This is a genomic window from Paraburkholderia jirisanensis (genome assembly GCF_054782355.1).
In genome coordinates, this window is the sequence record NZ_BAAGSQ010000003.1 from 1 (window position 1) to 57,671 (window position 57,671).

Consider the following 57,671-nt stretch of genomic DNA (forward strand, 5'->3'; position numbering starts at 1 on the left):
ATCGTGCACTCCGATCGCGGTGCGCACTATCGCTGGCCAGGCTGGATCTCCCGCATCGCCCGTGCAAAGCTGATTCGCTCGATGTCACGCAAGGGATACTCACCAGAATGCGGCGTGCGAGGGTTTCTTCGGTCGGTTGAAGAGCGAGCTGTTCTATCCGAGGAATTGGCAATCGACGACGATTGAGCAGTTCATCGGTGCGCTGGACGCCTATATCCGGTGGTACAACGAAAAGCGGATCAAAATCTCGCTGGGCGCACTCAGCCCAGTCGAGTACCGGAAAAGTCTGGGAATCATTGCTTAACCAGTCCAGGATTTTATCCGCATCCCCCCCGGGTCACGGTTCCGTGCAAATCAACAATAGGGAGGCGCCTTGCTCCATGCGCGTTTCCGGTGGTTGTTCGATAGTCCTCCGCGCATATTCCAGACAAGCCGGCAACGACTATCTGCGGTGGTAGCCATCGCGTCTATCATCAGAAATGGTAAGAGATAGCGGCGCGTCGGACTTGCAGCGCAATGGCATGAAGCTCGAATTCGAAAGCATTTGACTGCTCTTGCGTCTGGAGCATGATCACTTCGTCCGTGCCACGTCGGCATCAGGCGGTCACCCCGCTGACGACCGAACAGGTGTCCTGTTGCCGAAGAACAGCGACATTGAGGCAATGCTCAACTATCCGTAACGTTCATACTACGTCGCTGAACGCCGTCCGTCGACCTTCCCCGTGCACAATCGTCTTCGCCGGCGTGCCCATTGCTCGAAGGCCACCCTCGATGCAAAGATGACTCGGACTGCTGCCGCCGAACCGCGACGCGTGGGGGGCACCGTGACTACTCCTCCGAAGTGCAACGCAAGCGCGAGCTTTGGACGGTGGCTAACGCATCTATAAATCAATAGAAAAATTTCATCTCAGTATGATGACCCGTTGATGCGCGCCAGTCACAAATAGACCTTCGAGCCTTGACGCACCTAGCACCTCGATCGCCCACCACAATTAATTGAAAATCAACCAAAAGGGCCGATGTTAAATCTCGCACACCAATAAAGAGAAGAAAAACATATATCTAATTGAGCCTCGATAAGGACCATTTTCGTAATCTGCGTGTCTAGTGTTGAGAATCGATGATGCTGACGGCTAATTGCCCATCGATTAGGCAGTCGCTATCCTGTGAGGTGACTCCCATCTCCTTTACGTTGTCGACCAAATGGCCGCTTTAGGTAGCTTTGTCCGAGATCGCCGAAACGAGCTCGGCCTCACGCAGGCTGCGCTCGCGACGCGAATCGGCGTCGATGACACATATGTCAGCGCTGTGGAAACCGGGCGCAGGACGCCCGATGGCTCGCCCTTCCTGGGAATTTTGGGGCGGGCCTTGGAACTAGAAGGGGATCAGCTTCGCGAACTATTCATGGTGGCGCGTCGGTCACAGCGATTTTTCCGCTTGCCCGAGAAGCTTTCGGCGCGCAAGCACGCCGTATTCATGGCAATTGCGGATGATCTTCCGCAACTCAGTGAAGAGGATATTGAGATTATCGCAAGCGTTCATTCGGCGTTAGTCCAGAACCGAAAGTCTTATGCCGGGAACGTCTCAAAGAGAACCGAAGGAGGAACCATGTAAACCAAAAAACGCCGCAACCCCAAAGGGAGTGCAGCGCTCTCTGGTCGGGACCTGTGCAGATCCGCGAATGGCCAATTCGAGTCTGCTCTGTCCCGACCTCAGAGTCAAGCCCTTCCGTTTCCCATCGATTCGCTGCCGCTCGTGACTTGACCATCCCGTGTCAAGTCACGAGACCACGCTCGTCCATTGGGGCGAAAACTCGTCAACAAATTATTGATGAGTGGGCAGCGCTATGCCGAAAGGAGGCATCTTGATGAAGTCGCAGACGCCGTTCAGCAGCCTCGTTTTAGTAACTCCCGCGAAGCATCCCTCGCCACGCAAGCCGCGCAACATCGTTACCGTCTCAGGACGAGGCGCGCGGGGATATCTCCCTATCCGGAAAGCAACCATGGCCGCGTTCGAAAGCCTTGTGGAACAAATGGCCTTCTACGTTCTGGAAGTCGCTCCGTCTGTCAAATCAATCGCAACTCAGCCACGAGTGTTCGAATACACGGACGGTACGCGCCGTCGACGCTATACGCCCGACGTAGAAATCGAGGTGGAGAACGGTGCTACAAAAGAGACTGCGCTTCTCGAGGTCAAGGATGACGATAACTTCACTCCGAACTCGGAAGCTGCTGCGCGACTACGGGCGGCGCTACCGTATCTGCGCCAGCGCGGTGAGCGATTACACATCGTTCTCCGGTCCGATCTGATTACAAACGCACTCGACCAACAGCTTGCACGGCTACTCCGGCAGCGCCCACGTCGCATCAAATTCCGCACAGATATAGATCCAACTCTCTGGGATCCGGAGATGGGCACGCTTCCTTCACCCGAGATACAGCAGCAATGGGAAGACGCGAAGCGTCAATGTGATGACCTGCTTCGCCGGATCATGAACCGCGATCCGGACGATCTTTTATCGGTTTGCACCCGCTAATAGGAATATCTGACATGGCCAACTTCATTAAGGATCAAATCATTTTCCGCGGCGACGGAAGATATCGACTCGTTCGCGTACAGGATGACATTGCTTATCTGGAGAACACCGTTACAGGTGAACTTTCAAACCACAATGAAGAGGACTTGCTGGAAGAGTACTTGCGCGGATATCTCCGCACAATCGACAGTAAGCAGTACCAGCGACCGCCGGGCTCTCACGTAGTCAAGGACGCGCTCGAGGCCGCAACGTCATCGGTCAAGCAAGGAAACTTCGAGACACGCCGGCGAGTGAACTATCTAATGATGCTCGAAGACCTAGGTGCATTCGACGGTTCTCGATATGCTCTGCGCCGGGCGATTCAAAGCGTAGCGACAAAACTGAATGAAATTAAACCCCCTCATGAAACTACTGTATATCGCTGGCGCAGGCGGTACCGGATCGCAAAATTTGATATCCGCGCATTGCTGGATGAGACCTATCGGAAGGGAGGAAAAGGAGGGTCACGACTGGACCCCGTGGTTGAAGGCATTGTCCAGGAGAAAATCGATACAGCATTTTTCAACAGTAAGCGCGGAACGGCCGAGGAGGTCTATAACGCTGTATTCCTCGAAATCCAGCGATTAAACACGCTTCGCATAGAGTCCGAATGGCTCAAAGTACCCGGGCTTCGAACCATCCAGAGGCGAATCCGGGGCATAGACGCATTCGAACACGCAGTTGCCCGCTATGGTGAACGTGAAGCGCGGCGCCGGTTCGGCGACCAGTTTTGCGCGCGCAAAGTGACCAGAATCCTCGAGATCGTTGAAATCGACCATACGCCGATGGACGTGATGTACACGGACGCCGATGGCAGAGTGATTGATCGACCAACGATCACGGTCGTGCTTGACCGATTCTCGCGATGTGTACTTGGATTCTGTATCAGTTCGGCGGGTCACGGCGTTCACGCCGTGTTCGAGGCGTTGCGGCACTCAATGATGCCAAAGAGCTATCTGAGAGAACGGTTCCCTGAACTGCATCTCGAATGGCCTTGCCACGGCTGGCCTGAACGCCTGCTCATGGACAATGGGCGTGAATTTCATGCACATGCCGTCGTTGATGCTCTGACGAACCTTGGTGTGATCTGCGAATATGCGGCGTCACGTGATCCGAACGATAAGCCATTTGTTGAGCGCTTTCTCAGGACTTTCAACTACTCGTTCATACACAAACTTCCAGGAACGACCTTAGCCAAGGTTCACCAACGAATTGGTTTTAAAGCGGAAGATGAAGCCTGCATCACATTCGAGCAACTCAATGAGATGGTCCACATCTGGATCATATCCGTGTACCACTTACGGCCGCATAAAGGTCTTCAGGGGCGCGCACCAATCGATGTGTGGAAAGAAAGTGCGGCCGCTTTTCCGCCTCTCCTGAAATGCAACGCTGATGATCTCAGCATTGAATTCGGTGGATTTGCCGAATGCGCGGTACAGCGTTACGGCATCGACTTCAATACCTTTCGGTATGCATCGCCCGAGCTACTCGCCTTGGGTCGGATGCTGCCGGTCAAAACGAAGGTGCAAATCAAAGCTCCGTACGACAACGCCGGTTTAATCTGGGTGTGGGACCTGTTCGACAACAAATACATCCGCGCATATAACACCGATGAACAGTACAACAACTTGACGGTAGAGCAAGCGAAGGCTCTGAAGCGCGGCTACGCGACTTCCGATTCCCATCAGCGGACCCGGGCAAATGGCGAGGAATGGATTCGCGAAAGCGCCAAGGAGTCGATGCAGTCGAAGGATCTAGCAACGCGTAAAAGAGGGGCTCGTCAGGCACATACAACATCGAAATCGATCAATCGCCCCAAAGCTGCCAGACCGGAACCTCGGATCGCTAACCAGCCTCACTCATTCACTTATGATTCTGATGGACTTTCGGATTTCGAAGTTGAATCTATCAATGCCGAGGTGGATCATGACGATCAATAATGGCAGCGTTGAGATTGTTAAGGATATCCGATCAACCTTCATAAAATTCCCGCACATTGTGCGGATCCAAGCTGCACTAGATCGCCTATATCACTATCGATGTGAAAATGAAGAGGCAGAACACATGATCTTGCTAGGTGAGTCCGGGGTCGGGAAATCAACGTTGGTTAGGAGATATGTCCATAAGTATCCCAGGGTCGAACACGATGAGTTTACCGAAGTTCCGGTGCCTTATGTGCGCCTCAGTCCGTCGCCAACCCGAAGAGCCCTTGCCCAGACATTTTTGCGTGCCCTCGGAGATCAATTCTGGCGCAGGGGCAGCGAGCCCGAGTTGACCGAGCGACTCATCGGTTTGTTGAGGACATGTTGCGCTCGACTCGTGATCGTAGACGAGGCTAACCACTTGATCGATGGTGCAGGCGAGAAAACCTTGCATGCCGCGGCCGACTGGCTCAAGTGCGTAATCGACGACTCGCGGGTTTCTTTCGTCTTCGTAGGTATACCCCGAGTCAGACGCTTGCTCGCAACCAACGATCAGTTGCGAGGGAGATTGCGGGAGGTCGTCCAAATCGACCGGTTTTCGGTCGCAAACCAATCCGCGGAACGTGAGTTCCGTAGCGCCCTCAAGCACTTCAAAAGTTGTATGAGAGATCTTCCGACTATAGATATCTCTGGTGCCGCGATCGCGCGGTTGTTCGCCTTCGCCACCGATGGACGATTGCGCGAGATCCGTAAGCTTCTTGTGCGAGCGGTCGAGTTGGCTTATGAGACACCTGATCCCAGACTGACAGATATGGTTTTGGCCGAGGCGTTCCGGACCGTGATTTACGCAGGCGCGCCAAATAGCCGGAATCCGTTTCACAGGACATTCGATATGATGCCTCTCGTGAAGAGCGACGAGCCGTTCGCACCGGTGGAGCGTTGACATGGACTTCCAATGCAAAGCCGTTCAACCACTCTGTCGTCCGGTGATGCTCCCCGACGAGTGGGCCGAGACTTATCTTTTCCGTGTTGCACGCGCGAATGGTATTCGACGCCCTCGGCTGAAAGATGCTGACTACCTTCGCCAGACGCTCGTGACTACCGCTCGCAGCAAGCCTGACGGCTATCCACTATGGGGTGACATTACGTTACCCCGATGGGGCGTAGTCACCCGTGTTAACAGCATCCGGTACTGCCCCGCGTGCATGGTCGAATCGAGGCATATCCGATCGAGGTGGCGCCTCAAAATATTCGAGGTTTGTACCATTCACTATATCCGCCTGAAAGACGACCTGGCTGAACCTGTGATGACGAGGGGTTACGGCAAGTCTGGGAAACACTTCGTCACCGAGGTGACGGACGAACAGATGTGGGAAGGTGCAGTCTGTCCGATGCCCAGTGAGCGACGGTATGTTGAGCGCCTGTGGTCGGGGTTTGAACGTTCGATCATTGAAGACGACGTGCGAGGCGCTATCGAAACGCTGCCGTTTATCCTGGTTCTTGATGCACTTTTTGACGCCATCGCAGCTTGGGGAGGCGGCCGGAGATGTCTGCAATTCGGAATATTACGGTCAGCGGACTTTGCCGAACTTGTTGAGCAATTCGAGTATCCGGTGACGCCGGATTTTGGCGGAATATGCTCGCTCATGAAGCTGATCGCGGCACCGAGGCATCGTTGGGCAGCGCTCGCGCGATTACGTCGAATGCTGATAGACGAAGCGAACAGGCCTACATGTTTGTCCAGTCTGCCCATTGCCGAATTTCGAATGATGCTACTGAATAATGGTCGGAAAGAGGTTGGCAGGTGGCCGCCAGGCATGGCACATCGACATCAAGCATGGTCCGAAGATTATACGAGTTTCAAGAATGCGAGGTTGCTCGTCGGATGCACCTCGGACTGTTTAAGTCATCTCGTCCGTAATGAGTTTCTTCCGGGTATGAAAGCGTTGTCGCCTGGGCAGAGGCGGCGCGCCGACCTTCCCCTCCGTTCAGTAGAGGCGTGCCGTAGATGGTATGCGTCACACGCAACCCACGAGAACGCGATGAAAGAGCTTCATATCAGTCGACGTGCCTATTTCGTCCTTGTTCGCGCAGGGATGCTTCGTCCCGTGGAGGTCGGCGTCCGTCAGTTCGTTCCGAGGGACCTTTTGGCTGATCTGTGTCGACGGATGGAGGATGTGTCGCGGCCATACCCTACTGCGGCTACTCACCTATATCCGTTGTTCGGGACATTGATCGCTGCGGCCAGTAACGGGGGGGCGGTTTCAATAAAATTGCTGAATGAAGCGTTCGCCGGCAAGTTCCCGATTTACCGACAAATCGAAGCCCCCGGCTTGGCGGCGTTTTTTGTCGACGAGACCGCGCTGGAGCGTGTGCGCATTCTCAAGAGGTTTTACGCGGCAAGGCGCAGACATAAGGCGAACTTAACTCGTCAGATTGCGTTAGCGTTGTGACTTACAAGCCCGTCCAATGTGTCGATTGGCGCTCCGAGGGAACGGCCCTGTTCGCGGGGCAGTTCCTCGCTCGCCCTTCGGCTCGCTCGGATGAAAGCTTTCTAGGCTTTCGCCTGCGGATAGCCAACGCTAACGGGCTGTCCAACCCCAACTGGCTTGAGTGCATCGACAGAAACTTGCCGAAGACACATGGCATTGCCCGATGGTGCCCACATTGCCTTGCGGCGCCGGATCGCTACTGGCGGGAGGAATGGTACAGCGGTTGGGCTGCCTGCTTCACTCATTGTTGCTGGCTTGCCTCTGCATGCGGCAATTGCAGGCGAACGTTACGCTGGAAGCAGGTACGCTTTGTAACGTGTACGTGTGGCGCATCGTTGCATGATATGAGTGTTGACAACTTTTCGCCTGACCTTTTGTGGCTGATTGGCGAAAAAATGGATTTGAATGTTGACTTGCTATCGGTTGGGGACCGCTGGAACCTCGCGCGCTTCATTGGGGCACTGGATCGTTTCGGCCTTCAGGGCAAGCCATTGAAGAAGGCGACACGTCAGACGGAACATGTCGAACAGTTGCTGGTGACCGCCGGTGCATCGCTGATCGCTGATCAGTCAGCCTGTTTCAAATTGCTTGATCGCCTTCGTACTCCCCAGATTGGCGTAAACAACGTCCCCTTGCTGTCGGAAGTCTTCCCGCGACTGCCCACTATGTTGCGCAAGCAGTTGAATCAGGCCGAACGCGGCTGGATGCTTGACTTGCTGAGTACGTACACCAGGTGTTCTTCCCTTCGCGGATCCGCTCTGATATGGGAAAGAAAGGGTATTGCCGGATCGTTGGACGAAGGGATGTACAACGGCCGTAAGGCACGCAACGCTACCATTGCCACCATGCTAGAGCAGACGGACGTAGTTATACCCATCAGGCGAACACGATCCGGACGGCAAAAGTTCGTGATCAGTCGCGCGGAGTTGCATGCCCTTCGCGAAACACAGAGTTTGCTGGTTTCAGTGAAGACAGCGGCCCGATATGCCGGAATGTCAACTCGGCGTATGCAGGCACTGGCGAACGCAGGCCTGATTACCTCATCCAGGGCGCGAATTGAGATGAGGTCAGTCGATTCCCTGCTTGGCAAACTCGTGACGGCTTGTGACTGTGACGCGTCAGCGTTAGAAGATCGGGTTAGTTTAGCCGAGGCGTTGCGCCTTTACGTACCTGTTGAGGTATCAGCAGCATTCTTCGACCGGCTCATGAGCCGTTCCGTCCGCCTTGCCCGCGAGCCGGACGGTGCTCCGACGTTGCGCTATATGTTCGTCGACCGCAGCTCGGTGACGTCCGCTGTAGCCGTGCCGATCGCGGAGAGTTCACAGATATCTATTGTTGAGGCGGCTCGTCGGCTCGGAGTCAAGCAGGAGGTGATGTATCACCTGATCAACATAGGCCTGGTCAGGACTCGAACGGGAAAACTGCGGCGCCGAGCAGCTCGGGTCATTGATGTTGACGACCTTCAAGAATTCACGGATCAATTTGTGCCGTTGTTCGCGATGGCAAAGGTAATGGGGATTTCTGCGCGCAAAGCGCCTCGCTGGGCCCGGCAGCAAGGCATAGAGATCGTCACAGGACCATCGATCGATGGCGGACGGCAGTACTGGATTCGGAAGCCGGCCGGCGTGGAGATTTCCCGGAGCGTCGGAGACGATGTCTAAAGATCAACTTGCCCGGTGCAAGTAACGTTGCCCTGTCGTCAAGATGGCGTAAATCGGGCGATGTCGCTTACTGAGCCAAAAGGCATCGCTTTTGTTCGCTCGCGGGCCATCGAGGCGGATAATGCTCCTGAGCCTCCCCGTTGGCCGGCGTGTGTCGACGGTGAAGTCTGGCACTATGTGCGGCATGACAGTCGACCGACGCAGATCTGGCTCACATGCTGTTGCCACAATGATGCTGATAGAAGAGTCGCTAGCGTTAAATCGCATGTCGCGCCCTAACCATCTGTACGTAGCATGAGAAAACCCTATCAGGCGGTGCGCCGCTATCCGCGCAACATCACGGGCCGCGATTTCGTCGTCGGGGATGTGCACGGCTGCTTTTCCCGACTCGATACACGACTGGCCGAGCTCGGCTACGACCCGATCAATGATCGGCTGTTCAGTGTTGGCGACCTGATCGATAGGGGACCGGAGTCAGCCGCCGTACTCGAAGCGGTGCGCCGGCACCGAATCAAGGCGATCCTGGGTAACCATGAGGACATGCTGGTCCGCTGGTGTTTCGAAGATGCGCACGGTGCTGAAACCGTCATGATGAACGGCGGTGGTTGGTTCATGGATCTCGCTGATGGTAGCGGCCGGGCGCGGCCAATCGCCCGCTTCATGGCATCGCTGCCGTATGCGATCGAGATTGACACGGTCCACGGCCCTGTTGGTTTGCTGCATGCCGATGCGCCGCGCGAAAACGGGGTGAACTGGTCTCCGTGCTCGAGCGCGAAGATCGCCGTGGCCTCACTCGCAGGAAGGTGCTGTGGCAGCGCACTCGATGGATCGAGTCTGGCGAGCGCGAGAGTAAGCCGGTGCCGACGAGGCTTGCGGCGCTCTTTTGGAAGAACGGCCACGCATTCCACTGCACCGCTGACCGATCCGCATCGCTGCATTCAGGGAATAGCCGCCGTGATTGTCTGGCACACGCCTGTGCCGGAGCCGACCGTGCGAGGCAACGTTATCAACATCGACACCGGCGCAGTTTATAGGGGAGCATTGACGATTCTGAGTCTCTCGGCATTGCCGGAGTGGTTGACGCGCGGGGCGAATCAGGGGAAGACCGGTTGCCCTGGGGCTTTCCGCGCTGACGCCTAGTTACGGAGCCACATCGTGCGCGTCTTTGTCGACACGGAATTCACCGATTTCCTCGACTGCGATTTGATCAGCGTTGCGCTTGTGTCAGAGGATGGCCGCGAGTTCTATGGTGAACGCTCCGACTACGACGCGGCGAGTTGCAGCGCATTCGTGAGGGAGGCGGTCCTGCCCCAACTCGGCCGGGACCCTAGGTGCGTTTTTAGGCGCGACGCCCTGTGCGAAGCGCTACGCACGTGGCTCGATACATTCGAGCACGAAACCGAACGATGGCTGTGCTTCGACTACGGCGGGGACTGGGAGCTGCTGTGCGATCTGCTCGATGGGCCGCCGGCCGGCTGGCAAGCGGTCAATGTGGCCGGGTTGCTTGATCGTCACCGATCAGAAGACTATTACCGTATTCACGGCGGCAGGCACCACGCACTTGCTGATGCACACGCGAACCGCTACGCGATGGAGGATACCGATGCTACGGGTAACGGTTGAATTATTTCCGGACGGAGACGAAGCACTCGCGCGACCGATCGCGCAGCTCAGTATAGTGAACGATGACACCGGTACCGCATGGACCGGTCACTACGACGTGATGCTCACGTACTTCGAGCGTGACGGCGCGACCTTTACACGCACAGTCCGGCTTCAGAACTTCGATCGGGAGCGGCCCGCAATGGATCTTGTCGCCGCGGCGCTTTCGGTCGTCCACCCCGTACGTCGGGGTATGGCGATGTTTCCCCAATCCAAGCCTTTGGAGCCCAGATGATCACTGCCGGCTATACGGCGCGCCAGATAGTTTCCCCGCGCGCCTTTCCTCCCGTTCCGATCAGCAGCCATGCACCAGAGCCAGTAGCTAAACTATTTTTTCGACCACGTCTGTGTCACCAAACCTAACTGCCTCGCTGTGCTTGTTGGCAGGCGCAGGAGGACTGTTCCCACGGGCTGTCAATCATCGTCACCTCGGCCTGCGCACCTTCCAGTTCCAGTTAAACCACGTCCGCTTCTTCGAACGCCTCGGTGTGAAGGTGCCACGCTGGCAGTTTACCGTCCCTCTCCCGATACTTGACCAAAATCTTGGTGCTCGTGAACGTATCTCCGCGAACGTAGCGTCGTGAGTGTAGCTACCCAGATATCATCAACGCAAACCACAAACATATGTCCCATATTGACGCGTTCGCTCAAGCAAGCTGGGTGCGATACGGCGGCAGAAAGGGCGGTTCGTCGATCTCATGGTCGTCGATAGGAGGCAATGTGTGTAATTTTTCGCCGAGACGTGAAACGCTGCGCTGTTACGGCAGATCGTCGTTAATCTGAAAATCGCGCTGGCAATGACAGGTAAGCGCTTTTTACTTCGTGACGAGTTTGCAGTCCTTGTCCAGGTCGACAAGCAGCGGCATGGCCTTCGAGTAGTCCTCGGCTTTCCAGTATCTCAACAGCTTGGTAAATGGCTTTCCTGTGAGCATGTCCTGCGGCATACTGAAAACAAGCGCCTGCTGTAATTCGTCACTGCGAAAAATGATCCGGCGTTGCGTGTCGGTGGCATTGCCCGTGCACGCTGCCTCAGGCAGAAGGTCGATGTCAGTCGCGACGCGAGCAACCGATGCTAACACTGGTTGAGCATTGAACCCCAGCGCAGATGCGGAAGCACATGAAATACCTGCCGCGATTAGCATCATCAACATATTGAACACGGCGACCCATCCTCGGGCTCGCTTCAGCTCATTGTCCCTTCCTGGTTTACCAAAAAACCTGTCAAAGCCAAAATAAGCAACGAGTGTCAGTACTTCAACGATACATGTCATGGCGGCCATGGCGAGCGATATATGCCCGAATGCTCGAAGAAAAACACCTACGTTCGTAGCCGTTGGTAATTTTTGTGAAACCGCACCAAATATATGTGCGAGATCAGTTTGGGTGCGGGCGCGTCCGAACCATATTCCGATAAGCACCAGTAGTCCCCATAGCCACTGACATCCGGGGCAATTCACTATAGATGGGGCGGGCATGAAGCGACCAACAAAGTAGAGCGAAATCATCACGCCGGCGAACGTTATGCCAAAAAGCCAAGCGACCGAGGTTTCAATGTCAGCTGCGTGAAGCAGCACATAAGTTCCAAAAAATTGGAAAACGACGACGCTAGTTGCTGCGATCGTCAGCGAACCAGAGCTAGATCGATCGAATGCTTGTCTGAGAGTGTCCTCTGCTTTCTGTTTGGCGTTAACTGTCTCATACCATTGTGGAATGCACCAAAGCACGATCCATGAAGCGATGATAGGTAAGCTGACGACTAGTAGTGCTGCCGCAAATATCGATATTCCAGTCATAGTATTTCTAGGTGAGTCTTCGTTGTTTCCGTGGCGGATTCGGGTGCCATATACAGTCCGCGCTTACGTGCCCCCGCAGATCGAAGATCTGCTGACCGCGGACGCTAGACGTTTCCGCAATCGCCTGACCGGTCATGGCCGGTGTGGCAGCGCTGCAGGAGTGACGACGCCGGCGATGGCTAACTGCAAACCGTAACCACGCCTGATGTTATTAACCAGAGCACGCCGATGGAACTCGCCGCGCCAATTCCAATTGTGAAAAGTCGCATCATCGGCAGGTACGATTTCTAGCACCTAACAGCACAATCACAACGACATCCGTCTCGTTTTCCGATTTCAGCGCCGTCGCCCTATCCTTCGCCCGGCGGGGGCGAAGAGACGGACGGTAGTTGCCCGCTAACACGTCATCTGAACTCATGTCGCGCCGCTTTTCCTTTCCGCAACCACCACCAACGGTCTTCTGCGTTCTGAATACCCTTGGTTGCTTTTCGTATCCTGACTGAGACGTGGCCGAGGTATGTCCGTGCAGCTATTCGGAAAAAGCTCGGACCGAAATCTCAATGGCAGTGCCACTATGAACGACATCTAAGGCATGAGTAGTCGAAGTGTTAAACACGTTACCTTTGGACACCGGCTTTAACGTAGGAGTTTGAGCCAATGAAAAATCCCGCAAGCCTACTCGTGGACGGCGCTACGCTCATTGACGCGGCCAGCAATTTGGTGGCACAACTCGACAAGCATAGGGTCGGCGGTGTTATGTGCCTATGTATCGTCGCCCTGGTGGTCGTCGGAATAGTAGTCATTGCTTTGGCTCTACCCCTCTATGCCGCGCTGACCTCGCGCAACGAACACAGGGGAAAACGATCGCGCACACCCGCGGACGATTGTGGACAACTGTACAGATAATGAGTGGCTTTCACCCATCGGACGGGTCGAGATAACGCGCGACACATGCGTTATGGTGCGCTTAACAGTCGCGATTTACGGCAATATATCAAGAGCGAGCGTTAGCAGATCACGTTGATAGCTATAGCGTCGGGCGACAATATTCAGGAGAACTCCACCAAACGCTATGCCACCGGAAAATGCCAGCCCGTAGATGAATATGTCGTGGTGCAAGCCCTCCACAACGCTCTGAAATTCCTTAAATGCGGCCCATCCCATGCCTGCGAGAGCTATCATTGCGACCTTATCGGCTCCCCCGAGAAAAAAGCCTAGCTGCCCTTTAAGTCTCTCAATCTTCAACGCCAGGAATGTGTCAGTTCGTTCGATAAGCCGTTTATCGAATACACAAAGTTGCTGAGCATGCCTCAAGTCATGCTCGACTTCGAGTAACATTCGTCTGTATGCAGACTTTCGAAACCGGAGGGCAATGACGGCGCTTGGTAGTGTCTCTACAATTATCGACAGTAGCGCCAGCACCATGCACGCGATTCCTGTGCATATTGCTGCTGTCAGCCACCAGCCACGAAGCGGACCGACAAAACGCACCCATCCGGCGAACGAGGCAAGGACAATGAATAATGCGCCACCTGACCATAGTAGCCGTGATGCAATTCGGGCAACCAGACGATCGAATGCTGTAAGCATCGCTTCGGGCGCTAGAGGTTTCATTCTGTCGAGAACTTCCAGGATTTTGGCGAAATCGCCGTTGTTGATCTTCATTGGGGATTTTTGTCGTAAATGCTAATGCGATATCGGCAGTGAAAGGTCAAATCTGAAGTCTTGGCCGCAACAACGACCATTTACGACTGGCAGTCGGCAATGCGTGACAAACGCGTACCGGGGGACATCGAACCAGCGAACGACCGATTGTTGAAGGTTGCGCCGTGGAATCGTCGAAAGCTTTGTCGGCCGCCACCCACTAGCAGCGCATGGGAATTGCAGGTTCTGTATGCCTATCGCATGAGTGGCGATCGGTCCATGAGTGACTCCGTCGGCGGTTGCTTAGCAGCGTCCTGTCGGATGCGGTTGCGCGTGACAGCCGCGCGCTGGTCGTCGTCTCCAACTGCGTCACTGCTTTATCAGCTGATGGACGCCTTTCAGGTAGGAAGCAGATTACGTCGTTCAGTACGGTGACAGCTGCTTCAGACGCACGGGTTTCTGGACGAATGTCCGCGGCGTAGTCGTCCAGCGCCGATCGCTTGCATATGCTACATTTCCAATGTACGATTTTCGTACATTGAATGTCGATTTATTGGAGGCGGCGATGAGTGAGCTGGCAGATAGGATCAAGGCCGCATTAGAAGATTTTTGGGAGGAGCACGCGATTCCAGCAGAAGCCGGGGCCGCGACCACGGTCGATGAGCTCGTTGGCCCTGTCGAATCCATGATCGCCGTCGAGGTATTAGTGACTCTGGACAAGATTACGGGACTGAAGCTACCAAATTCCATCATCCAGGTTGGCGGTTACAAGACGAAAGATGAATTTGTGAACAAGCTTGGGGCGGCTGTACTGGCCTATGTGGCCAAGAAGTCGAAATCATGAGCCGGGCAGCTGGAGGCGCCGAGGAGCCAGACCGATTGCGATTGGGGCGGCGACTAAGGGAAGCGCGTGAGTACGTTGGCCTTTCGCAGGAAGAGGTGGCGTTCGCGCTTTCGATATCTCGTCCGGCGGTGGGGCACATTGAATCCGGAACGCGAAAGGTCGAGGCATTCGAATTGAATAAGCTAAGCGAGCTGTATGGCAGAACCGTGGACTATTTGCTGACGGGAAACGCTCCGTCCGGAGATACGCGCGTTGCCTTCCTTGCGCGCGCGACCAAGGGCATGTCTGACAGTGACATGGAGGAGCTTGCCCGTTTTGCGGCATTTCTGAAGAACTCGCCGAACGCCAAGAAGCGCACTCGATGAAGACCGACGACGACGCCCTGATGGCCGCAGCGCGCCGAGCGGCCGAAGTTCTCGAAGAATTCGAAGCCAAGAAACGCATCGATGCCGGCTACACGCGGATCGACGCTGAGCACATCGCATCAGCCTCGGACGTCGTTGTCATGTATCGGAAATTCGAGCTCTTGCTCGGCGGCTTTTTGCTGGAGGACGGAACACCAGGAATTATCGTCAATTGGGACCGTCCACGTGGCTTGGTGCACATGACTTGCGCTCACGAACTCGGCCACTTCGCGCTTGGGCACGAAAGTACCTCCGATACAACCGTTGACGTCTCCAAGAATGCAGCACTGGTTGAGCGCACTGCGAATCAGTTCGCGTACGCCTTGCTGGCCCCTTCCTGGCTGGTTGCGCAGACTATGCGTCGCCAGCGTTGGGGCCGCAACAGTCTTCGCAATCCGTCCGTCGTCTATCAGATGTCGTTGCGACTGGGCATGAGCTACAAGGCCATGGTGTGGTCACTCAATCGACTGGGCCACCTGACCGTATCGGAGGCACTCAAGATCGTTGACGTCCAGCCAATCGCGATTAAGCGCGACATAGTCGGAGGCATTGCTCTCAACAACTCTCGAAGCGACGTCTGGATGCTGACCGAGGCAGATCGAGATCGTATCCTGGAGCCTGGTCTGGGCGACCAAATGGTCTTCGACCTTCCTAACCACGCTGGCTCGGGATGTATCTGGTCCGCTGACGAAGCTCAGAGCGAAGGTTTCTTGCTTAAGCCATTCGTGCGCGATGCGCGCCGTGTGCCGCCGCGTCGCGATGCAGAGATAACCGTGGGCGGTGATGGTTCGACGCTTCGCTATGAATTGACGACCCCTTTCGCTTTGCCATCGCCTGGCGACACCGATGACATTGAGATCGTGTCAACGTTGAAGTCAAGAAAGAGAACGATTTCGCTCAACGAACGCACCGCGTGGAATCAGGAGCGAGCTGCTATCGACCAACTCAGTTTGTACGCTGAGTTCGAAAGGCTCGAAGACGGGTTGCCTCAGCCCGAACGTGATCGGCGATTGGCGAGGACGCGGCGCAACTGATGATCACGACTCAAATCGATTTCTCAGCCAGCTTGGGCATCGCTCGGGACCAAGGGCAGCGACCCACTTGCCTGGCCTTCGCTGGATCTGACCTCAATGCCGCGACCAAGGGAGTCGCACATCTGAGCGCTGAGTTCCTCTGCTATTACGCCGCGAAGCTGTCTGGAGACTGGCAGCCGGGCCACGGCTTCCAGATGGACCACATCCTTGGCGCGGTTTGCGCTCCGGGCCAGCCACTCGAGACGCTCTATCCGTATCAAAAGGACAGTCACCACACACCTCTCACCGAGCCGACGGGTGAGTTCGAGCTGTATGCCTCCCCATCAGCGCGTCGGCAAGACATGACGGCGGGAGAAGTGGTAAAGCACTTGACCAGCGGAAAACCCGTCGGCCTGGTCGTCCAAGTTTGCCAAGCACTCATGGCCCCTAAGGACGGCGTCATTGTTTTCGATCCTTTTGTCCTTCCAGATCAGTACCATGCCGTCATTGGCGTTGGAGTGGGCATCTGCTCCGACACCCGCGAAGGCCACGTGCTTTTGCGCAACTCTTGGGGTACATCGTGGGGCCGAGCCGGTCACGCATGGATGCCCATGGCGCTCCTTGAAATCCTCCTCATTGAAGGCTTCCTGATCTAACCATGGCTACGCTGTTCCACACTCACGAACGTATTGTCCCCACCTGGCTCGCCGCTGCACGCCATCTGAACGCGCAGCGAGGAAGGCATGCGAAGAACCTGCTGCTGGAGATCACGCATCCTCTGGATCTGACCGATGACGACCACGCAGTGATGGCTAGGGTCGATCAGGCGCTGGCCCACAAGAATCTGACCCTTCGGACCGTCGCTGGAACTATTTTTCCGATCGCGATGTACCAGCAGTACGGACGCCCGGGCTACTACGAGAAGTACAAGGAGATGCTTAAGCGTGGACAGCAGGCAAACACATGGGGTACTTACGCGCATCGGATGATTGAACGGCCGGGCAGAGAGCCCGGCACGACGATTAATCCTCTCGACTACCTGGTGAACAAGCTGGCCGCCGAAGGCCAGCCCCAGCGGAAGGATGGGAAGAAGGTCTCGTTCGTTGCAACGTATGAGTTGAGCGTGGCTGATCCCGAGGAAGACCTGCAGTCTCAGATTGACGCTGGCGGGGATGTGCCGACGTATGACCCGGCCTTCGATATGCGGGAGTGGCTGGGCCTTCCCTGCCTCTCCCATCTGAGCTTTAAACGTGTGCCTCGCGGCCACGGCCACGCTGTCGACCTGACTGCCATTTACCGTGCGCATCACTACTGCGCACGAGCACTAGGCAATCTGATCGGCTTGGGGCAGCTCCTGTCCTTCGTCGCGAAGGAGAGCGGTCTCGAGGTGGGTACGCTCAGTTGCTTGTCGACGCACGCAGAACTCGACGTCTCCAAATGGGGCGGCGTGGAAGCGACGAATTCCGTTTTGAACGCGTGACGCTTAGGCAGGCAAGCCCTCAAAACAGCGCAGCTTGAGATAAAGACTCAACCGGCTTCATTTCTTCGCCATAGATTCGCTGCATGCCTTGCCGAAACTCGGTGACGCCTCCGTAGCTGGGATGGCGGACACATTCCACTTCGACACCGAAAGTCGCCGCATATGCCGTGGCGTCTTGCCCGATACACACGATGCGTCGAATGCCTAGCCAAGTGATGAGCGTTTGGTTGAGATCGGTGACCTCGGACAGTTCGCGTGCAGCAAACCGCCTGTTAGTCATCGGATCGTCCGGATCGTGCGGATGGAACGGGAATACGTTCCAGAGCAGCGGCGGTCGCTCCAGGCGTGCAAGCACCGCCCATATCTCGGCTGCGGTACGTTCGGCAACCGATGGGCCTTTCGTGGCCTTGCTCGGCGCGAACCCTGGATAGTACGCTGCAAACATTGGCAGTCGCGCTTCATCCGTAAGCGCTAAGCCCGTGCGTCGGCCGCCTCGATACCCGAGGTCTCGGCCCATCCAGATCGTGTCAGTCCCAAGATTCTCGACGGCAGCGAGATAGTCGCGCAGATTCTTGCGTCTCATCGCAGGCGCATTGGCTCGATCGTGTACTTCGCAATGGTCGCGATAGGGGTTAAAGACATCGTGTAATTGGACGTCCGCTAGGGCGGCGACGAATGCGCGTGGAGTCATGATCTCGTCTCAGATTTGGGAGGCAAAGTGGCGCCGATCTCTCTTGGTCGGCGCGGCTTCGGCGGCAAGACAGGTTCAGGCGACACTTCAAGAGAAGTAAAGGTGATGGAATGTGCGTCCATGTCGACGGTGACAATGCCACTTCCGGTGTCGCGCAATTGTCGGAAAACCTTGAAGCCCTCAAGGATGGCCTGCTCCCACTGCCAAAGCGGGCAGGCCGCTACTTCGTAGCCTTCGACCATGTCATGCACCTGCTTGAGCAACCCGTACTCGAGCTTGCCGACCTCGGTGTTCTCATAGAAGTCGTGGTGATCGGCGTGATTGAAGATCCATGTCGCGATACCTTCTTCGATGATTGCGGCCCGGGCGCCGTCCTCATTCTCATCAAGCTTCGCGTCGCTTTTGCGCTTGAGTTTCAACAAGGCCCGGATGACCGGCGACCAACCGAGATGCGCGATGTAGGCAAGGTGAAATACATCGTGAAACCGGTAGCCGTCGGGCTCGGTGCGATTGTCCGTCAGGCGGTCACCGATGTTGACCCCTTGTATCTGCTGAATGACGTATGGTCGCTCATTGTCCTGGCCCTCGTTGTAAAAGCGCTCAATGAAGTGCACATGAAACTTGCGCTCGAATCGCTCGTGCGGAGGCGACGTACTGTCGAACGGTGCAGTGTACTGTGCGCCCTCCTGTCGCCAACGTGATTCAAATTTCTCAAGGTTGGCGCTGATCACGTCGGCAAACCGAAGGTCGAACATCCACGCTACGGTCACCAGATCGGCTAACAGTTTGGCGAGCAACTGCGACGGCGTCGAACTCACGAGATCAGGTGTGCTGGTGATGCTCATGAGCTGTCCGACGTGGCTACCGAGATCGGAAAGCTGTTTGGTGCGGTCAAGTGACGGAAGCTGCTCGTGACACATCGCGTAGACGCCATCGAACGGCATGAAAGTGAGTTGCCCCACTGATGGCGGGCTAGAGACGCTGAACCGTCGTTGCAATTCGACCAGTCCCGCGGCTCCGACCACGGGGAGTGTGTGCCCATACTCGACTGAGACCTCCGTCAAGTACCAGAAGCAGTCTCCGAGCTCTTCCTTGATGACCGCTTGCTGAGCCATTCCGAAGTCGCGGTACGACTTCTTCACTGCAGCGAGCAACCCACCCACCTCCCCGAAAAGGCCGAATCGCAGCTTACTCAGCGCGTCTGGCTTGCCCTTGAACTGATTGGCAGCATCCGCGCGAGCCTGATATGCCTGCAATGACATCGGCGGCTGACTGTTGCCTGCCTTTCCCGAATTCTTCATATTGTTGTCCCCCGCCCAACTTTGGTGTCACGACTGTGACGCAGCCTGTTCCTCTGATCTTAGCTCGTGTTTAAGGAGTTTTGCACACGTGATGATGGTCTGGCGATCGCCCATGCTTGCGCCCATGGTCAATGCGCGGTCACGTATGCTGACAGTCACGTCATAGTGCGGATAGGCAGACTTACCTTGGAACCAAGCTTGGCGAAGCCCCAATCGCTGAGCGAAAGCGTGCAGTTCTGGAAGGGTGTCAGCTACCAGATGGCACCAGAGCTTGCCGCGCCAAGGAATCAGCTCGTCATCAACGTAGACGGCCATGCTTGCATTCTCACAAAATAATTTGCATAATTTTATGCAAAATGACACAGCCACGCAAGCCCGTCGTCGATCCGAAAGCACTTGGTGCAGAGCTTCGAGAGCGACGAAAATCTCTAGGAAAAACGCTCACCGAGATCGCAAAGATCACTTCCGTGAACGTCGGACAACTATCGCGCCTTGAAAACGGGCAGATGAAGAGGGATGGTGGTAATTTGCAAAAACTTCTTGTGACTTTGCAAAAGCTTGAGGCCAGCGGCTTGCATTCGCAATCCCAAAGCGTCGTCGAGCGATTCGCGGCAGTCATCAAGCGCTCTAATCGTCATGCCGAGGCCGCAACTGCTCTCGTCGACGCGCTTGAGCGGCTGATGTGACGGCGAGCAAGCACGGCAAGATTTCCCGTGAAAGTGCCACCCTGTCGTGAAGGTTTGAGACGTAGGACGGCTCAGCTGCTCGCTCTCAGAGACCTGCACGTTTCGATGTGAGCTCACACTGGAGTCCCCGCAGACTGCAGCTAGCCCCACAGTTCGCAAGGTCTGCGCGCGCATCTTGTCGCAGCCTGAGCAATCGGAGGGGTTATCGCCTCGACGCGGCTCGAATGCCTCGCATTGGGTGGCCTGCTTTAGCTTGTAAACGCCGGCTTCGGGTCGTACTCCAGCAGCGAATTTATGCAGGACGATTCGCTATCGGCATGCAGTTGACGTGATCGCAATCCTTGCCTGGTGGCTGGTGCCGTACTACCGTTAAGTGCTCGCGTGAGAAGAGCAAGCGCATTCCTCGTTGAGGCCTCGTTCGATGTGAGCGAGGCTTTTTTTGAGCAAGTCGAAACGAACGTTCGCGAACGAAGAGCAGCGTGCCCGGTCGATGCACTCATTCCTGTCATCAAACAGACACAAGGTTGGTCGCAGCATCTGTTGGCAGAGGCTGAAGGGAGGTGAAGATGTCACCTGGAGCCATTCGTCAAGGTGCAGCGGCCGATCGCGATATGCTCATGCCTGTCGCGCAATACCTTCGCATGTCGACTGATCACCAGCAATACTCGACTGAGAATCAACGACAGGCTATCGCCGAATATGCATTCAAGCACGATATGATTGTCGTGCGCACATACATCGACGAGGGCAAGAGCGGGCTGACGTTTAAGGGACGCCCCGGACTCAAAGCGCTTATTGGCGACGTAACCCAGATGCGTGCGGATTTTCGCGCTATCCTGGTGTATGACGTGAGCCGATGGGGGCGCTTTCAGGATGCAGACGAGAGCGGATTTTACGAACAGCTTTGCCGTCGAGCCGGTATCCGAGTCATCTATTGCGAGGATGACATCGCAAACGATGGCAGCCCTGTCGCTGGGCTTGTGCGCCAAGTGCGTCGCATGGCTTCCGGGGACTTCAGCAGAAATCTCTCACAGAAGGTCTTCGCCGGTCAGCGCACTCTAATCATGCTGGGAGTACGCCAGGGAGGTCCTCCGGGATTCGGCATCCGGCGAATGTCGATCGACGCACATGGCGCACCAAAGGGTTATCTAAACCGAGGTGACTATAAAAATCTGCAGACCGACCGTGTGATTCTGGTACCGGGCCCGAGTGAGGAAGTTGCTATCGTCCACCGCATGTATGAATGGTTCGTGCGCGATAACTGGACGGAAACACAGATTGCAAATCATCTGAATTCGTTACAGGTCAGCACAGACCTTGGGCGACTGTGGCGCGCGGCTACGGTTCGTCAGGTGCTAACCAACGAAAAGTACATCGGAAACAATGTCTGGAATCGGACGTCGTTCAAATTAAAGATCAAGCACCGGCGGAATCCAACACAGGAATGGGTGCGCCGCGATGGCGCCTTCCAGCAGATCGTGCCGGCCGACCTTTTCGAGGCTGCGCAAAAACTGATGGCTCATCGAAAGTGTCGCCCGAGTGACTCGGAGATGCTGGATGCACTTCGAACGGTGCTCGCCCGTAAGGGCTTCCTGTCCGGCTGGGTAATCGATGAGCAGGAAAGCCTTCCGTCCAGCAGTTCGTATGTCTCACGATTCGGCGGTCTTCTGCGTGCATATTCGCTGGTCGGTTATCAGCCCCAGCATGACTATCGCTATCTCGAAATAAACGAAGCACTGCGTCGTCTTCATCCTCTTATAGTCGATGAGATTGTTCGGGGCGTCGAATGCGTCGGCGGTGGCGTTACGCGAGGCAAGGTCGCGGACCTGCTTCTCGTCAATAACGAGCTTACGATTTCGATCGTGGTGGCACGGTGTAGAACAACTCCGTCTGGCCGACGGAGATGGATCGTCCACCTGGATCGGGCGCTTGTCCCCGACATCACGATCATCGTGAGGATGGATGCCACAAATGCGATTGCTCAAGACTACTTTGTGATGCCGTCTTTCGATTTTCCTCAGCAGATGCCGGAGCTGAGGGAAGAAAACAAGTTCTTCCTTGAAGCTTACCGATTCGACGACCTGTCGCTGTTCTATGCTTTATGTGCACGTGCACCATGCAGGGAGGCGGCATGAACGAACCAGAACCGGGCCAGACGATCGAGCTCATCGACGTCGCCAACATTCGCGTTCTCAATCCGCGCACACGAAATCGCCGTATGCATCAGGAGATCGTTCGGAACATCGAATCCGTCGGGCTGAAGCGGCCTATCACCGTCTGCAGAACCGATAAGACACCGGAAACTGGCGTGTACGATCTTGTATGCGGTCAAGGCAGGCTCGAAGCGTTCATGATGCTTGGGCAAAGATTCATCCCGGCGCAGGTGATCACGGCGAGCGAGCAGGAGTGTCTCGTCAAAAGCCTCGTTGAAAATCTCGCTCGAAGACAGGCTCGCCCGATCGAGGTTCTTGAGAGCGTCACCCAGCTGCGTCTTCACGGCTACTCGAACGCCGAGATCGGTCGGAAGATCGGATGTTCGGCCGAGTGGGTCAAGAACGTCGAGCTACTTCTCGAAAAAGGCGAGAAGCGATTGCTGTGCGCCGTCGAGGCAGGCTATTTGCCCCTGAGTCTTGCAGTAGAAATCGCACGCGCTCCTGATGCCGACTGCCAGAACCTGCTGGTGGACGCCTACGATCGAGGTGAACTCAAAGGCAAGAAACTCGTCACCGTCCGGCGGATTCTTGAACGACGCGCCAAGTCTGGAAAGGCGGCGGGCTATGGCATTGCAAAGAAGTCGCGCAGCGTGACGTACAAGCCGGAGGATCTCCGCAAGATGTATGAGGCCGCTGCGAATGAACACAAGCGCTTCGTGAAGAGTGCCGAATTGACGCAGCGACGGCTGATGGGGGTGACGCAGGCCTTCCGTGAGCTGCTGCAGATCGAAGAGTTTGTGCGCTTGCTCTCCGAGGAGAAGCACAATTCGATGCCCCAGTTTCTACGAGAGGCCGTCATGCATCGGGAAGGAGGTGCAGCATGAACGCGCCACACGGCCCCAAACCCGTTACTCTTGCCTTCGAGCTGCAGCGGATCAGATTGTCCCTCTCGTCGTTGCGGCCGAGCAAGACAATCCCGGACTCGGTCTGGAAAAGTGCAAAGTATCTGCAAATCCTCTCATCAGTGAAAGCAATCGGGCTCGTGGAGCCCATTGTCGTAAAGCAACACCCGGCTGAGGCAGGGGCGTTCCTCGTGCTGGATGGACACGTACGACTGCATGCGCTTCGATCATGCGAGATCGGATCGACGGAGTGCCTGGTCTCACTCGATGACGAGAGCTTCACCTATAACAGGCACCACATCGGAATGACGCCTGTAACAATGCACAAAATGATCGCGAAGGCCCTGGATCATAATGTCTCTGCGGAAGCCTTGGCACAGGCGCTGGGCTACTCCGTCGATGTGATCAAGGCGCGCTTTCGGTTGCTGCATGGAATCTGCAGTGAAGCAGCCGACATTCTGGCCGATAAGCGCTGTGCGCTTGCCGTGTTCGATGTGTTGCGAAAGATGAAGCCGCTGCGGCAGATCGAGGCGGCAATGCGTATGGTCGATTTCGGCAACTACTCGCTCAAGTTCGCGAACGCGATGCTTGAAGCGAGTGCGCCTAACGAGATCGTCGAAGGCGCGCATGTGAAACGGCCGAACAATGGACAGGTCGAAACGAACGCTCGGCTTGAGCGCGAAGTCGCATCGCTACACGAAGAGACACGTCATTATGAACAGAGTTTCAGCAAAAACAATCTTGAGCTGATGTTCGTTCAAACCTATCTGCAAACGCTTTTAGCAGATGCAAAAGTCGTTCTGTGGCTGTCTGAAAACCGCCCCGACTATCTGAGGGAGTTCAAGAAAATTGCGGACATAAAGATACTTGCGTGACGTAATCTCTTGTCGAGCCTTGTATCTAGGTGCCTTTCGACGAAATTGTTGAAGGGAGGCCCATAGATGGCATGCGCATACGGGCGCCAATGTCTGTCGATAATGCCTTTTTGACTGCGCTGCCACGGCTGCTGTCGTATCGAAGCGATATGGGCGGTGCGAGCGCAAGTTCCACGTGTTCCTGCGTGGAAGCGAGCCCCACAGAAGTTGAAGCCGGAGAAAGACCTTGATTCCGAATGCGACAGACCATCAAAATTCGGCTTGCCATGTTCGCCAGTTCGTAAAGCGGAACGCGGAACCGCCGGCGTGACACCCGTCAGCTCGGCGGCTTCTTGCCGTCGACAAGCTGGGAGGCTGGGGTCGCGACCAGAAGCGCTTCCGCATACGGCACGGTCACATTGTTTGCCGCAATCATGAGTTCCACGCACTCTGATAATTCGCTAACCAGGCGTCTTGATCCACTGGGTCTTCTGTGCACTTGTTGGAGAAGGACTGCAGGGAGCAACTGTGGACTCCGTGAAAATCAACAAACTTGATCTCCGTGGCATTGAAGTAACTTCGGTCTGCGCTAGCCTCAACACAGCCGTCAGGTACGGGTTAAACTCCAGCGTTATGAGCCGGGCAGCATGCGAGGTGAGGAGCGGCCTTTCCCAACGGCATGCAGTTCAGTCCTGAGCTCCTGATAATGAATAAACCACATTTTTCGGGGCTTCGATCGATGACGAAACAAGAAAAAGAAACTTCGACGTTTGATGAAATTCTGGCTGAAGAGAAGGAACACTACCTCGCGCGCCGAGAGCACCTGCGTGTAGATTCCAAGCCGAACACCAAGATTGGTCTCGCTCTTTCCGGTGGCGGGATACGCTCCGCCTGCTTTTGCCTCGGCGTTATCTCGGCTATGTTCAAGCACGGACGCTGGAACGAAGTTGATTACATGTCCAGCGTGTCGGGGGGAGGTTACACAGCAGCAGCTCTCGCACGACGCATGAGACGCGACGCGCCACTGGACGTAGGGATGATCAAAGACGTCCGCGAAAGAATGAAAGCTCGGGGCGGCTTCCTGTCAAGCTGGCTGCTACCCGCCCTTCCGTTTCTCCTCACGTTCGCATTCTCGGTCGCTATCCCAGCCACAAGTTTTTTGTTTGTCGTGGCGACGTTGGCGGTCGCGGCGCAACAGCATTTGTGGATGCCAGGGATTGTTTTTGGGGGCGGTGCAATCATCCTGTTTGCGTGCAGCTTCATTTCTAATTGTTTCAAAAACGATAAAGTTGCGAGCTTTCTTGACCTAGGGATTACTTATCTAGCATTTGCGTTGCTGTTCCTGATAGCCAGATCATTTGGGTTTTCACCAGCAAAAGACCTCTGGTTTTACGCCGGAATTCTTGCGTCGCTGGTACTCGTCGCTCTTGCCTTGTTATGCGCAGCGCCTGACAAACCTCACATCAGGCGGCGTCAGAAGTGGATCAAGCCAGCCGCATTACCGCTGGTTATGCTTTCGGCCACACTGTGCCTGCTAGCTGGACAGAACCGCATTGAGGCGTTCGGCAAGTGGTTAGGGCTCGAAAACGTGTCGATCGTGACAATTCTCATTGCGCTAGGGTGCTCGCTGATCGTGTGGGTTAGTCCCAACGCGCTGAATGGCGCGCTACTATATTACCGATTCAGTTTGCGATTTACCTTCAAACCAGAATGGGAAGGGCTATTTGGCTTGAGGCTGCGCGACACGGCATCGTCAAAAACGTCGCCGATTCACATCATCAACTGCTTTGCGCAGTTCTCGCGCGTCAATGGCCAGTCGAAAGACGCACTGGAGAGGGGCTTTGAAGGCGCGACAGTTGATCCCATCCGTGAAATGAAGCGCCGAGGCGGCGTCAATTTCGCTTGCACGCCTTTCTATTGCGGATCACGAGCGACAGATTATCGTGCGACCTCGCAATGGGAGTCACAGGGAATGTTCTTCAAGCCCATTGCGCAAGACAGGTTTTGGACACTTGTTGCTGCATCGGCCGCTGCGGTGGACACGCACCCGACTTGGATGTCACCCATTAAGCGGATGGCGCTTGCGTTCCTGAACGTCGGTCTGGGTATATGGGTTCGCAATCCCCGCGTCACTGCAAAGCTTGCAACATCGTGGCCAAGCTTCATGAGCAATATCAGAAATTTCCTTGAGGTGAATGCACCGTCGGACGTTTGGATCAGGTTAAGTGACGGTGGTCACTTCGAGAATCTGGGTCTGTATGAACTCGTGGCGCGCAAATGCACGAGAATCGTTGTTGTGGATGCTGGCTACGATCCCGACTACGAATATTTTGATCTTGCGATCGCGGCCCGTCGTTGCCTTGAGGACTTCGGCGCGACCATCAAATTGGATATTAAACGTGGTCAACCGTCGGTGGTGACGCGCGGAGAGATAAGATACGCCACTGCAGACTCAGCGATACCGGCAGAGCTCATCTACATCAAGCTTTCCGCACTTGAGTCGCAGTCCTTGCCCCTGCGCTTGCGAGCTGCGTACGATGCTGGCTTCCCGCATGAACCGACTGTCAACCAGTTTGTCGACGACGATTTCGTACAGGCGTATTTCTCTCTGGGCGAGGAAAGCGGTGAAGAAGCATTCGGGCGCAAAGCTATTGACAGACAAGCAGCAGGAATCGCTTCACAATTCGTTGTGTAGTGCACGCATCGTTTCGAGTAGCGTCTTCGCATCCGCAGTTGCTGCTCACAGATCACGTGACCAGTCAGGTTTTCGTTTGCGGATACTGGTGACTAAAGGATCCGCCCACGTAGACAACCATAGGCCCATACGATCGTTCCGGCGACCATGAGGCCGTGTGAAAACCCGTGTCGAACCTATCACTCGATAAGCTCGCGCCTTCAGATCGCGCTGTATTGGCTTCACTGCGACCCTGGAAGGGTAAAGCGACACGCTAAAAACGCGTTGCTTTGCGTTTTCACACGCCCTCGGACGGCATCGGAAGTTTGCCATCCACGATCGGCTGTCGGTGAGTCAACTGGCTTGTGGGCCGACGACAATGCGGTAGGGGGCGCCAAGCCATCGCGCATAGAGCGTCGTTGAGTTGCTTCCTCGCCAGTTGATTCATTCATTGCTGTAACGTTGTCAGATTTTAATGCGGTCTACGTCAGGCGTGCGGCGAGCGTTAGCCCGAACGAGTCATCGACCGAGTTGTCCGGATGCGGAGTCTTCGGCGAGCCTTGCTCCATGCGAGCTAGCGCCGCGGCCTGGCGGCGGATGCACAGACGGGTGTTGCCGGCCATTTTCCGGTCCACGCGCGGCAAGGCCTGCGACAGGAAGTCGGCCTGCTCCAGCTCAATCAGTTCCGCCTCGCCATATACCCCGTCCGATCGGCTGCGCGCGATAGTCCTTGAGAGACGGTGTGTCGTCCCGGACTCGAGGCGCAGCAGGTGCGCAGCCTAGATTTCGCGCGCGCTGGGCCCGCGACGGCCAGCGTGTCGTGCATCGTCGCGATCAGCCGACGGGCAGCCACACGTCCGTGCCAGCCTCGCCGTACGCCGAATGCAGCCCCTCGATCGCGGCGCCTTCCAGTCAGCCGTGGTAGAGCGCGAAGTCCTGTCACGTCAGCCGGCGTGCGCCGGCTTCATGGCTGTGTCTTCCCGAGTGGCTGTTCTAGCAGGGAGGCTGGTACGATCCGCGCCAAGTCCTGTGCGGCCAGTTGTCGCAAGCTTAACGCACCCGCTTCGCCACGTCCCAGAAGCATGCCCGGGACAGAGAGATCTAGGACCGGGGCGATCTTCGCGACGAAGGACACGTTGGTGTATCCGGCAAAGCTCGAGGAGTTTACGCCAAACACTACCCCTGTGGCGGGGTTGAAGACGGGGCCGCCGCTGGCACCGCCGTGAAGATGGATCGAGGTGCGAAAACAGGGGAATGGCATGCGTTGGTCGCGTGCGATCGGATAGTCTTCTTCGATCTCGCCATCGTAGTAATGCGGGTTAAGAGCGAGATGCGGCTTCCCGTTTTCCACTGCAAAGACCGTGTCTGGATAGGCGAAGGTGGCGACTGCGGTGCCGATCGCTGGGGTCGGGCCGCCGAGGCGCATGACATGATTTGGTAGCAGGCCTCCATCGCGGGTCGGCATGATCGGCTGCAACCGGCAGAGCGCGATGTCGGACTTCTCGTGGCGTACGATCTCTTCGAGCCGACGAAAGTAAAACGTGCCCGCGCCATTGAGGAGGTGCATGCAGGCCAGCCGCTCCGCCGGCGCCTCGTCAACCACGTGTCGGGCGGTCGCAACGAGCCCGGGGCCAACGAAGAAGGCTGTGCCGATAACCTGCAGGCGGTTGTCGTCACTTCGTAGCACGACCGGCAGAACCGCGTCGGATGGTTCGATGCGGTGGCCTGCCTCCGCCGCGGCAACGAAGCGGTCTGGAGGAGCGATACCGACTTGCGCTTCGGGCCGACACGCATGGGCGCGTTGCTGGCTTCGTGCGACCTGCGCCTGTGCTATGCGATCAGCGCGCGTCCCACGTCGTTTGGCGTCTCCCAAGCTTTCTCCCTGCGATGCCCGGTTCGGTTTGACAGAACGCGCCCGCAACCCCTTGCCGGGCAGCCCTTTGAGCGCAGTGTAGCATCGCCCCCAAAATTTGCCGCGGCCTCTCAGAGCGGTCAGCCGAAGGGCGCCTGTATTCCGTAGCGCGTGTGGCCCTGCCAGCCTAAAAAGGGCCACTTCGCTCTGCGAGCGTCCGTTGAGTTGTCGCCGGATGTTGCAATCATCCGTGGCGTGAGTGCGGCGTGATCCCGCACTCAAGGTGCGGTGCAGTGGACTCGGTGATTCAGGCGGTTAAACTAGCGTGCCGCGGTTATGTTGCGTCAGGCAGCAACTTCCAGATGTGGCTGTTCGATGGAAGCCGTCTCAACGAGCGTCTCGAACTCTGATAGAAGATCAGGCTGATGCTGCCGAAGGTAATCACCAACGGCCCCGTTTTCCAGTAGCTTGCCTAGGTAGCCTTTGGCGAGAACCAGATTAAGCACGTCCTGCCCATAGGTCTGCTCAACCATCTTGTACTGCCCCTGCAGGTTCGTCATCTCCCGTTCCATCTTCGCCATTTGTTCCGGCGTGACGCCCGTCAGCTTCGGCGGCTTTTTGCCGTCGACAAGCTGGGAGGCCGGAGTCGCGACCAGAAGCGCTTCCGCATACGGGACGGTCACATTGTTTGCCGCAATCATGAGCTCCACGCACTCTATCTGGCGCGTAGGTTTCATCTTGCGTAACGCTCTTGCGAGCTCCGGCGAGAATTGCCGGTCATCCAGCAGTTCGACCGCCTCTTGGCAGATGCCGTCCAGCAGATTCATCTTTTTCAGTATTTGCGATACATCGACGGACAACGCCTTCGCCAATCGCACGGGCGAAACGCCTCGCTCGATCACGCGCCGGATCATGTAGTGCTCCTGGACCGTCGATAGCCGATTGATCCTGTTGTTATAGGTGTAGCTCTCGTCGTCGGTGGCGACAAGGCATGCAGCGTCGCTGAAACCGAGATCCTGCAGTGCCATCAGGCGCAGGTGTCCGTCGAGAAGGACATGATGACCGGTGCCATGCTCTGCTGCGGTAACGGATAGCGGTTCAACGAGTCCGACTTCGATGATGGACGCCCGGATCTGCTTGAACTTGCGCGTCTCCGTGATCGCCGGCGGTGTCCGTCGCGAAGGCAGTATGTTCACCACAGGGACAGAGAGCGGCTCAGGAATGAAGCCTAACGTGACGCCGGTCATGTGACGCTCCCGGATGTCCAGACGCGCTCCGCGAGGTATCTGGGCAATGTCGCCAGCCCTTCGGCGCGCAACAGATTCACGAAATTCCCGTCATCGAACAGCTGCCGCAGCGCGCCTACAACAAACAGCAGGCGCTGCTGTGTGAACTCGGCTTTGCGTACCATTGCCTTCTGCCGCTCCACCTCATGCTGATACGTGCGCACGAGGCACGAGGTTGTCACGCCTGAGCTCTTGCTCGACATATTGCGATCGGCTGTGCGCCCCAGTGCCTTGCGCCGCTCGATGACTCGCCGGGCATTGATCAGTTGCTTGCCGCGGAGTTTTCCGGATTCGTACGCCTCCTGCAGCGCACTCTGAATCGCTTCGTCGTTATCGCCAGCGCCTACGATTGTCAGGGCCGCATTGAGTGGAATACGACCCTTCTCTACTGCGATGACCAGTCGCTCTTCACCCTGATGTAGCAGCGTGAGAATGCCCTGCACGTATTGCTGGCTGAGCCCGGTTTTTTCCGCGATGGCCTTAGGCGCATATCCCTGCTCCTGCAGTTGCCGGATACCGGCAAGCAGTTCCAGCGGCCGGCACTGGCGACGAGCAATGTTTTCGGTAAGGCTCATGATGAATGCGTCTTCGTCGCTCACGCTGACGACAAGCGCCGGAATCGTCGATTCGCCGAGCGAGCGGAACGCCTTGAGCCTTCCCTCGCCACAAACGAGGAGGTATTTTTCGATTCCGCTGGCCGTCGCGCGCGGCGTCACGAGAATCGGCTTTTTCAGACCGATAGCCTTGATGTTGCCTACGATCTCGTCAAAGGCGCGGCTGTTCCGTTCACGAGGGTTAATGACCTCGATCTGGTCGATCGGGATCATGCGGATTTCGCCCATCTGTCGATTCATCACGCGGCCCTCCGCAAGCGGGCACGTTCTGCCATACCGTAGAGGTAGTCGAGCGTGTCAAAGCGATAGCTCTCGAACTCGACCGGATTCCGATCCGCAAGGCTGATGCGCGGCTGACCGAAATCAAGTCGTGGGAGCAAATAATAATCAAGCGTGCCGCTATTCCCATGATTGAGCCGCACTGCCACCGTGATGTCAGGAAGCAGACTCGTATCGAAACGCACCTTCCAGTGATTATGGCCATTCTCGTGCGCCTGGCACCGTGACAGCACAATGCACACCGTGAATTCGCGGTTTACCGTTAGCAGGTCGGTTGCAGCATCCCGGATTACCTCACCGCCAAGGTCGGCAATCTTCGTTTCCGTAGTCATGATGATCTCCGGATGCAGCTGCCGGAGGAACCGGTTGGTTTCGAGATAACGATAGTCTCGGCCGGGTGTAAATCCAACCGCCTGATATGCGCGAATCAGGCTGCCGAAGCGGTACAGGTACACGGAGGTCGAAGGCATACCTTCTGTCTCATCGATTACCACGCCCGACAGGAAGCCCCGATTCCGATAGAGTTTGCGCAGGCGCTCAATGAGCTCCTCATCTGAATAGCGTCGGGCACGTGCGTGCATGATGCCCTGTGCCGTGTAGAAGGTTTCGCTAGGTACGATCGACTGAAACGCTCCTTCCTTGCGAATCCACATGTCCGGAGTGTTGACGACGCGGGCCTTCTTCAGCTTGAACGACACCCGGTTGTAGACGTTGTTACCGATGTATTTCTCATTGGTGAGCACCTCCCGCACCGTAGCCCGCGTCCATTCGCGATCCAGATGCGTTCGGATGCGCATGCCGTTCAGACGGGCGGCGATATCGTGCTCGTTAAGTGACTCGTTGATAAACCAGCTGTAGATCAGATTGACGATCCTGATTTCGCTTTCGGGTCCAGGCATCAGGATCACGCGATCTGTCTGGAGGCTTTTATGCTCGCCTCGAGTCAGCTCAGATTTCATCAGCCCGTGCTGGTCGACGAGCATGCGGCGCAATCCATAACCTGCCGGTCCTCCCTGCCGAAAACCAAGTTCGATCAGCCGGCATTGGCCAGCGAAAACCTTCGCCGAAAGCTCACGGCTGTACTCGCCGGCCATCGCTCGTTTGACACCCTTGACGATGGTCGAGACCGGCGACCCATCGTTCTCGAATTGCTCCGCGCAATACGCCACCTGGATGCCCGCTCGCCGGCAAACGTACTCGTAATACGCACTCTCATCGGCGTCCTGGAATCGTCCCCAGCGACTGACGTCGTAGACGAGGATAACCTTGAAGTCGGCGCGCTCGCCGGACACATCCGCGATCAGCTGCTGCAGTGCCTGGCGTCCGTCAATACGCAGGCCGCTCTTGCCCTCATCGGCGTACGTGCGCACGATCTCCAAACCGCGTCTTGCAGCATATTCGCGAATCCGATCGCGCTGGTTCTCGGTCGAGTACTGCTGATGCTCTGTCGACATCCGCACGTATTCAGCCGCACGAATCGAGGGTGCTGGCGTCGTGGCTGCTTCGTCTGTTTGATCGGGAGACACGTTTCGCTCCGACTGCAGTCATGTTTCCCGCTCCTGGCAAACATGCTGGCAACGAGCCTGCCGGCAGGCCTCTTCCCCTGATACGTCATCTGCCAGGTGTATGGCAGCAGCGTTCGAATCGGAGCGGGTACAAGGCAAAGGTAGCAGGCGCCGCGTCAATGTCGATCACGTCATCTCTTTGCAATCAGGCGCTCGTGGCCGTCCTGGCGCCGTGAGCACGGCGATGTGAACTGTGCACGCGTGCATCTTTGCAATCCCGGCGCTGAACGTGCGCCTCAGGATGTAGAAGCCGGAGGCAAGCGGGCGCACAGACGGCAACACGTTCATGTTTGCAACCGGTTCAGCGCTTCGTCGCGCAGCATTGCGCGTCCGCTGCTGGACGCGATTTCGCTCGAGGTACGCCGGATGAGCCGTGCGATATCGCCGCCAGTAGTCGGTGTGTCGAACACGCCAGTCGGCCTGGGCCCGCGCCTGGTTTTCCCGATAGTCGGCGTCAGAACGAAGGCGATCGCGTTGCCAGCGCCGACGTCGCTCGAGCTGACATGCGGCAGTCGAGCAAAACCGCTGATGGGGGACATGCAAACAGGGATGGAATGGCCTGCCGCAGGCGAGGCACCGACGGGTCGTGTTCATGGGCGGCTCCATGCGAGGGTCCAGCATAGAGCATCGCACTTTGTGGTCGACGGGACCTCAGGAAATTTATGATCGGGTCGTTGAAACACAGCTCTGGCAAGGGTTTCCAGAGGGAGCCTCGACATTTGCACTTACTTTGGCGGGAAAGTAGGCCAGTTGCGTCAACTTTGTCGCGGGTTGGAGGGGACTGTGGCGCGGGCGAGTGGTAAGTGATTGATTCTTTGAAAAGCCCAAGTGCACTAATTGTGGCGCCCTACGGTAGATAGGCGCATGACCTGAGAAAAGCGGACCCATAAATTGAGAAATTTATGGGTCTTACTTATTGATAGCCGGAATACTCATCGGCATCAACCAGCGCGCGCCGCGAGTTGACGCTAACACGTTCAAAGGTTGGATGTTACGCGCGGTTCGTTTTCTGAACGCGACGACGAGGCCATCGTTTTCGCCATGCTGGACGGACATTCCGTTTCTTTTAAGTTTAAGGATGTCTATCAGCGTAAATGGACCGACCTCAAAGATCTACGTAAAGGCCGGTTATTGAGTCCTTTTTTAACGCGGATTCAGCAGCGGTACGCCTCATATCTACAGCGTCCTGGTCTGCCCAAGATCCCTCGTTCAGCGATGCCTATCGAGCTTGTTGAGGCTGCGGAAGCATCCGAAAAAGCCGCCGAAATGTCGGCAGTCGCTAGCGCCAACATCCCCTTGACGGGCACCGAAGAGAGCAATAGGAAGCAGGTGGCTTAAGTATGGCGTATGCTGCATTGGCGGGCTCAGCGCGAGCCCGTCGCACGCTCTTCTCTGCATCTTCACTTTTCGGTAACGGTGCCCGAATTGCCGACGCGCCCGAACGACACGACATAGCCGTGGAAATACCGTTTGCCGCCTTTGGCAGAGCTCGCCACGATTTGCGTGAGACTCGCATTCGCGCCTTGTGGATCGAGCGTGATCGTTACTAACTGGCCGACGATCTTGTCGAGCTCGATATTGTTCTGGTGCGAAAGCAGATCGAGGTGAATCTCGGTCAACTGGCTCACGTATTCTTCGGCGACCATCGTATTGACGAGCAATACGTCAGGCCCGAGCGGCGTATCGATACTGACGAAGCGATGATCCTGCGTGAGCTTCGGCTTCGCAGCGCCCGTTACGCTGTTGATTGAATCGGCGATATTCGCAGGGGTTTTGCCGAGTAGTGTCATGCCGGTTTGCGCGAGCTGCGTCGCGCGCGCCGCGCCGCCAATCAGGCCCGCGCCCGGCATGCCGGTGAGCGAACTGAGCTGGCCTGCCAGACCCGCGATCGTGCCTAGGTTGCTTAATCCACTACCGCTTGCGCCGGCAATGCTTGTCGGACTGCCGCCCAGACCGCTGCCGTTTCCATTTAGTGCAAAACTCATGTTTTACCCCGTTGGGTGATATCACCCATCGCAAAGGAATCCGGCAATGCGCCGATCTACGCTGCCGGTGTATTTCGATATGCTTTTGATTGACGCGTCAGGTCGGTGACTATAGCAAATGCAACAAAGATAAATAACGATCTTTGCCGGGTGTCTTTGAAATTTATTGGAGGTTTGTCTCGGGAAATGCCGGGCCGGGTTGAAAGAGCCTTATGAGAATCCGGTCGTCAGTCCAAAAATTTCCGGGTGCCAGAAGATAATCGGGAAATACTGCCGCAGTTGGAAATATATAAGAATGGTTCACGGCGGCGCGATTGCCAAGCTGGAAGATTCAATCGCGTAATCTTTGGGTTCATGCGTGCGGCATATGTGCCTGACCGTTCAACGACACTTCACCGCTTTCAAACGCTGCTCTGGTCGGCCAAGCGCCCGGAGTAACTCGCAATGCTCAGCAGTTCCGCTGCTGCAATCCGCCACCTGCCTTAGCGCCTGTCGCATCCGCTGCAGATCTCGAATCTTCCCCTCGATATCTTCGAGGTGAGCGCGAGTCATACGATCCGCGTCCGCGCAAGGACGATCAGGATGATGCGCAAGCGTAATCAGCTCCCGGATTTCATCGATAGTGAACCCCAGTTCCCGCCCCCGTCGAATGAACGACAGACGCTCCAGCGAGCTTGTGTCGTATTGCCGGTATCCATTACTAGCCCGACGCGTGGCGGGCAACAGCTCGACTTTTTCGTAATAGCGGATGGTTTCAACATTGACCCCCGAGAGTTGACTCAGGTTGCCGATGGAGTAGTTTTCAGTCATGGCTTGACCCTGTAGCGGCTACAGGGTTCAGCATACTTCTTTCGCAACGCGCCGGGGGCCACGATGCCAGGAGATTGCTGTAACCATTGCGACGATCAAGTCAGCCTGCGACAGGTCGGCTACCGCAGAATGCTGTGGGTCGCGCTGGCGATCAACTTCGTCATGTTCGCCGTCGAAGTGTCGAGCGGACTACGCGGCGGATCGGCCTCGCTGCTGGCGGATTCGCTCGACTTTCTCGGCGATGCGGCCAATTACGGCATCAGTCTCTTTGTGCTGGGAATGGGGTTGTCTACGCGTGCGCTTGCGTCGCGGCTTAAGGGCTTGTCGATGCTCGCGTTCGGCGTGTGGGTGCTGGGACTCGCAGCGTGGCATCTGTACACAGGCCGCGTGCCGAGTGTGCCGACGATGGGGATTGTCGGCACCTGTGCGCTTGTCGCAAACGGCGCGGTGGCCGCGATGCTGTTTCGATTCAAGGACGGCGACAGCAACATGCGCAGCGTGTGGCTTTGTACCCGCAACGACGTGCTCGGGAATATTGCCGTGCTGTTCGCTGCGCTCGGTGTGTTCGGTACGGGCTCTGCGTGGCCGGATCTGTTTGTCGCAGCGGTGATGTCGGTGCTTGCGTTGACGTCGGCCGTGCAGGTTCTTCGTTTGTCGAATGCCGAGCTGCGTCAGCGGGCCAGTGCGTGAGGCGTGCCGTACACAGTGACCCCGGACGAGCGCGGAATTAACCTACTCAGTGCGATCATTCTCCAGATCGTTCTCGACGTACCAACGCGCCAGGCGGTCCACTTCTTCAAATTGCCGTTGGCAGAACGCCAGGCACAGTGCGTCGACATCATCACGCAACCTGATGTCGAACGTCTCGACGTGCTGTTGCTGAGTCTCTTTGCCGATGCCGAACAGCCCTTTCTTCGTACGCATCGAAACGGAGTTCAGCTGGAAATCACGTGTGAGGTCATTGCTCAACGCGCTGACCCACAACTCGCGGCCATCCTCCTTGTACTGCAGGACGAGCGCGGGAAGCGGGCCATCCTGAGTTTCATTCCATTCGCGATATTGCTCGCCCCACGGAAAGGCTTCAAACGCCGCAATGAACGACGTGAAATCCGTTTCGCCTTGCGCGTCCAGTTGCTGGTAGTCGTAGCCGACTTTCTGGATGGAATAGGTCAACATGGTGCAATCAGTCTCCGGTATCGGATTGTGGTGGCACAGCGACCGCCACTATAACGCGGCAGCAATCACAAAATAATCAGGAAACTGTTGTGAGCCCAGCCTATTCTACTTTTCAAGCCTTGAGTTATCGCTGGGTCATAGTGCATTGCAGCGAATCACGCCCGTTGTAACGGGCTGCAGGCGAACAGACAACGTGAATGCTGATTTCCGCAGGCGGCTATCGTCAGAAAAAGGAAACGGTCATGTGCGACTCATACGAATTTCCTCTGCGTCACTACGGTTCAGGTCGACGGAATTTCCTCAGATTGACCGGAACCGCGACCGTGCTGGGGCTCACTGGCAGCTCTTTATTCTTACGTACGACAAGCGCCGATGCGTTCACCAAGGCGCAGCGCGACAGCATGACGCCGGACCAGATCATCGAGAAAATGAAGCGAGGGAACGAGCGCTTTCGTAACGGTGAGAGAAAGCCCCGAAACTATCTGAGTGAGCAGAAGGCAAGCGCTAGCGGACAATATCCCGCGGCCGTGCTGCTCAGTTGTATCGACTCACGCGCGCCGGCAGAAGTGATCATGGACCTGGGCATTGGAGATATCTTCAATTGCCGAATCGCCGGCAACATCGAGAACAACGATATCCTCGGCAGCATGGAGTTCGCATGCAAGCTGATGGGATCAAAGGTGGTCCTGGTGATGGGGCACACCGCGTGTGGCGCCATCAAAGGAGCCATTGCCAACGCCGAGCTCGGCAATCTCACCGCCTTGTTGGACCGGATCAAATCCGCCGTGCAGGCGACGACCTACACCGGCGACCGTTCCGAGACGAACTATGCTTTCGTGGATGCCGTGGCGCGTAAGAATGTCGAGTTGACCATCGCCGGTATTCGCAGGGATAGCCCGGTGCTCGCGGAACTGGAAACCAGTGGAGCAATCAAGATTACCGGCGCGATGTACAACCTTCGAACGGGGGCGGTTGAGTTTTTCGGATGATCGGTAAGAGCGCCTGGCGGCGGGATTTGTCGTTTTCCAGCGAAAGTTCGGCTCGAGACCGGCTCGTTTTGTCGCGCAGCGTCACCGTAACGGCCAATTTTGTCGTTTTGCAGCGAAGGAAGGTCTGTTGCTACCCTTCCGCCGTCTGTCCACCCAACATACTCAAAGCCATCTGCAGCACCGCCCGCTTGAACGCCGCCGGTCGCTTCGGCAGCGGCGAAAACGCATCGATCACGTGCCCATACGCAACTGTTCTGCTGACCGCATTCACCAGCATCCAGTAAACGATCTCCGGCTCATTGCTCGCAAGCACCCCAGCATCCATCGCACCTTTGATCAGCGGCAGCATCGCATCGTGATACGGACGCACCAGATGCTCGACCAGAAAATCCACCCGCTCGCCATGCTCAGTCGCAGCCGTCGAAAAGAACAACCCGATGTCCGGCTCCTTGAACACACGATCGACTAGAATCCCAATCGCCCGCTCGAGCCGTTCGCGCGGCAATAGATCCGCTTGCGCCAGTGCAGTAGTCGCCTTCACCAGCGGCATCGCATCATGCGCAATGTGCTTGACCACCGCCGCCCACAGCGCGTGCTTCGACCCAAAGTAATGCGTCATCAATGACGCGTCCACGCCGGCGCCGCGAGCAATATCGCGCACGCTCGTCGCATCGAAGCCATGCCGCGCGAATATCTTGCGGGCCTGCCTCAGCAACTGCTCCGTATCGACGGTCGTGCTGCGCGCGGGGCGGCCGCGCGAACGGCGTTCGCCTTCAGTCGGGTTCAGGGTGTCGGGTGGCGTGGTCGTCACACTCGTCGTGCCTTGCAATCAATGGTTTCCGCAAGCTTACCGCACTCGCCTCCGCTCGCCCTTCCACCCCCCGCCTACAGCTGCCGCTTGACACCGGCGACCTCCATCTCTAGCATCCGAAATTCATCACTCGATGAATTTATAAACGCGGACTAGCCCCGACCCACGTCGCATGACACGCTTCAACTCCCGCCTCTCGCCCCCGCATTACAAGCCGGCGAGGCGTGCCTCATGAGTTCGATAACCAACGACGAAGAGACCGTAGTCTCGCGGCCCGCACCACCCTATCCACCGCTTGAAGGCGTGCAGCTCGTAATCGCCACCATCGTGGTCGCGCTCGCCACCTTCATGACGGTGTTAGACACCTCAATCGCCAACGTCGCGGTACCGGACCTATCCGGCAACCTCGGCGTATCGGTTGACGCCGGCACATGGGTCATCACAATCTTCGGCGCCGCAAACGCGATCGCGATTCCGCTGACTGGTTGGTTCACCGAGCGTATCGGCCAGATCCGCCTGTTTGTGGGCGCGATCCTGATGTTCGTGCTTGCATCGTGGCTATGCGGGATCGCGCCGAACCTGCCGTTCCTGCTTGGTGCGCGCATCCTGCAGGGCGTGGTGGCGGGCCCGCTGATTCCGCTCTCGCAAGCGATCCTGCTGAGTTCGTATCCGAAGGCCAAGGCCAACATGGCGCTCGCGCTGTGGGCGATGACCGCGACGGTCGGCCCGATTGCCGGCCCGCTGCTCGGTGGCTGGATTACCGACAACTACAACTGGTCGTGGATCTTCTACGTGAACATCCCCGTCGGCATCCTCGCGGCAGCCGTGATCTGGGCGATGTACCGGCATCGCGAAACGCCGACGCGCAAGCTGCCGATCGACGTAGTCGGCCTGATGTTGCTGATCGCGTGGGTCGGCGCGCTGCAGATCATGCTCGACAAGGGGCATGACCTCGACTGGTTTTCGTCGCCCGTCATCGTGTCGCTCGGTCTTTTCTCGCTGGTGAGCTTCGCGTTTTTTCTGGTGTGGGAGCTGACTGAGCCGAACCCGATCGTCGACCTGCGACTCTTCAAGCTACGCAACTTCACTGGCGGCACGATCGCGATTTCGGTGTCTTATGCGCTTTATTTCGGCAACCTCGTGCTGCTTCCGCAATGGATGCAGGAAGACCTCGGCTATCGCGCGTTCGATGCGGGCCTCGCGACTGCGCCGGTCGGCATCTTCGCGGTGATCCTGTCGCCGTTCATGGGCCGCGCGCTGCGCCACTTCGACGCGCGTGTGCTGACGACTTTCGCGTTCATCGGCTTCAGCGGCATCTTCTTCATGCGCTCGAAGTACCTGGCGGATACCGACTTTTTCCATCTGGCGCTGCCCACGCTGCTGCAGGGTATCCCGACGGTGTTCTGGTTCGTGCCGCTGGTGTCGATCATTCTGTCGGGTCTGCCGCCAGAGCGCATCGCGGCTGCGGCGGGGCTGTCGAATTTCGTACGGATCTTCTGCGGCGCGGCGGGTACGGCGATCGCCGGCTCGATCTGGAATAACCGCACCGCGTTGCATCACGTCAGGCTGACTGAGCAGGCGAGCATCGACAATCCGCTGTTCATGCAGTCGACTGGGTCGACGCAAACGCTGCTGGATCTAAATTCCAACGCGGCGCACGCGCTGTTTAACGCGGGGGTGAACAGCCAGGCCGCGGTGATGGGGCTCGACGATTTCTTCTATATGTCGACGTTCATCTTCATTGCGATCATCCCGCTGATCTGGATCACGCGACCAGGGAAAAGCAGCGCAGATGCGTCGAGTGCTGCGCATTGAGCAGAGACGCGCCATAGAGCGTTCGCGCGATGCTACGCGCTGCTCGGGACATTCGGTGTCTCGACATCGTGATGCACGTACCTGTGCATCAGCTAGCCGTTGAAGTCGATACGCGGTCCGATCCGGACACGATCTGTCGCGATGCGCCGATAAAGTCGCGTTTCGTTCGAAACGTGCAATCGGTGACCGGAGGTCTGGATGAATTGCAGGGTGACGTGTATCGAGTTCGAAGTGGAGCAACTGAACGTGCGGCAAATTGCAGCGTTGCGCCTGCTGAACGAACAACTGGCGAACGCGGAGCAATGGATCCGCACATGGACGCCGGATCTGCGCGATCCATCAGCGACGGACAGCCCTCCGCAGTCGGCGCACCATGCTCGCGTGCTATGCCTGCGCCGCGAGCCGTTGCTGGACTGCGCGGATCAACAACGGGACGTGGTCGCGATCCTCGATGTCGGCGACGCTAGCGGTGGCAGCGACGCGACCGGCGCAAGCGCGGATGTCGACGAATCTGGCATGTCGTTCTTCTCGCATGGCTTGTTCCACGACGTGCCGGTATGCCGCCTGTTCTGCGAGCTGGTGATGCGCGCCTGCGGCGGCAAGCTCGCCAACGTGCTGGCGATCGGTTCGCTGGTCATCGAAATCGATGAGGAACGAAAGCGCGAACTGGTGTGGACCAATCTGCTTTCGTACATCCCGGGCCGATCGCGCGGTTGAGCATGTAGTTCAGCGCATGGTTGAGCGCGCGGTTAAGCACATGGGCGTCGCCGCACACCGGCTCAAGAACGCCGGCCGTGGTGCCGATAACAGTGTGCCTACGCTGCTTCTCTAACTGCTGCTACTACCATGTCTATGCTCGATAACTCGATCATCAGCGTACTACCAGATGGTGCTGCCAATCACGACTACATCAGTACGCCGGAGGTCCATCGCCGGGTGTGCCTGATCGAGCCGGAGGCACCGGTCGTCAAGACCGTACAGCGCCGGCTCGAACGCATGCATGACGATGGACTGGTCGAACAGCAGCGGCGCGGGGTATCGCTAGTCTGGCGCAAACGGGCAGGCGCAAGCGGCATGGCCGCCAAAGCCGGCTCGATGATGACGCGCGATGAGGCGCTCGCATTGCAGACACTCAAGCGCTTCTCGTCACGACAGATTCCGGTGCTGGTCGCCGAATCGTTGTCGGCGATGTTCGAGGTCGCGAAAGATCGGCTCGAGCGCACACATAGCGACGACGAGCGCCGCTATCTGAAATGGGTCGACAAGGTAGCAGTCGAGGGTGGCGGCTACATGCTGAAGTATCCGGTCATCGACGCGGAGACGTTCGGCGCGGTGTCACGCGCGCTGTTCTACGAACGCAAGCTCGAGATCGTCTATCAGCCGCGCAACAACAAGGACAACGCGGATGCCAAGTTGGTCTTGCCGTTGGGGCTGGTCGAAGTCGGCGGTCTGGTTTATCTGATCGGCGGCACGGAAGGCAAGCCGAATCCGACCATGTATCGCGTCGATCGCATCCGGCGCGCCGATGCGATGCTCGACACCTTCGTCTATCCGCGCTCATTTCGCCTCGCAAACTACGTCAAGCAGCAACGGCAATTCGACTTCATGGTCGAAGGCGAGATTCCGCTGAAGCTGCGCTTCTCGAATGGCGCCGGCGAGCATTTGCTGGAAACGCCATTCGCCGACAATCAGAAGGCGGTGCGAAACGGCGAGTTTCTGGAGGTGCGAGGCACCGCATTGCTCAGCCAGCGTCTGCGCTGGTGGCTGCGCTCGTTTGGGCCATCGGTCGAGGTGCTGGAGCCGGCCTCGCTGCGTGCCGAATTCGCCGATGAAGTACGCGCGCTTGCGGCGATGTACCGCAAACCGGTGTGAGTATCCAAGACAACGATACCGACACACCATGGCTCGCATACTGCTCGACCGATGCAAAGCCCTGAGCGTGACCGGAGTCGAGACGCGTGTGTATGAGAGTCGCTGATTTGCGGTGAGAAGAACGCGAGCGATTGCGAACGCGGCCATGACTTAAAATAGCGGGCTCGCTCTTCATTCAATCCGCGGAAATCATCGCATGGCCAAGGCGAATCGCAGGTCCATCAGTATCGCTCCCGACCACAACAAGGCCAACCTCTCGAAAGTGCAAGAGGCGTTCAACACGCTGATCCAGCAAATCGAAAAGCGGCGTGAGCGGCTGAGCGCGTGGGAGGCTGCCATGCCGGCCTTCCAGCGGAAATACGTGAACCAATATGTTCCGCTCGAGCAGACCTCGATCGACTTGCGGATCCAGCTTGTGCACCGTATGGACCACGCGTACGACGAGAAGGGCCTGAGCAAATCCGATCGAAGCACGATGGCCGAGCTGATCAGCGAGTTGGCAGGGGCGCTGCTTGCGCGGACCGATGATCCAGATCTGAAGGCGATTTGCAACCGGTACAGCGAATCGGACTTCGACAACCAAGCCACCGCCGAGCCGGATGACGTCAAACCGCTACCCGAAGCCGACCTGAGCGACGACGTCGACATGAGCTCGCCCGAGGCTGCGATGCAGCGTGCGCATGAAGAAATGGAACAGCGTGAGGCACAAGAAGCCGCTGCGCGCGAGGCTCGTGAAGCACACCGCGCGAAACGGAAAAAGACGCTCAAACAACGCGCAGCAGAGTCGCGACAACAGGCGGAACAGACCGAAACCAGCCTGTCGATTCGCGACGTCTATCGCAAGCTGGCAAGTGCATTGCACCCCGACCGCGAACTGGATCCGCAGGAGCGTGACCGGAAAACCGCGCTGATGCAAAAGGTCAATCAGGCCTACGACAAAAAAAGCCTGCTGCAACTGCTCGAATTGCAGCTGGAGCTAGAACACATAGACCAAACCGTCATCGACAACATCGGCGAAGAACGGCTGAAACACTACAACAAGATTCTGACCGAACAGGTGGTAGAACTAGACCGCGAAATCGTGCGCGTCGAGACCGAGTTCAAAGACCGCTTTGGAATTCGAGCATCGGTCGACGTGTCGCCTGGTACGATCATGCGCATTCTTGGCGCGGATATCGTGTCGCTGCAGCAAAGCCTGCATGCCCTTCAACACGAGCTGCGTGTGTTCGACGACGTCAAGCAACTGAAGGACTGGCTCAAGATGGTGAAGCAGTCGTTGGCCGCGACGCGTTTCGACGATATGCCCTTCTAGCGCTGCAAGTCTAGTCTCCTCGGCCATTCGGCCAGCTTACCCTCGCGTCATTCCCTCTGTATCGTCTAAGTCCAGTGGTGCGGTTCCCTGGCTTGTGTCATAGGCGCCGTCCGATCCCTCGGCTTCCTATTGACGTATTACGCAACACGTAATACCATTAACGTAATGATCAAGTCGTTCCGATGCAAAGACAGCGAGGCCCTTTACAACGGCGAGTCGCCAAAGCGGTTTCGTGCGATCGAGGCGGTTGCAACGCGCAAGCTCCAGATGCTCGACGCAGCCCATGCTCTAAGAGACCTGCGCTCACCGCCGGGTAATCGCCTTGAACCGTTGCACCGCGACCGGGCGGATCAGCACAGCATCCGGATTAACGGGCAATGGCGTCTGTGCTTCTGCTGGACAAGCGAAGGCGTCACCGAAGTCGAAATCGTCGACTACCACTGAGAAGGAGTTTGTATGGTCAAGAACGGCATGCGCCCGATCCATCCGGGCGAAGTCCTGCGCGAGGAATTTCTCGTGCCGCTGGAAATCACCGTGAATGCGCTCGCTCTGGCGCTCAGTGTGCCGGCCACGCGTTTGCATGAGATCGTGAAGGAGCGGCGCGGCATCACCGCCGACACCGCCTATCGGCTGTCGCGCTATTTCGACACGACACCCGAGTTCTGGATGAACCTGCAGGCAACCTATGATCTGAAGACCTTGCCGACGCGCGCAGAGATCGACCGCAGGGTTGAACCGCGCGAATCAGCGGGCCAGGGCTAGAGCTAGAGTGGCCCGCCGCAACATCGGCGGCGCGTCGTCATGACCGTCTCACGTCAATACGGCGAAAACGCAATGTCCCGCTATGTCGCCTCGACATCGAAAGCCGCAGAAAGCCCACTGGCACGCAGCACCCGCGCCTTCACGGCTTGATCGACCACTGCCTTGCCGCCCGCACTAGCCAGCGTCAGAAATTTACGCGCCCGCGTGATCCCGGTATAAACCAGCTCACGCGTCAGCACCGGGCTAAGCTTGTCAGGCAGCACCAGCGCAGCGTGCGTGAACTCCGATCCCTGCGACTTATGCACGGTCAGTGCAAAGACGGTCTCCACCGCCTGCAACCGGCTCGGCAACACCCACCGAATACGTCCAGTACCATCGCTGGTTGCAAACGCAACGCGCAGGCTCCACGCTCCATCGGATACCGGCAACGCAAGCGTAATACCGATATCCCCGTTCATCAGCCCAAGCTCGTAATCGTTTTGCGTAACGAGTACTGGCCGCCCGAGATACCACTCGGCATGACCGCTGATGGTGATCAGTTCTTCTTCCTGTAGCATGCGCGCGATGCGTTTATTCAAACCTTCGACGCCCCACGGTCCGCGTCGCAGCGCACATAGCAGCTGAAACTCGCCATGCGTGACAAGCACCGCACGCGCCCACCGATCAAACGCCTCGGCGTCCGCACCGTGCGATGGCTGCGCTTTGCGCAGCGTCTGCAGGTAGTGACGATATCCATACCGCTGCTCGCCTGTCTGTGCAGCAAACAGATCGCCAGTCACGCCCGCTACGAGCGGCACTTCGCCCTCTATCGCCAGCGCCCTCAGCAGCGTATCGCCGCGCTCCGCACAGTCGACGAACACGATGTCGTCATACCCTTTGGCCCAAGCCGCCGCGATCTGCTTCGGGTCTCCGTCGTTGACCGCATCGGCGAGCTTACCGATCCCGCTCGTCGCCGAGAACCGATGACTTTCGCGCAACATCGCCACTGCCTGATCGAGCGCGCCGCCCGCCTCATCAACAAAGCTCGTGTCGATCTGCTCGCCGCTCGCCGCCTCGAGCCAAGCCTGCGTCTCAGGCGTGTAGTGCGTCGCCGCAGCACGCCTGCACAACTCACCTAGCACCGCACCCGCCTCCACGGACGCCAACTGATCCTTATCCCCCAGCAGCACAATGCGCGCGTCGCGCGGCAACGCAGCGAGCACGGCGTTCATCATCTCGAGGTCGACCATCGACGCTTCGTCGATCACCAGCACATCGAGCGACAAAGGATTGCCCGCATGATGACGAAACCTCCGCGAGTTGGGCACCGTGCCGAGCAACCGGTGCAGCGTCGTCACCATGACAGGAATCGCGTCACGAATCGCCTCGCCGTGCGGGAACGCGTCGAGCGGTAAGCGCGCAACTGCGCCGGCGATCGATTCATTCAGCCGCGCCGCTGCCTTGCCAGTCGGCGCAGCAAGCCGGATGCGCAACGGGCGCGCATCGTGTTCCGCGGCGAGCGCTTGCGCTTGCAGCAACGCGAGCAGCTTGACCACGGTGGTCGTCTTCCCGGTGCCGGGGCCGCCCGTGACGATGCTGAACGCGCTTTTCGCAGCAAGCGCGCAGGCGATTTTCTGCCAGTCGGTGCGACCGGCAGCCGCTCCTTTTTGTCGGGGGAAAAGCGCGTCGAGCGTACTACGCAAGGCAGTCGGGTCTAGCTGCAACTGCCGCTGCGCTGCGTCGTCACCCGCAATGCGTTCGCGAATCGCGCTACATACATTCTGCTCATAGCGCCAATAGCGCCGCAGATAAACACGCGTACCCGACAGCACCAGCGGCGTTTCGCCCGCGCCATCGCTGACGAGCGCCGAATGCTCAAGCGCTTTCAACCAGCGCGCCAGCGTCACCCCTTCGAGCACGTTTGCCGGTAGCAGCGGTGTATCGCTCGTATCGTCGTTGTCGTCGCGAGCTGCATGTCCATCCGGCGGAAGCGACAACACAAAAGACGGATTCGACAGCGTCGCATTCAGATCCAGACAGGCGTGTCCGCGCCCAAGCTGGTGGCTTGCAAGTGCCGCCGCCAGAATCAGCAGCCCGGTAGCGTCATTCGCTTCGCGTGCCAGAAAGCCCGCAAACGCAGCATCGACATCGCGCAGCCAGCCGCGCTCGACCCATCTCGCCAGCAGTTGCACGGCAGCTTGCGCATCGTCGCGCGCGCGGCGTGCGTCGGCATCGGCGGAACCTTCGGCGGTCGGTGCAAAGAACGACGTGCTCATGCGACCTCCATACCGTTTGCCAGCGCGCGCGCCGCATCGCCCATAAACAACGCGTCGAGCCTCTCGATCAGCTCACGCGACGGACGCTCGACGCACACACCCTGCGAAGGCGCATTCAGCCCGCGCATGAACAGATAAACCGCGCCACCAATGTGCTCGTCATAGTCGTAGTCCAGCAGCCGGATTTTCAGCAACCGATGCAGTGCGAGCAGATACAGCACCAATTGCATGTCGTAGCGCGAGCGCAACATCTGCGCGCGGATGCGCTCGTTGGTGTAGGCGGCATCCTCTGCACCGAGCCAGTTCGATTTGTAGTCGGCCACGTAGTAGCGCCCTTCGTGCTCGAACACGAGATCCATAAAGCCCTTGAGCATGCCGTTCAGCAGCGTTTCTTCGAGTGCCGGGCGTTCGGCAGCGTCGAACGTGTGGGCGCACACGAGCCGATCGAGTTCGAGCGTGTTGACGCGTTCGGCGGCAAACCAGAACTCCATTTCACCGAGCGCCACCGGCAGTTCCGAAAGTGCCAACGTCGTGGCTCGCATGCCGTTTTCTGCCTTGAGCGCGAAGGGCATCGAAATCAGCTGCAGCATCCAGCCGGTGAGTGGATCGATCCAGCGTTGCCAGCCGCGCACGCTGCAGCGTCGCGCGATCAGTTCGCGCAATGGCGTAGGGTCTGCGGCTACTTCCGCAAAGCCGTGCTGTGCCGCCCATTCGAGCAGATCATGCAGAAAGGTGCCTTGTTCCGAGCCGCGTGGAAAATCGTGTACGTCGCGTGTGGTAGCCGCACTCGTAACGGCGTTCAGCGGCGTTTCATCATCGAATGTCGCTGTGTCGTCGCCTTCGGCTTCCGATTCCGCAGCGCGCGTTTCGAGAATCACGTCCTCGTCGGGCGTTTCCGGTGCAGGAGAATGCGCGCCGTCCGCCGTCTTGAGGCTCGAATAGCTCGCGATCCACCACGGCTCGCGCACCACGCGCTCCGACGTGCGCGCCGTGCCGCGCTGCACGTCATCGTTGATACCTTCGAAACGTTCCACACCCGCAGCGGGCGCAGGCAGCACGTCCACATGCCGCGATTCGCCAAAAGCATCTTGCAGCGCTCGCTCGAATGCCTCCGGAACCAGCGGCTGTCGACCATTCAGCAGATAACCTATCGCACTACGCTCCAACCCTTCGAGCGGCGCCATGCCGATCCATGTCGCGTAGCGCGCACGCGTCAACGCCACGTAGAGCTTGCGCAGGTCTTCGCCGAGGCGTTCATCATCGGCTCGCCCCAGCATCGCGCGGGCGCTATCCACGGCCACTTGCAGTGCACCTTCGTCGTCGTGCCATTTGATCGGCGAGTCCTTCGCATCCACCGGACGATGCGCGCACACGAACGGCAGAAACACCAGCGGATACTCAAGCCCTTTCGACTTATGGATCGTCACGACCTTGACGAGATCGCCGTCGCTTTCCAGGCGGATCTGCCGCGCATCGCCGCCGCTGCCTTCCTGCGCGGCTTCGCGCTCTTCGACCAGATGGCGAATCAGCCCATGCTCGCCTTCGATCAGCGTGCTCGCGTGTTGAAGCAGTTCGGCAAGATGCAGCAAGTCAGTCAGCACGCGTTCGCCGTTCGTACTCGCGCGTCCTTCACGCGCATCCAGACCCAGCAGCCGCGCCGGCACGTGGAAGTCGTTGAGCAGGCGTCGCAGCATCGGCAGCACGCCTTGTTTGCGCCAGCATTCGCGGTAGCCGCGAAATTGCAGCACGCATGCTTCCCAGCGCGTTTCGCTGCAAAACAGCGCGTCGAGTTCAGCAAGGGAAAGGCCGAGCGTCGTCGTAGCGAGGGCGCTGCGCACCAGCCGTCCGTCGTCCGGCTCGGCGCAGGCTGCGAGCCAATGCACGAGTTCGCCGGCTTGCTCGCTCAGATACACCGAATCCTTGTCCGACAGATACACCGAGCGCACGCGACGCGCGCCGAGTTCGCGACGAATCGCTTCCGCTTCGTGCCGGTTGTTGACCAGCACCGCCATATCGGCGGGACGCAACGGCCGGTATCCTGCTTCGCCTTCAAAACCCGCAGCGCCGTGCAAGCCAAGATTGAGCAGACGCACCATCTCGGTTGCGCAACTCTCGGCCATCTGCGCGATATAAGCACCTTTGCCGGTTGCGCCACCATCCGCGCCGCCTTCTAGCGACCAGACGGTCAGCGCGCGCGGCGTATCGCCGTCGACGACGAACGCATCGCGCCGTCCCTGCGCACTCACGTTGATAAACGGCACGGGATTGCCAGCCTTGCTGCGAAACAGAAACGCCCCTTCGCCGTCCGAGCGCCGCTCGGCCATATCGAAGCAACGATTGACCGCCGCGACCATTGCGTCCGTAGAGCGGAAGTTCTTCGCGAGCGTGTAGAGCCGCGTGCCGCACGATAGTCGCGCGGCGAGATACGTGTAGATGTCCGCGCCACGGAACGCGTAGATTGCCTGCTTAGGGTCGCCGATCATGATCAGCGCGGCATCCTCACCTGTGCCGTATACGGTGTCGAAGATGCGGTACTGGACAGGGTCGGTGTCCTGGAACTCGTCGATCAGCGCCACGGGGAACTGTTTGCGAATCACTTCCGCAAGGCGTTTGCCGTTCGGCCCGGACAACGCGGCTTCGAGGCGCACCAGCAGGTCGTTGAAGCCCATCTGTGCGCGTCGCGTCTGTTCCGCGGCGAAGCGTTCAGCCACCCAGTGCGCCGCATGCGTGAGGATGTCCCTGCGGCTCGTATCGAGCGCCGCGAGTTGGTCGCGCAGCACGGCGAGCGCTTCGAAGCCCGGATGCGACGGCGGCGTGCCCTTGCAGTTCGCCTGAAGGTCGGCAGGTGTCAGCCGCGCCCAGCCGGTTTTCAGGTCGGGCATCAGCGCATGCGGGTCATGCGCCCATTCGACGAGTGTTGCCAGCCACTTGTCGCAGTAATCCTTGCGATACGATTGCCCACTGAACTGCTTTGCCGCACGGGTGGCGTCGAGCAGTTCGCCCATCTCGGCGGGCCATGTTTTCCACGGTTCCTTGATCGCGTTGAGTCGGCGCGTGCGTTCTTCCAGGACCTCAGCAGGCGTTTCTGCGCTGGGCAGCAGCGTCGCCACGTCGACCAGTCGGTTCAGCGATTTCTGCAGCTTCGCGGGGCTCGCAATCGATGTGTCGACCAGTGCTGCATCCGTCGCATCAAGCGTAGCCATAAAGGTACGCCAATAATCGCGTACGACTTCCGCGAACAGATCGCTTTGATCGGTTTCAAGCGTCTGGTTGAACAGGCTGTCGCTGTCGAATGCGTGCTCGCGCAGCATGCGATTGCACCAGCTGTGAATGGTCGATACCGCGGATTCGTCCATCCATTCGGCGGCGCTGCGCAGCCTGTCCGCGCACAACGGCCATTGCGTCGGCTCGTATTGAGCGCGCAGCTCGTGCAGCAGATCTTCGTCGTCAGCCGCCGGTGGCGTTACTTCATCCGGGTCCTGCTGAAAGTAGTGCGCCGCTTGCGTCAGACGTCTGCGGATCCGATCGCGAAGTTCCTTGGTCGCGGCATCCGTGAAGGTCACGACGAGAATCTCCGACGGCATAAGCGGGCGCGTCTGCGCATCGCCGCCATCGTGGCCGAGCACGAGTCGCACATACAGCATTGCGATCGTGAAGGTCTTGCCGGTGCCCGCGCTGGCTTCGATGAGGCTGCGCCCCGAAAGCGGAAAGTGCACCGGGTCGAGCGGCTGCGGCAGATGGTTTTGCATAGGCATAGGTTGTGCGCTCATGCGTCAGCTCCGGCCGGCGTCGCGCGGGAAGATTTTTTCCTGACGACAGCGGCAGTAAGCGGTTCCAGCATGCATTTCGCGAGTTCGGCAAACTCACCGCTCGCGGCTAGCGCAGCGAAGCCAGGATAAACGCGCTGCAACGATGTGCTTTGTTGCACTTCGCCGACACTGAACCCATCGCCCTCGTATTTGGCACGCGCTTTCGCATCGGCCGATTCAGGCGAGCTTTGGTTTTCGAACAACCACTTGAGCCCGGTCTCCAGCGCAAACGGCAAAGGCCGCGTCATACCGTCGGCCCACAGGCGCATCAGTTCCGTCAGATGCTTCTCCGCGGCTCCAGCTTCGAGCGGTGCAATTTCAACGGTGCCTTTCTTGCTGACGATTACCGTGGTCACGCGCTCCGCCAGATTCGCGGCCAGATGCTCGACCCACGGAGCAACGAGCCGGCCGTAACGATACTGGTTGCCATCAACCAGCGCGCTCGTCGACAGCAACAGACGGGCCGTATCGCCCTCCGGATTCTTGCGCCAATTGCTGAGCCAGTCGGCGAGCAGCGGCAATGCACTCGCTGCGTTTACGCTCTCGGCCTGAAAACGGATCTCGCGGTCGCGCTCGACCTCCACCGGCCAGCGCTCCAGTTGGGTACGCCAGTCCTTGAAAAGTCTGGTCATCGGTTCGAGCAGCGCGTCGCTCTGGCGATCCCCAAAGCCACCACTTACGAGATCGCCGCGCCGACGGATCGCCGCCATGCGCGTCTCGCGCACATCGGCAAGCGCATCATCGTCGAGCGGCCCCGCTGCCTGCGCGTGGATCAGTTCGTCTTGCAGGCTCCATTGTGTGAGTGCGTCGAGTTCGAACGGCTCTTCGTCGACGCTCGCGGCCTGTTCATTGTCAAGCGCGACGCGCAAGCGTTCGCGAAAGAACGCCCTGACGGGGTTTCTCACGAAGTCCGAAAGCTCGCGCAGCGACAGCGGTTCTTCGCGCTCTAGCGCGGCAAGCGGCGCGTCGTAGGCAGTTTGCCGTTCGCGTTCGTTGTCAGTAGCGGCAGGCGCCTTGCGCCACTCGGCGGCGTAAGTAAAGAGCGGGTCCTGCATATCGCCCACATGGAAATACTCAGCCGCAAACGGCTGCAGACGATGCTCAACCGTAATCGCATCGATCAGCGAAGCATCTTCCGCGTCGTCGTATTGCTCGAGCGTCCAGCCTTGCGCCAGGTGATCGCACAATTGCCCGATCAGTACCGAAGGCGGCCGCTCGCTATTGTCATTGATGCTGCGTCCCACCCATGACACATGCAGATGGTCGCGCGCCGACAGCACTGCCTCGAGCAGCAGATAGCGGTCGTCCTCACGGCGTGAGCGATCACCCGGCCGGTAGTAGCCGCGCATCAGATCGAAATCCATCGGCACGCGTGCGCGCGGATAGTCGCCGTCGTTCATGCCGAGCAGGCAGACGCGCCGAAATGGAATCGCGCGCATCGGCATCAAGGTCGCGAACGTAACGGCGCCCGCAAAGAAGCGCTGCGACAGCGCGGCTTGATCGAGTTGCGCAAGCCAGTAGTCGCCGACTACCGAAAGCGGCAGTTCGTCGTCGAGGCCCGCTTCGTTGCAGATGTCGAGCCAGTTTTGCAGCGCGTTGTCCAGACGGGCGAAGGTGTACACGTCGTCAGGATCGTCGCTCGCGAAGAAGGCTTCGCGCAGCGCGAGCAACCGCGCACACCAATCCGGCACGGTTGCAGGTTCGCGCAGCGTGCGCCACGCATGGTCCAGCGCATCGAGCAGCCGCGCCAGCGGCCCCAGAAGCGCAGCATCGAGCCCGCCCACTTCGCCGAACGGCTCGATGCCGTTCCACGCATCCGCATCGCTGCCCACCGCGTAGCCGAGCAGCATGCGCCGCAAGCCAAATGCCCACGTATGCGGCGCGGCCGCTTCGTCGTCATGCGGCAGGCCGAGGCTCGCGCGCTGCTCCGCGTGAAGCCCCCAGCGCACGTTTGCACCGCGCACCCATGCGCGCAGCCGCGGCAGATCGGTCTCGGCAATGTCGAAGCGTGCGCGCAGCGCGGGCACGTCGAGCAGATCCAGCAGGTCGCTTACCGTGAAGCGCGATTGCGGCAGGCCTAGCAGCGTCTGCAGCGCGCCGACCAGCGGATCCGCCGCGCGCTGCCCGCGGTCTGCGACGCTGAACGGAATGTAGCGCGGATCGCTGCGTTCGAGCAGACCGAACACCGCCTGAATATGCGGCGCGTAGGCCTCGATATCCGGCACCATCACGATCACATCGCGCGGCCGCAAGGTCGGGTCGGCATTGAACGCGGCTAGTAGCTGGTCGTGCAGAATCTCCACCTCGCGCTGCGGGCCGTGCGCGATGTGGAAGCGGATCGATTCGTCGATGGTGGGGTCGACGGGCGGCCATTGTTCTTGCGTCTCGCGCATCGGGCGCAAATCGCGGATGTCGTCCTGCAACTGCTGCAGCATCGTGTCCGCTTCGCGCTCTTCGAACAGATCGATGCGCTCGCCGATATTCGTGAATTGCGGCAAATAGCGCGCACGAGCCTCGGCATTGTCGAATTCGTCGAGCAGGCCGATGAAATCGCGCCCCTGTTTGCCCCAGGATGCCAGCAACTGGTGAGCGTGCAGATGCATCTGCTTGAGGTCCAACTCGGCCGGCGCGCCGTCGCGACGCGTCTGGCGCGAATGTGCGGCCTTCAGCAGTTCCTTGTCGGGCACGATGTCGGCCCAATAGTGCGCGCACGGATTCGGCACGCACATCAGCACCTGGCTCCAGCGCGACAGCGCGGCAAGCGCTTCGAGCGACTGGCGCGGCAGGCTTGAAATACCGAACACGACGATGCGCCTCGGCAAACCTTTCGGACGCGTACCGTCGTCCGGCCATTCGGTGGCGCGCCGCATGAATGCATCGTGAACCGCGGCACGGCCGCCACGCGATGCGATATCGCCGGCTGTGCCGCTTTCGGAATGCGCCACTTCCGCGACCAGTTCCCGCCACAACGCCGCTTGCCAGCGCTGCTCATCTGGCAGCGGATGGTGCTCGCCGCGCGCATCGATCGCCACGTCCTCGCCCTTTGCCCAACTCGCAAGCCAGTCGGCGCGGTACATCTGATATTGCTCGAACAGATCGGCGATCCGTTCCGCCAGCTGATAGCGCTTGCGTCGATCGTCGTCACGGTTGATGAAGCGTCGCAGCGGCTCGAACTCCGGCCGCTCGACCAGAGCCGGCACGACGCGCATCAGGCGCCACACCAGCCGCAACCGGTCGAACGGCGATTCCTCCGCCACGTGGTCATTACCCAGCACCGCGCGATACGCCTGCCAGATGAAGCGCGCCGGCAGCAGGATGTCGAGCGCCGCAGCAATGCCGCAGCCGCCTTCGCCTGTCGCCGGATCGGCATTCGCAGCGAGCGCGAGCTTCAACCATTGCGCGATACCGTTGCTCTGCACGAGGATCGTCTCGTTTTCGAGCGGCGCGAGCGGATAGCGCTTCATCCACTCGACCAGCAGATCGCGCAGACGCTCGGAGCGATTGCCGTGCACAAGCAGCAAGCCGGGAGACAGGGAATTTGGGCTCAAGAATGCTCCAGGGGAAATGCGGCCGCTTCGGCGTGAGGCATGCTGCTGGTATCCGGAGTGCCAAAGCAAAAACAAATGTATTTGCACATGCGCACGCTAGTGCCGGCCAAGTGACGATTCTAACGAATCTGTGCGGGGTTCGAAGCGCCGCGTGCCACGCTTGTGCTTATAAGTGTGCCTATCGATGTGAGCGCATCGTTGCTGCGCCAATGACCAGCGCCAGCAAGAAAAAGACCGCTGAACCGCTTGCAGCCACCGACAGCGCGTGCGCCAACTCGAGTTTGGCAGCCATCGCGGGCTCAACTCCAGCCGGCTTACACGTGACGCTCACCAGAAAAACCAGTATCGCCGTTCCCAACGCGCTTCCCAGATAATGCGTGGCATTGAGAAGCCCCGCGGCCGCACCCGCATGACGCGCATCGACCCCTGCCACGCCGGCAGTCGCGAGCGGAACGAGCGCTGCGCCGGTGCCGAGCCCAAGCAGGACGATCGGCAGGGCCAAGCCGGTCAGCAATTGGGTATCCGGACCGACTCTGCTCAACCCGAGCATTCCGCTGAGCGCAGTGGCGAGCCCGACCGCCAGCAGTGGGGTGCCGCCAACATGTCGCATCAGTCGCGGCACGCCGTAGATAACCATCAAAAACTGCACGACGGAAAGCGGCAGAATCACAAAGCCGGCTTCAAACGCACTGAAGCCGAGTCCGCCCTGTACATACTGCGTCAGATAGAAGAACGTGCCGAGCATGCCGCCGATCAGCAGCGTTCTGATCGCATAGGCGCCCGACCGTCGAGCGCTGCGAAACAGCGCAAGCGGCACGATCGGATGCTGCGCCCTGCGCTCGATCACAACGAATGCGCCCAACAGCGTGGCCGCCGTAACGAGCGCCGCAGCAATCTGGATCCGCGGTGCGGCCTCATGCGCAGCCAGCACCAGTCCGTAGATCAGTGCCGTCATGCCCACGGTGGCGCTCAGCGCACCGGCAAGGTCGAACCGGCCGCGTTGACGCGCAACATCCGGAAGCCAGCGCGGGCTCAACGCAACGAGCATCACGCCGATCGGCAAGTTGGCGAACAGTGTGGCCCGCCACGAAATAAAACTGCCAAACGCGCCACCGAGCACGAGCCCCAACGCGCTGCCGCCACCGGATACCGCGGTGAACAATCCAATCGCTCGCGTACGAACGGGGCCTTCTGGGAACAGGGTCATCAGTAAGGCGAACGCCGAAGGCGCGGCGAATGCCGCAGCCAAACCTTGCACAGCTCTGGCACCGATCAGCCAGTGTGCCGACGACGCCAATCCGGCCGCCACTGAAACGGCAACAAACAACGCATTGGCCACCACGAACACCCGGCGCTGTCCGATGAGATCGCTGGCCCGCGCACCGAGCAGCAGGAATCCCCCGATGGCAAGCATGTACGCGTTCTGCACCCACGACAGCGTCGCGGTCGACAACCCCAGGTCTGCGCGAATCAGCGGCAACGCCATGTAGATCATCGTGCCGTCGAGAACGATCATCAATTGACAGCCGAGCACGAGCGTGAACGCGCCGGAACGCGTTGTTGCTTCAGGTTGGTGCTGTGACGTGCCCGCAGCGGCGCATTTCACGAGCGAACCCGGCAACGCAGCTGCCTGCTCAGTTTCCGAGTGCGGCAATCTGCGCATTCGACAGCCCGATCTGGTCACGTAGAAAGCGCGCCATAGTCCAGTACGGCAACCCGTGTTCGTCGAACGCGCCAAAGGTGTCGCGGTACAACGGCAGCCAGCGCAGCGCCTCTTCGATCAAATGCTCGCGCCTTGGTTCTTGCTGGTATTCGGCATACGGCAAGCTGCGATGCTCGATAAAGATGCGTCCTGGCAGACCTTCTTCGCACAGTGCCCGATACTCTCGCGTCTGCAGGATCAGGTAGTGCCACACGTCATCGATCGATTGCTCGACCGGCAAGAACAGGCCCATCAGTTGCTGCGGATACACAGACAGCAGGTACAGATACCGCAGGCATTCGATCACCTGATGTTCGGCATCGGCGTGATCGGAGCCGGTTCGCCGGATCACGTCCTGAACGGCTTCGCGATAGACCGCGGCATCGAGCAGCGATTTCAGTGTCTCAGCGTGCACACGGGATGCCGGCGACAGGATGATCTCGTTCATTGCAGAAGCCATGCGTATTTCCCTGATTTGCCAATTGCGATATGCGCGCTGTGTTCGATCGCGACGGTTAGCCCAGTTGCTGCGCGCAGTGCGCCCTGCAACGTCGCTACGGCGTCGTGCGAGGCACGCTCACCGCTGAAGGTCGTGTAACGCAATTGCGGCTCCTCGTTGCCATTGCGTTGCAACTGATAGACGAAAATATCCGCCGACGCCGCGCGGATCAGATCGTCGAAATCGGCTTGAGACGTGACGCCAACCCGCGTGTGCCACATCTCTTTCTCGCGGCCGCAAAACCGTTTGATCTTTGCCGGGTCCGGCGAATGATCGATGGTCTGCGCGCAATCGCCTGAGCGATAGCGAATCAGCGGCATATACGGGTTGCGAATGCTGGAAACAATCAGGCTGTAGATCGCACTACCCGGCGCCAACGGCAACAGCTCGACATGCATCTTGTCGAGATGCGCGGTGTAACGCCCATGCCGGTCGCTGTAGAACATGTAGCCGAGCTCGGTGCTTCCGAACAGATCGATGATTGGGCACGCAAACCGGTCGTGCAGCAATCGCCTGACATTGCCCGGCGTGTATTCATACGCATGCACGATGCTTGCAGGCTGCGGAAAATCGCGCTCCAGTCCAAACTCGGCGAGCTTCAACACGAAATGCGCGAGATGGTAGCTGGAGCAATCGAGATGGTAGAAGCCCTGCGGATGCATGCAACGAGCCTTTTCGATTTCTGCCAGCATCCGTTCCAGCTCCGCCCGCGTCCATTGCGCCGGATCGAGCGTCTTGTTCAGATACAGCGTGCGCGCATCGAGGCGGCGCGATGCCGTGTCCAATGCATCACGATGCGTAGGGCCGTGCTTGCGCGCATTGACGCTTGCCACATGCTCAGTGGCCAGGACGGTAGTCAGCGAAACGCGCTGGCAGCCTTGCTCCCACGTAAAACGGATATCGGGGTGAGCGCCCCACAGCTGGTAATAAGAGTTCAGCAGGAAATACGGCGGCCGGATGATAGACATCCGCGCGTGATGCGTCCCCGTCGACATGACGAATTCCGCTGCACCGCTTTTCAGCGCGCTCGCGAGACGCGGTGTCATCCAGTTATTGGGGAAATCACGCGCAATTTCCGGCTTCTCGAGAATCGGGAAGAAGTTCCGCTCGATCGCATGACGATAGATCGGAATGTCCCGCACATGCTCGCGCATCTCGGCGTCCGGCTGATAGGCAAGACTCAATGGATACTCCCACGACGAAGGAAAGCCCCTGCGCAAGCACAGGGGCTTCGTACGTGAAACGAACCATCAGACTCAATGCAGCTCAGCCTGACGGCTCAGGTTGCAAGGCTGCTCAGCTGATGCAACCCGCCTTGGGCGCCGCCTGATTGCGCGCGATCGAAATGCAGCCTTGTTTGGCGACGGAGATACAACCGTCCTTCGCACCGGAGATGCAGCCGGCCGTATTCGACGAATTAGCAGCGACCCATTTGTTCCAGTTGTGGTCTTTGGCGATCAGGTTGATCAGCTCTTTCATAAGAACTCCACTTGGTTGAAAGGAATTCGTTAGTAATGGGGCGCATCGCTAAGTTCGAATGTTTGACTCATTTTCACAAGACCGTTATGTGACATCCAATCGCTGTACGGAGCATTGCGTCAACGTGTGCGGAAACACCTACAGACACTGCCTTTAAAGCAAACGGCATAACGCATTAGCGAAATTCCATACATCTTTTCGCGCTGTGCCATTTGCGATTTCAGCAGACCTCTACAATCCCGTGCTGCGTGCGCCATGCGCTAACGCGTCAACGTCAACGACAAAGACAAAGAACCGAATCACCCCCCACCCGTAGCCATTCCTAAGGAGTCGGTATGCACCCCAACGCGAATCACCGATGCAAATCTTCGTGGTACCAAGGCCGTAGCTGGCTGCTAGGCGCTGCATTGATCAGTGGCCTGTTGAGCGCTTGCGGCGGCGACGGTGGCCCAGCCTCAGCCGGCGGTGCGAACTCGCTGGCGTCGCAAGCGCCAGCGCCG

General features: G+C 58.3%; 49 protein-coding genes and 3 pseudogenes (1 of these 52 running past the window's edge). 30 read left to right on the forward strand and 22 right to left on the reverse strand.

The genetic code is table 11. The annotated features are described in order from the left end of the window. The 10 genes and pseudogenes from ACYVNQ_RS02060 to ACYVNQ_RS02105 form a co-directional block, all read left to right on the forward strand. Positions 1 to 304: pseudogene (locus ACYVNQ_RS02060) on the forward strand (transposase); the annotation flags it as partial. Positions 305 to 1,203: 899 nt separating this feature from the next. Beyond that, complete coding sequence (locus ACYVNQ_RS02065) at positions 1,204 to 1,614, forward strand: helix-turn-helix domain-containing protein (RefSeq protein WP_460900496.1); 411 nt, start codon at positions 1,204 to 1,206, stop codon at positions 1,612 to 1,614. Between the two features lie 253 nt (positions 1,615 to 1,867). Then, positions 1,868 to 2,536 (forward strand): Tn7 transposase TnsA N-terminal domain-containing protein, encoded by a 669-nt coding sequence (locus ACYVNQ_RS02070; RefSeq protein ID WP_460900497.1) that lies wholly within the window; start codon positions 1,868 to 1,870, stop codon positions 2,534 to 2,536. A gap of 14 nt (positions 2,537 to 2,550) precedes the next feature. Beyond that, positions 2,551 to 4,515, forward strand: a complete 1,965-nt coding sequence (locus ACYVNQ_RS02075) for a Mu transposase C-terminal domain-containing protein (RefSeq protein ID WP_460900498.1) — start codon at positions 2,551 to 2,553, stop codon at positions 4,513 to 4,515. After that, complete coding sequence (locus ACYVNQ_RS02080; RefSeq protein ID WP_460900499.1) at positions 4,502 to 5,440, forward strand: TniB family NTP-binding protein; 939 nt, start codon at positions 4,502 to 4,504, stop codon at positions 5,438 to 5,440. The genes ACYVNQ_RS02075 and ACYVNQ_RS02080 overlap by 14 nt, the downstream gene beginning before the upstream one ends. A gap of 1 nt (position 5,441) precedes the next feature. Continuing rightward, positions 5,442 to 6,950, forward strand: a complete 1,509-nt coding sequence (locus tag ACYVNQ_RS02085) for a TniQ family protein (RefSeq protein ID WP_460900500.1) — start codon at positions 5,442 to 5,444, stop codon at positions 6,948 to 6,950. A gap of 383 nt (positions 6,951 to 7,333) precedes the next feature. Beyond that, positions 7,334 to 8,650 (forward strand): hypothetical protein, encoded by a 1,317-nt coding sequence (locus ACYVNQ_RS02090; RefSeq protein WP_460900501.1) that lies wholly within the window; start codon positions 7,334 to 7,336, stop codon positions 8,648 to 8,650. Between the two features lie 294 nt (positions 8,651 to 8,944). After that, entirely contained in the window at positions 8,945 to 9,790 is an 846-nt protein-coding gene (locus ACYVNQ_RS02095; protein WP_460900502.1) for a metallophosphoesterase, read from the forward strand. A 15-nt stretch (positions 9,791 to 9,805) separates the two neighbouring features. Then, positions 9,806 to 10,273, forward strand: coding sequence for a 3'-5' exonuclease family protein (locus tag ACYVNQ_RS02100; RefSeq protein WP_460900503.1), 468 nt, complete (start codon positions 9,806 to 9,808; stop codon positions 10,271 to 10,273). Further along, positions 10,254 to 10,547 carry a hypothetical protein gene (locus ACYVNQ_RS02105; protein WP_460900504.1) on the forward strand — a complete coding sequence of 98 codons (294 nt, stop codon included), beginning with the start codon at positions 10,254 to 10,256 and terminating at the stop codon, positions 10,545 to 10,547. Before ACYVNQ_RS02100 ends, ACYVNQ_RS02105 begins: the two co-directional genes overlap by 20 nt. Positions 10,548 to 11,127: 580 nt before the next feature. Here ACYVNQ_RS02105 and ACYVNQ_RS02110 read toward each other — a convergent pair. Beyond that, positions 11,128 to 12,105, reverse strand: a complete 978-nt coding sequence (locus ACYVNQ_RS02110; protein WP_460900505.1) for a hypothetical protein — start codon at positions 12,103 to 12,105, stop codon at positions 11,128 to 11,130. A gap of 981 nt (positions 12,106 to 13,086) precedes the next feature. Continuing rightward, on the reverse strand, positions 13,087 to 13,770 hold the full coding sequence (locus ACYVNQ_RS02115; RefSeq protein ID WP_460900506.1) for a hypothetical protein: 684 nt from the start codon (positions 13,768 to 13,770) through the stop codon (positions 13,087 to 13,089). A gap of 544 nt (positions 13,771 to 14,314) precedes the next feature. Between ACYVNQ_RS02115 and ACYVNQ_RS02120 the strand changes: the two genes are divergently transcribed. Genes ACYVNQ_RS02120 through ACYVNQ_RS02140 form a run of 5 tightly spaced genes read left to right on the forward strand, consistent with a single transcriptional unit; the run spans position 14,315 to position 17,490 of the window. Then, positions 14,315 to 14,593: a hypothetical protein gene (locus ACYVNQ_RS02120; RefSeq protein ID WP_460900507.1), complete on the forward strand. Its 279-nt coding sequence runs from the start codon at positions 14,315 to 14,317 to the stop codon at positions 14,591 to 14,593. After that, a complete protein-coding gene (locus ACYVNQ_RS02125; RefSeq protein ID WP_460900508.1) occupies positions 14,590 to 14,958 on the forward strand; it encodes a helix-turn-helix domain-containing protein in 369 nt (122 codons plus the stop codon). The genes ACYVNQ_RS02120 and ACYVNQ_RS02125 overlap by 4 nt, the downstream gene beginning before the upstream one ends. Then, positions 14,955 to 16,031, forward strand: a complete 1,077-nt coding sequence (locus tag ACYVNQ_RS02130) for an ImmA/IrrE family metallo-endopeptidase (protein ID WP_460900509.1) — start codon at positions 14,955 to 14,957, stop codon at positions 16,029 to 16,031. The genes ACYVNQ_RS02125 and ACYVNQ_RS02130 overlap by 4 nt, the downstream gene beginning before the upstream one ends. Further along, positions 16,031 to 16,666 carry a C1 family peptidase gene (locus tag ACYVNQ_RS02135; RefSeq protein ID WP_460900511.1) on the forward strand — a complete coding sequence of 212 codons (636 nt, stop codon included), beginning with the start codon at positions 16,031 to 16,033 and terminating at the stop codon, positions 16,664 to 16,666. The genes ACYVNQ_RS02130 and ACYVNQ_RS02135 overlap by 1 nt, the downstream gene beginning before the upstream one ends. Before the next feature lie 2 nt (positions 16,667 to 16,668). Beyond that, positions 16,669 to 17,490 (forward strand): thymidylate synthase family protein, encoded by an 822-nt coding sequence (locus ACYVNQ_RS02140; RefSeq protein ID WP_460900512.1) that lies wholly within the window; start codon positions 16,669 to 16,671, stop codon positions 17,488 to 17,490. A gap of 19 nt (positions 17,491 to 17,509) precedes the next feature. Here the strand turns inward: ACYVNQ_RS02140 and ACYVNQ_RS02145 are convergent, their stop codons facing one another. Genes ACYVNQ_RS02145 through ACYVNQ_RS02155 form a run of 3 tightly spaced genes read right to left on the reverse strand, consistent with a single transcriptional unit; the run spans position 17,510 to position 19,797 of the window. Then, positions 17,510 to 18,181, reverse strand: coding sequence for a uracil-DNA glycosylase (locus tag ACYVNQ_RS02145; RefSeq protein ID WP_460900513.1), 672 nt, complete (start codon positions 18,179 to 18,181; stop codon positions 17,510 to 17,512). After that, positions 18,178 to 19,482 carry a nucleoside triphosphate pyrophosphohydrolase family protein gene (locus tag ACYVNQ_RS02150; RefSeq protein WP_460900514.1) on the reverse strand — a complete coding sequence of 435 codons (1,305 nt, stop codon included), beginning with the start codon at positions 19,480 to 19,482 and terminating at the stop codon, positions 18,178 to 18,180. Before ACYVNQ_RS02150 ends, ACYVNQ_RS02145 begins: the two co-directional genes overlap by 4 nt. A 27-nt stretch (positions 19,483 to 19,509) precedes the next feature. Continuing rightward, complete coding sequence (locus tag ACYVNQ_RS02155) at positions 19,510 to 19,797, reverse strand: DUF4031 domain-containing protein (RefSeq protein ID WP_460900515.1); 288 nt, start codon at positions 19,795 to 19,797, stop codon at positions 19,510 to 19,512. Positions 19,798 to 19,838: 41 nt separating this feature from the next. Here ACYVNQ_RS02155 and ACYVNQ_RS02160 point away from each other — a divergent pair, with 41 nt between their 5' ends. The 4 genes from ACYVNQ_RS02160 (at position 19,839) to ACYVNQ_RS02175 (ending at position 24,098) form a co-directional block, all read left to right on the forward strand. Beyond that, a complete protein-coding gene (locus ACYVNQ_RS02160) occupies positions 19,839 to 20,168 on the forward strand; it encodes a helix-turn-helix domain-containing protein (RefSeq protein ID WP_460900516.1) in 330 nt (109 codons plus the stop codon). Between the two features lie 566 nt (positions 20,169 to 20,734). Next, positions 20,735 to 22,303 (forward strand): recombinase family protein, encoded by a 1,569-nt coding sequence (locus tag ACYVNQ_RS02165; RefSeq protein ID WP_460900517.1) that lies wholly within the window; start codon positions 20,735 to 20,737, stop codon positions 22,301 to 22,303. Then, complete coding sequence (locus tag ACYVNQ_RS02170; protein WP_460900519.1) at positions 22,300 to 23,205, forward strand: plasmid partitioning protein RepB C-terminal domain-containing protein; 906 nt, start codon at positions 22,300 to 22,302, stop codon at positions 23,203 to 23,205. Before ACYVNQ_RS02165 ends, ACYVNQ_RS02170 begins: the two co-directional genes overlap by 4 nt. Next, positions 23,202 to 24,098, forward strand: a complete 897-nt coding sequence (locus ACYVNQ_RS02175) for a plasmid partitioning protein RepB C-terminal domain-containing protein (protein WP_460900520.1) — start codon at positions 23,202 to 23,204, stop codon at positions 24,096 to 24,098. The genes ACYVNQ_RS02170 and ACYVNQ_RS02175 overlap by 4 nt, the downstream gene beginning before the upstream one ends. A gap of 325 nt (positions 24,099 to 24,423) precedes the next feature. Here the strand turns inward: ACYVNQ_RS02175 and ACYVNQ_RS02180 are convergent. Beyond that, positions 24,424 to 24,528: pseudogene (locus tag ACYVNQ_RS02180) on the reverse strand (plasmid partitioning protein RepB C-terminal domain-containing protein); the annotation flags it as partial. A gap of 255 nt (positions 24,529 to 24,783) precedes the next feature. On the opposite strand from ACYVNQ_RS02180, the gene ACYVNQ_RS02185 reads away from it, so the two are divergent. Beyond that, positions 24,784 to 26,772, forward strand: coding sequence for a hypothetical protein (locus ACYVNQ_RS02185; protein WP_460900521.1), 1,989 nt, complete (start codon positions 24,784 to 24,786; stop codon positions 26,770 to 26,772). A gap of 461 nt (positions 26,773 to 27,233) precedes the next feature. Here ACYVNQ_RS02185 and ACYVNQ_RS02190 read toward each other — a convergent pair whose 3' ends face one another. The 5 genes from ACYVNQ_RS02190 to ACYVNQ_RS02210 all read right to left on the reverse strand — a co-directional run bounded on the left by ACYVNQ_RS02190 (position 27,234) and on the right by ACYVNQ_RS02210 (position 32,308). Further along, positions 27,234 to 27,386, reverse strand: a complete 153-nt coding sequence (locus tag ACYVNQ_RS02190; protein WP_460900522.1) for a hypothetical protein — start codon at positions 27,384 to 27,386, stop codon at positions 27,234 to 27,236. 329 nt (positions 27,387 to 27,715) lie between these two features. Beyond that, a complete protein-coding gene (locus ACYVNQ_RS02195; protein WP_460900523.1) occupies positions 27,716 to 28,624 on the reverse strand; it encodes a S1 family peptidase in 909 nt (302 codons plus the stop codon). 323 nt (positions 28,625 to 28,947) lie between these two features. Next, the gene (locus ACYVNQ_RS02200; RefSeq protein WP_460900524.1) at positions 28,948 to 29,850 is read right to left on the reverse strand and encodes a plasmid partitioning protein RepB C-terminal domain-containing protein; all 903 of its coding nucleotides are present in this window, start codon (positions 29,848 to 29,850) and stop codon (positions 28,948 to 28,950) included. Continuing rightward, a complete protein-coding gene (locus tag ACYVNQ_RS02205; protein WP_460900525.1) occupies positions 29,847 to 30,743 on the reverse strand; it encodes a ParB/RepB/Spo0J family partition protein in 897 nt (298 codons plus the stop codon). Before ACYVNQ_RS02205 ends, ACYVNQ_RS02200 begins: the two co-directional genes overlap by 4 nt. After that, positions 30,743 to 32,308 (reverse strand): recombinase family protein, encoded by a 1,566-nt coding sequence (locus tag ACYVNQ_RS02210; protein ID WP_460900526.1) that lies wholly within the window; start codon positions 32,306 to 32,308, stop codon positions 30,743 to 30,745. The genes ACYVNQ_RS02205 and ACYVNQ_RS02210 overlap by 1 nt, the downstream gene beginning before the upstream one ends. A 1,023-nt stretch (positions 32,309 to 33,331) precedes the next feature. Here ACYVNQ_RS02210 and ACYVNQ_RS02215 point away from each other — a divergent pair. After that, complete coding sequence (locus ACYVNQ_RS02215) at positions 33,332 to 33,685, forward strand: hypothetical protein (RefSeq protein ID WP_460900527.1); 354 nt, start codon at positions 33,332 to 33,334, stop codon at positions 33,683 to 33,685. A 71-nt stretch (positions 33,686 to 33,756) separates the two neighbouring features. On the opposite strand, the pseudogene ACYVNQ_RS02220 reads toward ACYVNQ_RS02215, so the two are convergent. Continuing rightward, a pseudogene (locus tag ACYVNQ_RS02220) lies at positions 33,757 to 34,332 on the reverse strand (contractile injection system protein, VgrG/Pvc8 family); the annotation flags it as partial. 381 nt (positions 34,333 to 34,713) lie between these two features. Then, positions 34,714 to 35,142 (reverse strand): MerR family transcriptional regulator, encoded by a 429-nt coding sequence (locus tag ACYVNQ_RS02225; protein WP_460900528.1) that lies wholly within the window; start codon positions 35,140 to 35,142, stop codon positions 34,714 to 34,716. Between the two features lie 129 nt (positions 35,143 to 35,271). On the opposite strand from ACYVNQ_RS02225, the gene ACYVNQ_RS02230 reads away from it, so the two are divergent. Further along, the gene (locus ACYVNQ_RS02230; protein ID WP_460900529.1) at positions 35,272 to 35,832 is read left to right on the forward strand and encodes a cation transporter; all 561 of its coding nucleotides are present in this window, start codon (positions 35,272 to 35,274) and stop codon (positions 35,830 to 35,832) included. A 42-nt stretch (positions 35,833 to 35,874) separates the two neighbouring features. Here the strand turns inward: ACYVNQ_RS02230 and ACYVNQ_RS02235 are convergent, their stop codons facing one another. Beyond that, a complete protein-coding gene (locus ACYVNQ_RS02235) occupies positions 35,875 to 36,318 on the reverse strand; it encodes a hypothetical protein (RefSeq protein WP_460900530.1) in 444 nt (147 codons plus the stop codon). Positions 36,319 to 36,560: 242 nt separating this feature from the next. Between ACYVNQ_RS02235 and ACYVNQ_RS02240 the strand changes: the two genes are divergently transcribed. Next, on the forward strand, positions 36,561 to 37,307 hold the full coding sequence (locus ACYVNQ_RS02240) for a carbonic anhydrase family protein (RefSeq protein WP_460900636.1): 747 nt from the start codon (positions 36,561 to 36,563) through the stop codon (positions 37,305 to 37,307). Positions 37,308 to 37,437: 130 nt separating this feature from the next. Here the strand turns inward: ACYVNQ_RS02240 and ACYVNQ_RS02245 are convergent, their stop codons facing one another. After that, complete coding sequence (locus ACYVNQ_RS02245) at positions 37,438 to 38,136, reverse strand: TetR/AcrR family transcriptional regulator (RefSeq protein WP_460900531.1); 699 nt, start codon at positions 38,134 to 38,136, stop codon at positions 37,438 to 37,440. A gap of 213 nt (positions 38,137 to 38,349) precedes the next feature. On the opposite strand from ACYVNQ_RS02245, the gene ACYVNQ_RS02250 reads away from it, so the two are divergent. The 6 genes from ACYVNQ_RS02250 (at position 38,350) to ACYVNQ_RS02275 (ending at position 43,879) form a co-directional block, all read left to right on the forward strand. Then, positions 38,350 to 39,933, forward strand: coding sequence for a DHA2 family efflux MFS transporter permease subunit (locus tag ACYVNQ_RS02250; RefSeq protein ID WP_460900533.1), 1,584 nt, complete (start codon positions 38,350 to 38,352; stop codon positions 39,931 to 39,933). 198 nt (positions 39,934 to 40,131) lie between these two features. Further along, on the forward strand, positions 40,132 to 40,650 hold the full coding sequence (locus tag ACYVNQ_RS02255) for a hypothetical protein (RefSeq protein ID WP_460900535.1): 519 nt from the start codon (positions 40,132 to 40,134) through the stop codon (positions 40,648 to 40,650). A 129-nt stretch (positions 40,651 to 40,779) separates the two neighbouring features. Beyond that, complete coding sequence (locus tag ACYVNQ_RS02260) at positions 40,780 to 41,805, forward strand: helix-turn-helix transcriptional regulator (RefSeq protein ID WP_460900536.1); 1,026 nt, start codon at positions 40,780 to 40,782, stop codon at positions 41,803 to 41,805. Between the two features lie 196 nt (positions 41,806 to 42,001). Beyond that, positions 42,002 to 43,117: a molecular chaperone DnaJ gene (locus tag ACYVNQ_RS02265; RefSeq protein ID WP_460900537.1), complete on the forward strand. Its 1,116-nt coding sequence runs from the start codon at positions 42,002 to 42,004 to the stop codon at positions 43,115 to 43,117. A 165-nt stretch (positions 43,118 to 43,282) separates the two neighbouring features. Further along, entirely contained in the window at positions 43,283 to 43,561 is a 279-nt protein-coding gene (locus tag ACYVNQ_RS02270; RefSeq protein ID WP_460900538.1) for a type II toxin-antitoxin system RelE/ParE family toxin, read from the forward strand. A gap of 12 nt (positions 43,562 to 43,573) precedes the next feature. Continuing rightward, the gene (locus tag ACYVNQ_RS02275; RefSeq protein WP_460900539.1) at positions 43,574 to 43,879 is read left to right on the forward strand and encodes a HigA family addiction module antitoxin; all 306 of its coding nucleotides are present in this window, start codon (positions 43,574 to 43,576) and stop codon (positions 43,877 to 43,879) included. A gap of 80 nt (positions 43,880 to 43,959) precedes the next feature. On the opposite strand, the gene recD is transcribed toward ACYVNQ_RS02275, so the two are convergent. The 7 genes from recD to ACYVNQ_RS02310 all read right to left on the reverse strand — a co-directional run bounded on the left by recD (position 43,960) and on the right by ACYVNQ_RS02310 (position 57,171). After that, on the reverse strand, positions 43,960 to 46,134 hold the full coding sequence (gene recD, locus ACYVNQ_RS02280) for an exodeoxyribonuclease V subunit alpha (RefSeq protein ID WP_460900540.1): 2,175 nt from the start codon (positions 46,132 to 46,134) through the stop codon (positions 43,960 to 43,962). Next, a complete protein-coding gene (recB, locus tag ACYVNQ_RS02285; RefSeq protein ID WP_460900541.1) occupies positions 46,131 to 49,904 on the reverse strand; it encodes an exodeoxyribonuclease V subunit beta in 3,774 nt (1,257 codons plus the stop codon). The genes recD and recB overlap by 4 nt, the downstream gene beginning before the upstream one ends. Then, on the reverse strand, positions 49,901 to 53,491 hold the full coding sequence (gene recC, locus ACYVNQ_RS02290; RefSeq protein WP_460900542.1) for an exodeoxyribonuclease V subunit gamma: 3,591 nt from the start codon (positions 53,489 to 53,491) through the stop codon (positions 49,901 to 49,903). The genes recB and recC overlap by 4 nt, the downstream gene beginning before the upstream one ends. Before the next feature lie 178 nt (positions 53,492 to 53,669). Beyond that, positions 53,670 to 55,154: an MFS transporter gene (locus ACYVNQ_RS02295; protein WP_460900544.1), complete on the reverse strand. Its 1,485-nt coding sequence runs from the start codon at positions 55,152 to 55,154 to the stop codon at positions 53,670 to 53,672. After that, positions 55,126 to 55,653, reverse strand: a complete 528-nt coding sequence (locus ACYVNQ_RS02300; protein ID WP_460900545.1) for a glycine-rich domain-containing protein — start codon at positions 55,651 to 55,653, stop codon at positions 55,126 to 55,128. The genes ACYVNQ_RS02295 and ACYVNQ_RS02300 overlap by 29 nt, the downstream gene beginning before the upstream one ends. Beyond that, complete coding sequence (locus tag ACYVNQ_RS02305) at positions 55,638 to 56,876, reverse strand: phenylacetate--CoA ligase family protein (RefSeq protein WP_460900547.1); 1,239 nt, start codon at positions 56,874 to 56,876, stop codon at positions 55,638 to 55,640. The genes ACYVNQ_RS02300 and ACYVNQ_RS02305 overlap by 16 nt, the downstream gene beginning before the upstream one ends. Before the next feature lie 112 nt (positions 56,877 to 56,988). Beyond that, positions 56,989 to 57,171, reverse strand: a complete 183-nt coding sequence (locus ACYVNQ_RS02310) for a hypothetical protein (RefSeq protein WP_460900549.1) — start codon at positions 57,169 to 57,171, stop codon at positions 56,989 to 56,991. 335 nt (positions 57,172 to 57,506) lie between these two features. Here ACYVNQ_RS02310 and ACYVNQ_RS02315 point away from each other — a divergent pair, with 335 nt between their 5' ends. Further along, positions 57,507 to 57,671: the 5' end (the start) of a GDSL-type esterase/lipase family protein gene (locus ACYVNQ_RS02315; RefSeq protein ID WP_460900551.1), read on the forward strand. Its footprint extends 1,254 nt past the window's final position; 165 of the gene's 1,419 nt are visible here — the first part of the coding sequence; its start codon is at positions 57,507 to 57,509; the stop codon falls past the right edge of the window.

Coding starts and splice junctions, on each gene's coding strand:
- ACYVNQ_RS02255 (WP_460900535.1), top strand. CDS start 40,132: ATGAATTGCAGGGTGACGTGTATCGAGTTCGAAGTGGAGCAACTGAAC.
- ACYVNQ_RS02310 (WP_460900549.1), bottom strand. CDS start 57,171: ATGAAAGAGCTGATCAACCTGATCGCCAAAGACCACAACTGGAACAAA.
- ACYVNQ_RS02065 (WP_460900496.1), top strand. CDS start 1,204: ATGGCCGCTTTAGGTAGCTTTGTCCGAGATCGCCGAAACGAGCTCGGC.
- ACYVNQ_RS02225 (WP_460900528.1), bottom strand. CDS start 35,142: ATGACTGAAAACTACTCCATCGGCAACCTGAGTCAACTCTCGGGGGTC.
- ACYVNQ_RS02155 (WP_460900515.1), bottom strand. CDS start 19,797: ATGGCCGTCTACGTTGATGACGAGCTGATTCCTTGGCGCGGCAAGCTC.
- ACYVNQ_RS02070 (WP_460900497.1), top strand. CDS start 1,868: ATGAAGTCGCAGACGCCGTTCAGCAGCCTCGTTTTAGTAACTCCCGCG.
- ACYVNQ_RS02075 (WP_460900498.1), top strand. CDS start 2,551: ATGGCCAACTTCATTAAGGATCAAATCATTTTCCGCGGCGACGGAAGA.
- ACYVNQ_RS02295 (WP_460900544.1), bottom strand. CDS start 55,154: ATGCGCAGATTGCCGCACTCGGAAACTGAGCAGGCAGCTGCGTTGCCG.
- ACYVNQ_RS02300 (WP_460900545.1), bottom strand. CDS start 55,653: ATGGCTTCTGCAATGAACGAGATCATCCTGTCGCCGGCATCCCGTGTG.
- ACYVNQ_RS02080 (WP_460900499.1), top strand. CDS start 4,502: ATGACGATCAATAATGGCAGCGTTGAGATTGTTAAGGATATCCGATCA.
- ACYVNQ_RS02115 (WP_460900506.1), bottom strand. CDS start 13,770: ATGAAGATCAACAACGGCGATTTCGCCAAAATCCTGGAAGTTCTCGAC.
- ACYVNQ_RS02085 (WP_460900500.1), top strand. CDS start 5,442: ATGGACTTCCAATGCAAAGCCGTTCAACCACTCTGTCGTCCGGTGATG.
- ACYVNQ_RS02170 (WP_460900519.1), top strand. CDS start 22,300: ATGAACGAACCAGAACCGGGCCAGACGATCGAGCTCATCGACGTCGCC.
- ACYVNQ_RS02145 (WP_460900513.1), bottom strand. CDS start 18,181: ATGACTCCACGCGCATTCGTCGCCGCCCTAGCGGACGTCCAATTACAC.
- ACYVNQ_RS02235 (WP_460900530.1), bottom strand. CDS start 36,318: ATGTTGACCTATTCCATCCAGAAAGTCGGCTACGACTACCAGCAACTG.
- ACYVNQ_RS02120 (WP_460900507.1), top strand. CDS start 14,315: ATGAGTGAGCTGGCAGATAGGATCAAGGCCGCATTAGAAGATTTTTGG.
- ACYVNQ_RS02110 (WP_460900505.1), bottom strand. CDS start 12,105: ATGACTGGAATATCGATATTTGCGGCAGCACTACTAGTCGTCAGCTTA.
- ACYVNQ_RS02125 (WP_460900508.1), top strand. CDS start 14,590: ATGAGCCGGGCAGCTGGAGGCGCCGAGGAGCCAGACCGATTGCGATTG.
- ACYVNQ_RS02200 (WP_460900524.1), bottom strand. CDS start 29,850: ATGACCGGCGTCACGTTAGGCTTCATTCCTGAGCCGCTCTCTGTCCCT.
- ACYVNQ_RS02205 (WP_460900525.1), bottom strand. CDS start 30,743: ATGAATCGACAGATGGGCGAAATCCGCATGATCCCGATCGACCAGATC.
- ACYVNQ_RS02135 (WP_460900511.1), top strand. CDS start 16,031: ATGATCACGACTCAAATCGATTTCTCAGCCAGCTTGGGCATCGCTCGG.
- ACYVNQ_RS02250 (WP_460900533.1), top strand. CDS start 38,350: ATGAGTTCGATAACCAACGACGAAGAGACCGTAGTCTCGCGGCCCGCA.
- ACYVNQ_RS02160 (WP_460900516.1), top strand. CDS start 19,839: ATGACACAGCCACGCAAGCCCGTCGTCGATCCGAAAGCACTTGGTGCA.
- ACYVNQ_RS02230 (WP_460900529.1), top strand. CDS start 35,272: ATGCTGTGGGTCGCGCTGGCGATCAACTTCGTCATGTTCGCCGTCGAA.
- ACYVNQ_RS02175 (WP_460900520.1), top strand. CDS start 23,202: ATGAACGCGCCACACGGCCCCAAACCCGTTACTCTTGCCTTCGAGCTG.
- ACYVNQ_RS02140 (WP_460900512.1), top strand. CDS start 16,669: ATGGCTACGCTGTTCCACACTCACGAACGTATTGTCCCCACCTGGCTC.
- ACYVNQ_RS02095 (WP_460900502.1), top strand. CDS start 8,945: ATGAGAAAACCCTATCAGGCGGTGCGCCGCTATCCGCGCAACATCACG.
- recB (WP_460900541.1), bottom strand. CDS start 49,904: ATGAGCGCACAACCTATGCCTATGCAAAACCATCTGCCGCAGCCGCTC.
- recD (WP_460900540.1), bottom strand. CDS start 46,134: ATGAGCACGTCGTTCTTTGCACCGACCGCCGAAGGTTCCGCCGATGCC.
- ACYVNQ_RS02260 (WP_460900536.1), top strand. CDS start 40,780: ATGTCTATGCTCGATAACTCGATCATCAGCGTACTACCAGATGGTGCT.
- ACYVNQ_RS02130 (WP_460900509.1), top strand. CDS start 14,955: ATGAAGACCGACGACGACGCCCTGATGGCCGCAGCGCGCCGAGCGGCC.
- ACYVNQ_RS02165 (WP_460900517.1), top strand. CDS start 20,735: ATGTCACCTGGAGCCATTCGTCAAGGTGCAGCGGCCGATCGCGATATG.
- ACYVNQ_RS02275 (WP_460900539.1), top strand. CDS start 43,574: ATGGTCAAGAACGGCATGCGCCCGATCCATCCGGGCGAAGTCCTGCGC.
- ACYVNQ_RS02270 (WP_460900538.1), top strand. CDS start 43,283: ATGATCAAGTCGTTCCGATGCAAAGACAGCGAGGCCCTTTACAACGGC.
- ACYVNQ_RS02240 (WP_460900636.1), top strand. CDS start 36,561: ATGTGCGACTCATACGAATTTCCTCTGCGTCACTACGGTTCAGGTCGA.
- ACYVNQ_RS02185 (WP_460900521.1), top strand. CDS start 24,784: ATGAATAAACCACATTTTTCGGGGCTTCGATCGATGACGAAACAAGAA.
- ACYVNQ_RS02105 (WP_460900504.1), top strand. CDS start 10,254: ATGCTACGGGTAACGGTTGAATTATTTCCGGACGGAGACGAAGCACTC.
- ACYVNQ_RS02090 (WP_460900501.1), top strand. CDS start 7,334: ATGAGTGTTGACAACTTTTCGCCTGACCTTTTGTGGCTGATTGGCGAA.
- ACYVNQ_RS02265 (WP_460900537.1), top strand. CDS start 42,002: ATGGCCAAGGCGAATCGCAGGTCCATCAGTATCGCTCCCGACCACAAC.
- ACYVNQ_RS02150 (WP_460900514.1), bottom strand. CDS start 19,482: ATGAAGAATTCGGGAAAGGCAGGCAACAGTCAGCCGCCGATGTCATTG.